The organism is uncultured Sphingomonas sp., from assembly GCF_936927845.1.
GTDB lineage: Bacteria > Pseudomonadota > Alphaproteobacteria > Sphingomonadales > Sphingomonadaceae > Sphingomonas.
Genome location: NZ_CAKZHV010000068.1, coordinates 111368 through 168668 on the forward strand (window position 1 = coordinate 111368; position 57301 = coordinate 168668).

At 67.6% G+C, this 57301-nt stretch carries 52 protein-coding genes (2 of these 52 cut by a window edge); 27 read left to right on the top strand and 25 right to left on the bottom strand.

Annotated features, from left to right (window positions below):
* The 12 genes from Q0579_RS16490 to Q0579_RS16545 form a co-directional block, all read left to right on the top strand.
* Window positions 1-405, top strand: the 3' portion of a protein-coding gene (locus Q0579_RS16490; RefSeq protein ID WP_298814346.1) for a DUF2147 domain-containing protein. Its footprint begins 39 nt before the window's first position; the window shows 405 of its 444 coding nt (coding positions 40-444); the start codon falls outside the window, past its left edge; the stop codon is at window positions 403-405.
* Entirely contained in the window at window positions 398-3034 is a 2637-nt protein-coding gene (gene mprF, locus Q0579_RS16495; protein ID WP_298814349.1) for a bifunctional lysylphosphatidylglycerol flippase/synthetase MprF, read from the top strand. Before Q0579_RS16490 ends, mprF begins: the two co-directional genes overlap by 8 nt.
* 70 nt (window positions 3035-3104) lie before the next feature.
* Complete coding sequence (locus Q0579_RS16500; RefSeq protein WP_298814352.1) at window positions 3105-3800, top strand: endonuclease/exonuclease/phosphatase family protein; 696 nt, start codon at window positions 3105-3107, stop codon at window positions 3798-3800.
* Window positions 3797-6115: a patatin-like protein gene (locus tag Q0579_RS16505; protein WP_298814355.1), complete on the top strand. Its 2319-nt coding sequence runs from the start codon at window positions 3797-3799 to the stop codon at window positions 6113-6115. Before Q0579_RS16500 ends, Q0579_RS16505 begins: the two co-directional genes overlap by 4 nt.
* 50 nt (window positions 6116-6165) lie before the next feature.
* Complete coding sequence (locus tag Q0579_RS16510) at window positions 6166-6495, top strand: lipopolysaccharide assembly protein LapA domain-containing protein (RefSeq protein WP_298814358.1); 330 nt, start codon at window positions 6166-6168, stop codon at window positions 6493-6495.
* Window positions 6495-7169, top strand: a complete 675-nt coding sequence (gene pyrF / locus Q0579_RS16515) for an orotidine-5'-phosphate decarboxylase (protein ID WP_298814361.1) — start codon at window positions 6495-6497, stop codon at window positions 7167-7169. Before Q0579_RS16510 ends, pyrF begins: the two co-directional genes overlap by 1 nt.
* A gap of 11 nt (window positions 7170-7180) precedes the next feature.
* Window positions 7181-7411 carry a hypothetical protein gene (locus Q0579_RS16520; protein ID WP_298814365.1) on the top strand — a complete coding sequence of 77 codons (231 nt, stop codon included), beginning with the start codon at window positions 7181-7183 and terminating at the stop codon, window positions 7409-7411.
* Between the two features lie 51 nt (window positions 7412-7462).
* Window positions 7463-8101 (top strand): phosphoribosylanthranilate isomerase, encoded by a 639-nt coding sequence (locus Q0579_RS16525; protein WP_298814367.1) that lies wholly within the window; start codon window positions 7463-7465, stop codon window positions 8099-8101.
* Window positions 8098-9348 (top strand): tryptophan synthase subunit beta, encoded by a 1251-nt coding sequence (gene trpB, locus Q0579_RS16530; RefSeq protein WP_298814369.1) that lies wholly within the window; start codon window positions 8098-8100, stop codon window positions 9346-9348. Before Q0579_RS16525 ends, trpB begins: the two co-directional genes overlap by 4 nt.
* Window positions 9348-10151, top strand: coding sequence for a tryptophan synthase subunit alpha (gene trpA, locus Q0579_RS16535; protein ID WP_298814371.1), 804 nt, complete (start codon window positions 9348-9350; stop codon window positions 10149-10151). Before trpB ends, trpA begins: the two co-directional genes overlap by 1 nt.
* On the top strand, window positions 10148-11014 hold the full coding sequence (accD, locus tag Q0579_RS16540; protein ID WP_298814373.1) for an acetyl-CoA carboxylase, carboxyltransferase subunit beta: 867 nt from the start codon (window positions 10148-10150) through the stop codon (window positions 11012-11014). The genes trpA and accD overlap by 4 nt, the downstream gene beginning before the upstream one ends.
* Window positions 11015-11093: 79 nt before the next feature.
* Window positions 11094-12422: a folylpolyglutamate synthase/dihydrofolate synthase family protein gene (locus Q0579_RS16545; RefSeq protein WP_298814375.1), complete on the top strand. Its 1329-nt coding sequence runs from the start codon at window positions 11094-11096 to the stop codon at window positions 12420-12422.
* Between the two features lie 56 nt (window positions 12423-12478).
* Here the strand turns inward: Q0579_RS16545 and Q0579_RS16550 are convergent, their stop codons facing one another.
* Window positions 12479-13840, bottom strand: coding sequence for an MFS transporter (locus tag Q0579_RS16550; RefSeq protein ID WP_298814377.1), 1362 nt, complete (start codon window positions 13838-13840; stop codon window positions 12479-12481).
* A gap of 58 nt (window positions 13841-13898) precedes the next feature.
* Between Q0579_RS16550 and Q0579_RS16555 the strand changes: the two genes are divergently transcribed.
* On the top strand, window positions 13899-15038 hold the full coding sequence (locus Q0579_RS16555) for an aromatic ring-hydroxylating dioxygenase subunit alpha (protein ID WP_298814379.1): 1140 nt from the start codon (window positions 13899-13901) through the stop codon (window positions 15036-15038).
* 4 nt (window positions 15039-15042) lie between these two features.
* On the opposite strand, the gene Q0579_RS16560 is transcribed toward Q0579_RS16555, so the two are convergent.
* The gene (locus Q0579_RS16560) at window positions 15043-15477 is read right to left on the bottom strand and encodes a response regulator (RefSeq protein ID WP_298814380.1); all 435 of its coding nucleotides are present in this window, start codon (window positions 15475-15477) and stop codon (window positions 15043-15045) included.
* A 96-nt stretch (window positions 15478-15573) separates the two neighbouring features.
* On the opposite strand from Q0579_RS16560, the gene Q0579_RS16565 reads away from it, so the two are divergent.
* Both Q0579_RS16565 and rsmD read left to right on the top strand, forming a co-directional pair.
* Window positions 15574-16908 carry a pseudouridine synthase gene (locus Q0579_RS16565; protein ID WP_298814381.1) on the top strand — a complete coding sequence of 445 codons (1335 nt, stop codon included), beginning with the start codon at window positions 15574-15576 and terminating at the stop codon, window positions 16906-16908.
* A complete protein-coding gene (gene rsmD, locus Q0579_RS16570) occupies window positions 16905-17450 on the top strand; it encodes a 16S rRNA (guanine(966)-N(2))-methyltransferase RsmD (protein ID WP_298814383.1) in 546 nt (181 codons plus the stop codon). Before Q0579_RS16565 ends, rsmD begins: the two co-directional genes overlap by 4 nt.
* Window positions 17451-17453: 3 nt before the next feature.
* Here the strand turns inward: rsmD and Q0579_RS16575 are convergent, their stop codons facing one another.
* A complete protein-coding gene (locus tag Q0579_RS16575) occupies window positions 17454-18740 on the bottom strand; it encodes an MFS transporter (protein WP_298814385.1) in 1287 nt (428 codons plus the stop codon).
* 247 nt (window positions 18741-18987) lie between these two features.
* The gene (locus tag Q0579_RS16580) at window positions 18988-20625 is read right to left on the bottom strand and encodes an inorganic phosphate transporter (protein WP_298814387.1); all 1638 of its coding nucleotides are present in this window, start codon (window positions 20623-20625) and stop codon (window positions 18988-18990) included.
* Window positions 20626-20826: 201 nt separating this feature from the next.
* On the opposite strand from Q0579_RS16580, the gene Q0579_RS16585 reads away from it, so the two are divergent.
* Together Q0579_RS16585 and Q0579_RS16590 are read left to right on the top strand one after the other, a co-directional pair.
* The gene (locus Q0579_RS16585) at window positions 20827-23130 is read left to right on the top strand and encodes a UvrD-helicase domain-containing protein (protein ID WP_298814390.1); all 2304 of its coding nucleotides are present in this window, start codon (window positions 20827-20829) and stop codon (window positions 23128-23130) included.
* A 94-nt stretch (window positions 23131-23224) separates the two neighbouring features.
* The gene (locus Q0579_RS16590; protein ID WP_298814393.1) at window positions 23225-23716 is read left to right on the top strand and encodes a hypothetical protein; all 492 of its coding nucleotides are present in this window, start codon (window positions 23225-23227) and stop codon (window positions 23714-23716) included.
* On the opposite strand, the gene Q0579_RS16595 is transcribed toward Q0579_RS16590, so the two are convergent.
* The 3 genes from Q0579_RS16595 to Q0579_RS16605 form a co-directional block, all read right to left on the bottom strand.
* Complete coding sequence (locus Q0579_RS16595; RefSeq protein WP_298814398.1) at window positions 23700-24095, bottom strand: hypothetical protein; 396 nt, start codon at window positions 24093-24095, stop codon at window positions 23700-23702. The two genes, Q0579_RS16590 and Q0579_RS16595, sit on opposite strands and share 17 nt — an antisense overlap.
* A complete protein-coding gene (locus tag Q0579_RS16600; RefSeq protein ID WP_298814401.1) occupies window positions 24092-24436 on the bottom strand; it encodes a hypothetical protein in 345 nt (114 codons plus the stop codon). The genes Q0579_RS16595 and Q0579_RS16600 overlap by 4 nt, the downstream gene beginning before the upstream one ends.
* Before the next feature lie 85 nt (window positions 24437-24521).
* Window positions 24522-26597, bottom strand: coding sequence for a prolyl oligopeptidase family serine peptidase (locus Q0579_RS16605; protein ID WP_298814595.1), 2076 nt, complete (start codon window positions 26595-26597; stop codon window positions 24522-24524).
* 113 nt (window positions 26598-26710) lie between these two features.
* Between Q0579_RS16605 and Q0579_RS16610 the strand changes: the two genes are divergently transcribed.
* Window positions 26711-28132, top strand: coding sequence for an MFS transporter (locus Q0579_RS16610; protein WP_298814404.1), 1422 nt, complete (start codon window positions 26711-26713; stop codon window positions 28130-28132).
* A 2-nt stretch (window positions 28133-28134) separates the two neighbouring features.
* Here Q0579_RS16610 and Q0579_RS16615 read toward each other — a convergent pair whose 3' ends face one another.
* The 6 genes from Q0579_RS16615 to Q0579_RS16640 all read right to left on the bottom strand — a co-directional run bounded on the left by Q0579_RS16615 (window position 28135) and on the right by Q0579_RS16640 (window position 33430).
* Complete coding sequence (locus Q0579_RS16615) at window positions 28135-28470, bottom strand: DUF423 domain-containing protein (RefSeq protein ID WP_298814407.1); 336 nt, start codon at window positions 28468-28470, stop codon at window positions 28135-28137.
* Window positions 28467-30254 carry a cation:proton antiporter gene (locus Q0579_RS16620; protein ID WP_298814409.1) on the bottom strand — a complete coding sequence of 596 codons (1788 nt, stop codon included), beginning with the start codon at window positions 30252-30254 and terminating at the stop codon, window positions 28467-28469. The genes Q0579_RS16615 and Q0579_RS16620 overlap by 4 nt, the downstream gene beginning before the upstream one ends.
* The gene (locus tag Q0579_RS16625; protein ID WP_298814412.1) at window positions 30254-30688 is read right to left on the bottom strand and encodes an iron-sulfur cluster assembly scaffold protein; all 435 of its coding nucleotides are present in this window, start codon (window positions 30686-30688) and stop codon (window positions 30254-30256) included. Before Q0579_RS16625 ends, Q0579_RS16620 begins: the two co-directional genes overlap by 1 nt.
* Window positions 30685-31248, bottom strand: a complete 564-nt coding sequence (locus tag Q0579_RS16630) for a CvpA family protein (RefSeq protein WP_298814415.1) — start codon at window positions 31246-31248, stop codon at window positions 30685-30687. The genes Q0579_RS16625 and Q0579_RS16630 overlap by 4 nt, the downstream gene beginning before the upstream one ends.
* Window positions 31249-31281: 33 nt before the next feature.
* The gene (gene radA, locus Q0579_RS16635) at window positions 31282-32652 is read right to left on the bottom strand and encodes a DNA repair protein RadA (protein WP_298814418.1); all 1371 of its coding nucleotides are present in this window, start codon (window positions 32650-32652) and stop codon (window positions 31282-31284) included.
* Between the two features lie 76 nt (window positions 32653-32728).
* Window positions 32729-33430, bottom strand: coding sequence for a glutathione S-transferase N-terminal domain-containing protein (locus Q0579_RS16640; protein WP_298814421.1), 702 nt, complete (start codon window positions 33428-33430; stop codon window positions 32729-32731).
* A gap of 105 nt (window positions 33431-33535) precedes the next feature.
* Between Q0579_RS16640 and Q0579_RS16645 the strand changes: the two genes are divergently transcribed.
* On the top strand, window positions 33536-34189 hold the full coding sequence (locus tag Q0579_RS16645) for a hypothetical protein (RefSeq protein ID WP_298814424.1): 654 nt from the start codon (window positions 33536-33538) through the stop codon (window positions 34187-34189).
* Between the two features lie 44 nt (window positions 34190-34233).
* Here the strand turns inward: Q0579_RS16645 and alaS are convergent, their stop codons facing one another.
* The 5 genes from alaS to Q0579_RS16670 all read right to left on the bottom strand — a co-directional run bounded on the left by alaS (window position 34234) and on the right by Q0579_RS16670 (window position 42502).
* On the bottom strand, window positions 34234-36897 hold the full coding sequence (gene alaS, locus Q0579_RS16650) for an alanine--tRNA ligase (protein WP_298814427.1): 2664 nt from the start codon (window positions 36895-36897) through the stop codon (window positions 34234-34236).
* Window positions 36898-36971: 74 nt separating this feature from the next.
* The gene (locus Q0579_RS16655; RefSeq protein ID WP_298814430.1) at window positions 36972-38456 is read right to left on the bottom strand and encodes a Ppx/GppA family phosphatase; all 1485 of its coding nucleotides are present in this window, start codon (window positions 38454-38456) and stop codon (window positions 36972-36974) included.
* Window positions 38453-40624, bottom strand: a complete 2172-nt coding sequence (locus Q0579_RS16660) for an RNA degradosome polyphosphate kinase (protein WP_298814433.1) — start codon at window positions 40622-40624, stop codon at window positions 38453-38455. Before Q0579_RS16660 ends, Q0579_RS16655 begins: the two co-directional genes overlap by 4 nt.
* Window positions 40621-41280, bottom strand: a complete 660-nt coding sequence (locus Q0579_RS16665; protein ID WP_298814435.1) for a chromosomal replication initiator DnaA — start codon at window positions 41278-41280, stop codon at window positions 40621-40623. The genes Q0579_RS16660 and Q0579_RS16665 overlap by 4 nt, the downstream gene beginning before the upstream one ends.
* Window positions 41264-42502, bottom strand: coding sequence for a heavy-metal-associated domain-containing protein (locus Q0579_RS16670; RefSeq protein WP_298814437.1), 1239 nt, complete (start codon window positions 42500-42502; stop codon window positions 41264-41266). Before Q0579_RS16670 ends, Q0579_RS16665 begins: the two co-directional genes overlap by 17 nt.
* A gap of 61 nt (window positions 42503-42563) precedes the next feature.
* Here Q0579_RS16670 and purM point away from each other — a divergent pair, with 61 nt between their 5' ends.
* From purM to Q0579_RS16685, 3 genes are read left to right on the top strand one after another with little or no spacing between them, the layout of a single operon-like run.
* Window positions 42564-43688 carry a phosphoribosylformylglycinamidine cyclo-ligase gene (gene purM, locus Q0579_RS16675; RefSeq protein WP_298814438.1) on the top strand — a complete coding sequence of 375 codons (1125 nt, stop codon included), beginning with the start codon at window positions 42564-42566 and terminating at the stop codon, window positions 43686-43688.
* Complete coding sequence (gene purN / locus Q0579_RS16680) at window positions 43685-44248, top strand: phosphoribosylglycinamide formyltransferase (RefSeq protein WP_298814441.1); 564 nt, start codon at window positions 43685-43687, stop codon at window positions 44246-44248. Before purM ends, purN begins: the two co-directional genes overlap by 4 nt.
* Window positions 44245-44619, top strand: coding sequence for an MmcQ/YjbR family DNA-binding protein (locus Q0579_RS16685; protein WP_298814444.1), 375 nt, complete (start codon window positions 44245-44247; stop codon window positions 44617-44619). The genes purN and Q0579_RS16685 overlap by 4 nt, the downstream gene beginning before the upstream one ends.
* Before the next feature lie 9 nt (window positions 44620-44628).
* Here the strand turns inward: Q0579_RS16685 and Q0579_RS16690 are convergent, their stop codons facing one another.
* From Q0579_RS16690 to Q0579_RS16705, 4 genes are all read right to left on the bottom strand, one after another.
* The gene (locus tag Q0579_RS16690) at window positions 44629-45144 is read right to left on the bottom strand and encodes a GNAT family N-acetyltransferase (RefSeq protein WP_298814447.1); all 516 of its coding nucleotides are present in this window, start codon (window positions 45142-45144) and stop codon (window positions 44629-44631) included.
* Window positions 45144-45566 (bottom strand): nucleoside-diphosphate kinase, encoded by a 423-nt coding sequence (gene ndk, locus Q0579_RS16695; RefSeq protein ID WP_298814600.1) that lies wholly within the window; start codon window positions 45564-45566, stop codon window positions 45144-45146. The genes Q0579_RS16690 and ndk overlap by 1 nt, the downstream gene beginning before the upstream one ends.
* 116 nt (window positions 45567-45682) lie before the next feature.
* Window positions 45683-46123, bottom strand: a complete 441-nt coding sequence (locus tag Q0579_RS16700; RefSeq protein ID WP_298814448.1) for a DNA polymerase III subunit chi — start codon at window positions 46121-46123, stop codon at window positions 45683-45685.
* A gap of 16 nt (window positions 46124-46139) precedes the next feature.
* Entirely contained in the window at window positions 46140-47594 is a 1455-nt protein-coding gene (locus tag Q0579_RS16705) for a leucyl aminopeptidase (protein ID WP_298814449.1), read from the bottom strand.
* Window positions 47595-47747: 153 nt separating this feature from the next.
* Here Q0579_RS16705 and lptD point away from each other — a divergent pair, with 153 nt between their 5' ends.
* The 4 genes from lptD to rsmA all read left to right on the top strand — a co-directional run bounded on the left by lptD (window position 47748) and on the right by rsmA (window position 53283).
* Window positions 47748-50015, top strand: a complete 2268-nt coding sequence (gene lptD, locus Q0579_RS16710; protein ID WP_298814451.1) for an LPS assembly protein LptD — start codon at window positions 47748-47750, stop codon at window positions 50013-50015.
* A gap of 76 nt (window positions 50016-50091) precedes the next feature.
* Window positions 50092-51450, top strand: a complete 1359-nt coding sequence (locus Q0579_RS16715; RefSeq protein ID WP_298814453.1) for a peptidylprolyl isomerase — start codon at window positions 50092-50094, stop codon at window positions 51448-51450.
* A gap of 7 nt (window positions 51451-51457) precedes the next feature.
* Window positions 51458-52459, top strand: a complete 1002-nt coding sequence (gene pdxA, locus Q0579_RS16720) for a 4-hydroxythreonine-4-phosphate dehydrogenase PdxA (protein WP_298814455.1) — start codon at window positions 51458-51460, stop codon at window positions 52457-52459.
* Window positions 52456-53283, top strand: coding sequence for a 16S rRNA (adenine(1518)-N(6)/adenine(1519)-N(6))-dimethyltransferase RsmA (rsmA, locus tag Q0579_RS16725; protein ID WP_298814457.1), 828 nt, complete (start codon window positions 52456-52458; stop codon window positions 53281-53283). Before pdxA ends, rsmA begins: the two co-directional genes overlap by 4 nt.
* A 27-nt stretch (window positions 53284-53310) precedes the next feature.
* Here the strand turns inward: rsmA and Q0579_RS16730 are convergent, their stop codons facing one another.
* The 3 genes from Q0579_RS16730 to guaB form a co-directional block, all read right to left on the bottom strand.
* On the bottom strand, window positions 53311-53829 hold the full coding sequence (locus Q0579_RS16730) for a hypothetical protein (RefSeq protein ID WP_298814459.1): 519 nt from the start codon (window positions 53827-53829) through the stop codon (window positions 53311-53313).
* A 33-nt stretch (window positions 53830-53862) separates the two neighbouring features.
* Window positions 53863-55038, bottom strand: coding sequence for an RsmB/NOP family class I SAM-dependent RNA methyltransferase (locus Q0579_RS16735; protein ID WP_298814462.1), 1176 nt, complete (start codon window positions 55036-55038; stop codon window positions 53863-53865).
* 128 nt (window positions 55039-55166) lie between these two features.
* Window positions 55167-56624, bottom strand: a complete 1458-nt coding sequence (gene guaB, locus Q0579_RS16740) for an IMP dehydrogenase (RefSeq protein ID WP_298814463.1) — start codon at window positions 56622-56624, stop codon at window positions 55167-55169.
* 137 nt (window positions 56625-56761) lie between these two features.
* Here guaB and Q0579_RS16745 point away from each other — a divergent pair, with 137 nt between their 5' ends.
* Window positions 56762-57301, top strand: partial view of an SPFH domain-containing protein gene (locus Q0579_RS16745; protein WP_298814465.1) — the 5' portion only. Its footprint extends 489 nt past the window's final position; only the first 540 of its 1029 coding nucleotides appear in the window; it begins with the start codon at window positions 56762-56764; its stop codon lies off the right edge, out of view.

Consider the following 57301-nt stretch of genomic DNA (forward strand, 5'->3'; position numbering starts at 1 on the left):
TTGGCGAGCGCGGGACTGGGAACGTCAGCGCTTGCGACCGGACCAGCACCGACTGCCTCGATCTACGGTACGTGGATCAACCCGTACCACAGCGTTGCGGTGCGCACCGCACCATGCGCGAACCGTTTGTGCGGGCGCGTCGTGTGGGCGAGCCGCGAAGCGCAGCAGGATGCGCGCGACGGCAACGTCCCCAATCTGATCGGCACGTCGCTGCTTGAAAATTATCGGCCGACCGGTGCACGAAGCTGGGCGGGAACGGTGTTCGTGCCCGACATGGGTCGTCACTTCTACTCGCTGATCGAGCAGGTTGACGACGGCAACATGCGGGTGCGCGGCTGCATTCTCCATGGCCTGCTGTGCAAGTCGCAGGTCTGGCAGCGGATCGCGGACGTGCCGCGTGGATAGATGGCTCGCCTTGATCGCGCGCTACCGCGTTGCTTTGTCGGTGAGCGTCGTGCTGCTGCTGGTCGCGCTCGGCTTCGCGGCGATGGAGGAACTGACTGCGCGTCTGAGCTACGCGCAGGTACGCGCCGCGCTGCACGCAATGACGCTGCCGCAGATCGTCGCGGCGATCGCCTTTACCACACTAAGCTATCTCGCGCTGACCTTGTACGACGTGCTCGCGCTGCACGTGATCGGACGCCCGCTACCGTGGCGCACCGCGGCACTTGCCTCGTTCACCAGCTACACGCTCAGCCACAATCTCGGCCTCTCGCTCGTCACCGGTGGTTCGGCGCGTTACCGCGTCTATACCGCGGCAGGGCTCGACGGACCCGATATCGCGCGCGTCATCGGCGTGGCGAGCGCGACATTCTGGAGCGGCATCATAACGGTGGCGGGAGCCGCGCTGGTGGCGCGATCGGACGCGATCACGCTTGGCGGGCTGACGCTCTCGCCCGCTTCGGCGCACGTCACCGGCGGCGCGATCCTCGCTGCCGCCGCCATGCTCGTGCTGTTGTGCGCACGTGCGCGCGGGCCGCTTCGGATGTGGCGGTTTACCCTGCCATTGCCGAACGGTGAACAGGCGCTGGCGCAGATAGGGGTTGCGCTGCTCGACGTGACCGCCGCCGCCGCCGCGCTTTTCGTGTTGATGCCGGGAGCGTCGCTTCACCTGCTGCCGAGCTTCATTCTCGCCTATGCGCTCGGCATCGTCGCGGCGGTGATGACGCACGTGCCCGGCGGTATCGGCGTGTTCGAGGCAGTGGTGCTGGCGGTCCTGCCCGGCAATCGGATCGCCGCCTTCGCCGCGCTCGTCGCCTATCGCCTGATCTATTATCTTCTCCCGCTCGCGGTCTCGCTCGCGATGCTGGCTGGGCGGGAACTCTCGCGCAGGCGCACCCTCTCCGCGCGACTGCTGCGCGAGGGGCGCGCGGCGGCGACGGGGATCGCGCCGCTCGTGCTGGCGGCGGCGACGTTCAGCGGCGGGGCGATGCTGTTGTTGTCCGGATCGCTGCCGTCGTTGAAGGGCCGGATGGGCGCACTGTCGCACATCGCCCCGCTGCCGTTCATCGAAGCGAGCCATATCGCGGCGAGCTTGGTCGGCACCGGCCTGCTGCTGCTCGCTCCGGGTCTGTATCGCCGTCTCGACGGCGCATTCGTCGCGACGCGCGCGCTGCTGGTCGCGGGCGCACTGTTCTCGCTGGTGAAGGGCATCGATTACGAGGAAGCGAGCGTCTGCCTGCTGCTCGCTGGCTTGCTGCAATGGACCCGCGCGGCCTTCTACCGTCGCACCGCGCTCACGCAGATGCCGTTATCGGGCGCGTGGCTGGGCGCGGTTGCGGTGGTCGTGGCGGGCGCGACCTGGGCGGGGTTCTTCGCCTATCGCCAAATCCCCTATCAGGACGATCTCTGGTGGCGGTTCGCGCTACGCGGTGACGCCCCGCGCTTCTTGCGCGCGACCTTGAGTGTCGCAGTGCTGCTGTCGGGCGTCGCGGTCTGGCGCTGGCTCGGTCCCGCACCCAGCCTGCCCGAACGGGCGTGCGATCCCGAGCAGGTCGGCGCCATTCTGTCGCGTGGCAGCCGGACCGACGCGATGCTCGCGCTCACCGGCGACAAGAACTTCCTGGTCGCAGAAAACGGCCGCGCGATGCTGATGTATCGCCGCCGCGGCGCGAGCTGGATCGTGATGGGCGATCCGGTCGGCGAGCCGGGCGACTGGCCCGACCTGCTGTGGCGCATCCGCGACCTCGCCGATGCGGCGCAAGGACGTTTGCTGCTATACCAGATCACGCCGCCGGTGCTCGATCTCGCGATCGGCATGGGCTTGCACGTCATCAAATACGGCGAGGAAGCGGTCGTCGACCTGCCCGGGCTCACGTTCGACACGCCGCGGATGCGATCGGTGCGCAAGGCCGAGCGCGCTGCCGCCCGCCGCGGCCTGACCTTCCGGATCATTCCAGCGGCCGAGGTGCCGGCAATGATCGACGAACTCGCCGCAGTGTCGCGGGAATGGTCGGCCGCCAAGGGACAGACCGAGAAGGGGTTCAGCCTAGGCCGATTCGACGCCGACTATCTCGCTAATTTCGACGTCGCGCTCGCAACAATCGGTGACCGTGTCGTCGCATTCGCCAATCTGTGGCTGACCGACAATCGAGCGGAAGCCTCGGTCGACCTGATGCGCCATCGTGATGATGCGCCGCCCGGCACGATGGATTTCCTGTTCGTTCACGTGATGCAATGGGCGCGTGTTGAGGGGTTCAAGCGCTTCTCGCTCGGGATCGCACCGCTGTCTGGAATTACGGGACGGCGCCTGGCACCGGCGTGGGCGCGTGCGGCGGCATTGGTGTTCCAGCATGGTGAGCGCTTCTACGGTTTCCGGGGCTTGCGCACCTACAAGGAGAAGTTCGATCCCATCTGGGAGCCGCGCTACATCGCCGGACCGCGCGGGCTCGCGCTGGTGCAGTCGCTACGCGACCTGTCGCACCTGATCGGCCAGCCCACCCCTGTGTCATCGCCCACGACCCAGCGTCCGACACGCGAGGTGACGGCGTCGGCCGGGCTGCAGCCAATCAGAAGCAATCTGTTGCCGGCCTGAGCGGATCAAGGTCCGCGTCGCCACGATCACGCGTGCAACTCGCGACAATAATGCTCGTTACGACGACGACATGAAGATCAAGGTCGCGAGCTACAACATGCGCAAGGGGATCGGAACCGATCGCCGGCGCGACCCGCAACGTATTTTGGACGTATTGACCGAGATCGACGCCGACGTGGTCGCCTTGCAGGAGGCGGACCGCCGCTTCGGTACCCGCGCCGCGGTCGTTACCCAGCATCACCTCGCCGAACATGGCGGATGGAAGGCGGTGGGTTTCGGCGCGCGGGCGCTCAGCCTCGGCTGGCACGGCAACGCATTGCTCGTGCGGCGGTCGGCGGAGGTGGTCGCGTGCGAAATGCTGCAACTGCCGACGCTGGAACCGCGCGGGGCGGTGCTGGCAGATCTGACGATCAGAGGGGAAATAGTCCGTGTCGTCGGCATGCACCTCGATCTGTCTGGCTTGTGGCGGCGGCGGCAGGCGCACGCGATCATCGCGCACCTGTCCGCCCGCCCTTCGCAACCGACGATAATGATGGGCGACCTGAATGAGTGGAGCCGGCGATCGGGCTGTTTGCGTGATTTCGCCCGTTCGTTCGCGTTCGCCGAGACCGGTCCGAGCTTCCACGCGCGCCGACCAATCGCGCGACTCGATCGCATTATGGCGTCGCGCGATCTGCGGATCATAACGTGCGGTGTCCACACGAGTGCTGCCGCGCGCACGGCGTCGGACCATCTGCCGATCTGGGCGGAGATCGCGTCGGCATGAGCGATGCCGGTGTGCCCGCCGCGCCGCGCGAGAAGGAGCTGCGGCTGGCACTGGTCTGCTACGGCGGGATCAGCCTGGCGGTTTACATGCACGGAATCACCAAGGAGATCTGGCACCTGGCGCGCGCCAGCCGCGCGCACCTCGACCGCGACAGCGAGCTGACCGGTTCGGCCGCCGTCTACGCGGCACTGCTGGGCGAGATGGAGCAAAGCGCAGGCGTCACGCTGCGCATCCTGCCCGATATCGTCGCCCGCGCGAGCGCGGGTGGCATTAACGGTATCTTCCTGGCGCAGGCCATCGCTTCGGGCCAGTCACTCGATCCGCTCACCGATCTGTGGCTCGACGGGGCAGATGTCGAGCGATTGATCGACGCCGACGCGGCACCCGCATCGCGCTTCTCCAAGATGTGGGCGCTACCGCTCGCGTGGATGGCCGCCGGACGTAGCGCGGACCAGCTCGATCATCTCGACGAGCCGACACGCGAGGAGGTGCGCGCGAAATTGTCGCATTTCATCCGCTCGCGCTGGTTCGAGCCGCCTTTTTCGGGCTCGGGGTTCACGCACATGCTGCTGGATGCCTTCGCGGCGATGGCGGCGTCGCCACGTGGACCAAGGCTGCTGCCTTCTGGTCAACCGCTTGATCTGTTCGTAACCGTCACCGACTTTACCGGTCATCCCGAACGGCTGGAACTTCACTCACCGCGCGAGGTAACCGAAACCGAGCATCGCCTCGTCTTTCCCTTCAGCGACGGCGGCGCACCTCGCGACTCGCTGGCCGATCCGGCCGAACTGACCTTTGCCGCACGCGCGACCTCCAGCTTCCCCGGCGCTTTCCCGCCCGTCACCGTGGCAGAACTCGACAACGTCCTGGCAGCGCGCGGCGCAGACTGGCCGGGTCGACGCACGTTCCTGCGTCGTGTGTTGCCGCGCCAAGTCGCCGCCAACACGATCGACAAGACTGCGCTGATCGATGGCTCCGTGCTCGCCAATGCGCCGTTCCGCCCCGCGATCGACGCGTTGCACAACCGCCCGGCGCGGCGCGAGATCGATCGGCGCTTCGTTTACATCGATCCCTCTCCGGGCAATAAATTCCGGCTGTCGGGCAGCAACTCAGACGGCGTACCCGGCTTCTTCCAGACGATCCTGGGCGCGATCAGCGAGCTTCCGCGCCAGCAACCCATCCGCGACAACCTCGAAGCTCTGGCGGAGCGGTCGCGTCGTATCGAGCGGATGCGGGCGATCCTCGATGCGATCCGCCCCGACGTGGAGCGCGAGATCGAGCAACTGTTCGGACGCACCTTCTTCCTCGATCGGCCAACCGTACCGCGCCTCGTCGCGTGGCGACGGCGTGCGCAAACAGCGGCGGCCGAACGCGCCGGCTTCTCCTACGCGGGCTACGGGCATCTCAAGACCGCAAACGTGGTCGAGTTCGTCGCAACGCTGCTCCACGCGGTCGGCGGGGCACCTGGTGCGCAGCGCTGGAGCAACACGCGCGCGCGCATCGATCAGGCATTGGCGGCGCGCGGTGTCACCGCCAGCGCGGTGTTCACCGGCGAAGGCAGCGAGCCGACGATCGCCTTTCTGCGCACCTTCGACCTCGACTTTCGCGTCCGCCGTCTGCGGCTGCTCGCGCGCCGGATAGGCGAGGCGGAGAGCGAGGCGGGCGCGGAAACACTCGAGCCGCTGCGCCGTGCCGTTTACGATGCGCTCGGCGCCTATCTTGATGCGCGACGCCCGGAAGCGCATCGTGGCTTGCGCCATGCGATGCGTGCGCTGCGCGACGATGCGGCGCCGCTGCTCGACGCGCTCGGCACGTCGCTTAACTTAACCGATCTCGACGCGCAGACCGACGCGCGCATCGCTGCCGCACTGGCTGAACTGCCGCGTGAGTGGCGACACGCGATGCTGCTCAATTATCTAGGCTTTCCCTATGTCGATGTCGCCACGCTGCCGCTGCTGCAGGGCGAAGGCACCGACGAATACGACCCGATCCGCGTTGATCGCATCTCGCCCGACGACGCGCGCTCGATCCGCAGCGGCGGCGCCGAAGCGACGTTGAAGGGCATTCAGTACAACAGTTTCGGCGCGTTCTTCAGCCGCGCTTATCGCGAAAACGATTACCTCTGGGGTCGCCTGCACGGTGCCGAGCGGATGATCGACATCGCCGTCTCTACCCTGCCGGCCACCGGGCGACTGCGCGCCGGTCGCCTCGCCGCCATCAAGCGCGCCGCGTTCATCGCGATCCTCGACCAAGAGGAGCCGCGTCTAACCGCCGTGCCCACGCTGATCGCCTCGCTGCGCCGCGAACTCGGCTAAGGCCGGCTAAGACTGGTCAAACCTGCCCGCCCGCGATAGCGTCGCGCGCGATGCAGTTCCTGAAGATTCTGTTCTGGTGCCTGCTGGCGTTCATCGCCGCGGTGTTCACCTTCGGCAATTGGACGACGGTGTCGATCCAGCTGTTCGGCGGGTTGGTGATGGAGATCAACCTGCCGCTGCTGCTGCTGCTCACCTTCCTGCTCGGCTTCGTGCCGACGCTGATCTACCAGCACGTGGTCCGCTGGCGGCTTCGCCAGCGCCTGTCGGCGGCAGAACGCGCGCTCGCCAGCACACGCACGATCAGCGAAGCAGCGCCTCCCGTGTCTAGCCTGCCGCCAGCCGCGCCCGTTCCATCCTCGACCATGACCGAGTCCGTCTGATGTCCAACCGGGTCTTCGTTGCGCTCGATACGCCAGATCTCGCGCGCGCGCATACGCTGGTGCAGAACGTCCGTCATCACGTCGGAGGGGTAAAGCTGGGCCTAGAATTCTTCTGCGCCAACGGTCCCGCGGGCGTGCGCGCGATCGAAGAGATCGGGCTGCCCGTCTTCCTCGACCTGAAACTCCATGACATTCCCAACACGGTGGCCAAGGCCATTCAGTCGCTCGCGTCGCTCAAACCTGCAGTACTGACCGTTCACGCTAGCGGCGGGCGCGCGATGCTGGAGGATGCCAAGGCCGCGGCGCACCCGGACACCCGCGTCGTCGCGGTAACGATGCTCACCAGCCTCGACGACGACGATCTGGCCGCCACCGGCGTCGCCGGCAGTGCGCACGATCACGTGCTGCGTCTCTCCGATCTGGCGCGCGAGGCCCGGCTGGACGGCATCGTCTGTTCGGGCGCGGAGGTGAAGGCGGCGCACCGGGCCTGGCCGAAGGGATATTTCGTCGTTCCCGGCGTGCGTCCGGCGGATGCCGCCGCCGGCGACCAGAAGCGCGTCGCCACACCGCGACGGGCGCTCGACGACGGTGCATCGATTCTCGTCATCGGCCGGCCGATCACCCAAGCCGCCAATCCCGACCAGGCCGCCCGCGCGATCGCTGCGACGCTCTGAGGGGCACCACCATGGACGATGAAGCGAGAGCGCTTGTCGAAATGGTCCGCGCGGCGGCCGAGCGTCACAATTTGACCTGGGATGCGCTCATTCCCGATCGTTTCACCGTCAACGCCGCGGCGGAAGCAGCCGAGGACGCGGCTTACGCCGAAATGGCGCAGGCCAAACGCGCGTTGCGGGATCACATCTGCGCGACCTACGGCATCTCGATCGACGAGCTTTCCAGCCTCGCGATGCCGTGATTCGGCAGAGCCGATTGGCGCGACGCCGTCATGGCTGCTAGGGCGCGCGCCATGCCAGTCACCGCCAAGATTTGCGGCCTTTCGACCACCGCCACGCTCGATGCCGCGATCGCGGGCGGCGCGAGCCATGTCGGCTTTGTCTTCTTTCCGCCCTCGCCCCGACATGTGCCGTTCGACCACGCCGCCGCGCTCGCTGCGCGTGTGCCCGATCACGTCGCGCGGGTTGGGGTGTTCGTCGCCCCCGATGACGAGACGATTACCCGCGCCATGCAGACCGCGCGCTTGTCCGCGATCCAGCTTCACCGAACCGCGCCTGAACGCGTCGCACATCTGCGGCGAATGACGGGTGCGGAGGCTTGGGCTGCGGTAGCGGTCAAGACGCGCAGCGATCTCGACGTTGCGAACAGCTATACGGGGGCGGCTGATCGCCTGTTGTTCGACGCCAAGACACCTGCGGACGCCGCACTACCAGGCGGCATGGGAATACGGTTTGACTGGTCGCTGCTCGACGGCTTTCGCCCGCCACTTGCTTGGGCGTTGTCGGGGGGGATCGATGCAGTCAATGTGGCAGAGGCGGTCGCGCGTACCGGTGCGACGCTGGTCGATACCTCGTCAGGGGTCGAGACCGAACCGGGCGTCAAGAACGTGGACAAGATCGCCGCCTTCCTTCAATCGGTCCGCCAGCTATGACCCTCACCTCCGAACCCGTCCCCGCGCCCAACAGCTTCCGCCAGCAACCCGACAGCCGCGGCCATTTCGGCGATTACGGTGGCCGCTATGTCGCGGAGACGCTGATGCCGTTGATCCTCGAACTCGAACGTGCGTATCGCGCGGCGAAGCAGGACCCGGCGTTCCAGGCGCAGTTCGACGACCTGCTCGAACATTATGTCGGTCGCCCCAGCCCGCTCTACCACGCCGAGCGGCTGACGGAGGCACTGCGCGCCAGCGCGCCAGGCGGCATGGGGCCTGAAATCTGGTTCAAGCGCGACGAACTGAATCACACCGGCGCGCACAAGATCAACAATTGCGTCGGCCAGATCCTGCTCGCGCTCCGCATGGGCAAGACCCGGATCATCGCCGAGACGGGCGCGGGGCAACACGGCGTCGCGACCGCCACCGTCTGCGCGCGCTTCGGCCTTCCCTGCGTCATCTACATGGGCGCGAAGGACGTCGAGCGGCAGGCACCCAACGTTTTCCGCATGAAGCTGCTCGGCGCCGAGGTTCGCGCGGTCGAGAGCGGGGCGCGCACGCTCAAGGACGCGATGAACGAGGCGCTGCGCGACTGGGTCGCGAACGTGCATGACACGTTCTACATCATCGGCACCGCGGCGGGCCCGCATCCCTATCCTGAACTCGTCCGTGACTTTCAAAGCGTGATCGGGCGCGAGGCGCGCGCGCAGATGCTGTCGCGCACCGGCCGCCTGCCCGACCTGCTCGTCGCGGCGATCGGCGGCGGCTCGAATGCGATCGGCCTGTTCCACCCGTTCCTCGACGACGCCGACGTGCAGATGCTCGGGGTCGAAGCGGCGGGCGAAGGATTGGAAGCCAAGCACGCTGCCAGTCTCGCCGGCGGCTTTCCGGGCGTGCTTCACGGCAACAAGACCTACCTGTTGCAGGACGACGACGGGCAGATCGCGGAGGCGCATTCGATTTCCGCCGGGCTCGATTATCCCGGCATCGGTCCTGAACATGCCTGGCTGAAGGACATCGGCCGGGTCACCTACACCAGCATCACCGACCGTGAGGCGCTCGACGCATTCCAGCTGTTGTGCCGTGTCGAGGGGATCATTCCCGCGCTCGAACCTGCTCATGCGATCGCCGCAGTCGCCGCCAAGTCAAAGGAAATGCAGCAGGATCAAATGATCCTCGCCAATCTGTGCGGCCGTGGCGACAAGGATATCTTCACCGTCGCCGAGGCGTTGGGAGTGGCGATCTGATGACGCGGCTGTCCAACGCCTTTCGCGCCGATCGGCCGGCGCTCGTCACCTTCGTCACTGCCGGTGACCCCGATGTAGCCGCCACGCCCGCGATCCTCGGCGCCCTGGTCGCGGGCGGTGCCGACGTGATCGAGCTCGGCATGCCGTTCACTGACCCGATGGCCGATGGCCCGGCGATCCAGGCGGCGAACATCCGCAGCCTGGATGGCGGCACGACAACGGCGGACATTCTCGGCATCGCGGCGGGATTTCGCGCGCGTCACCCGGACGTGCCGCTGGTGCTGATGGGCTATGCCAATCCGATGCTACGGCGCGGGGCCGAATGGTTCGCCACTGCCGCGCGCGAGGCGGGTGTCGACGGCGTGATCTGCGTCGACGTGCCGCCCGAGGAAGATGATGCCCTCGGCCCCGCGTTGCGCGAAGCAGGCCTGGACCTGATCCGTCTCGCCACGCCCACCACCGATGTCGCGCGGCTGCCCGAGGTCGTGAACGGTGCCTCGGGCTTCCTCTACTACGTGTCGGTCGCCGGTATCACCGGCCTGCAACAGGCGCAGCAGGCATCGATCGAACAGGCGGTCGCGCGATTGAAGCAGGCGACCGACGTGCCGATCGCCGTCGGGTTTGGCGTCCGTACCCCCGATCAGGCGCGCGAGATCGGTGCGGTCGCCGATGGCGTCGTCGTCGGCTCGGCGATCGTCGAGATCGTGGCGCGGTACGGCTCGCAAGCGCCCACGCATGTCACCACTTATGTTCGCGGTCTGTCGGAGGCGCTCGCCTCGGCCCGCAAGGAAGCAGTACGATGAGCTGGTTGAGCAACGTTCGCAATGCCTTGTCCTCGATCGTTCCGGCGGGCAAGCAGCAGACACCCGAGAACCTGTGGCACAAGTGCAAGGGCTGCGGGACGATGGTGTTCACCAAGGAGCTGGAGGAGAACCTCCATGTCTGTCCGACGTGCGACCATCACGATCGCATCGGGCCGGCCGAGCGCTTCGCCTACCTCTTCGACGAGGGCACCGCGCAGCCGCTCGCCCCGCCCAAGGCACCCGAGGATCCGCTCAAGTTCCGCGATTCGAAGCGTTACGTCGATCGTCTGAAGTCGGCACGTGCCGACACCGGTGAGCAGGACGCGTTCGTCAACGCGCGTGGGTTGATCCACGGACGCAAGGTCGTGATCGGGGTGCAGGACTTCGCCTTCATGGGCGGTTCGATGGGCCAGGCCGTGGGTGAAGCCTTCATCCAGGGCGTCGAGGCGGCGATCGCCGATCACGCCCCCTATGTCGTGTTCACCGCTTCGGGTGGCGCGCGGATGCAGGAGGGTATCCTGAGCCTCATGCAGATGCCGCGCAGCACCGTCGCGATCCAGATGCTTCACGACGCCGGCCTCCCCTATATCGTCGTGCTGACCGATCCGACCTCGGGCGGTGTCATGGCCGCCTATGCGATGCTCGGCGACATCCACATCGCCGAACCCAAGGCGACGCTCGCCTTTACCGGGCGTCGCGTGATCGAGAACACGATCCGCGAAAAGCTGCCCGACGATTTCCAGACCAGCGAATATTATCTCGAACACGGGATGATCGACATGGTGGTCCATCGCAAAGAGCTACGCGAACGCCTCGCCAATGTGATCGGCTACCTTTGTGCGGAGCGTAGCGCCGCAGCGTGACGCGCGTGGGGCACCGCGGTGGCTCGGTCCCGCGCGGTGCCTGCTCCTTTTCCCGACGCCGTAATCCGGACATCGCGTCATGCCCGACCACGCCCGCTCCGCCGATCCCACCGTGCAGGCGCAACTCGATCGCTTGTGGGCGCTCTCACCCGGCGCGGACGTGCTGGGGCTCGAGCGTATCACTCGTTTGCTCGCGCGGCTCGGCGATCCGCACCACCATCTGCCGCCCGTGTTCCATGTTGCCGGAACCAACGGCAAAGGGTCGACCTGCGCGTTTCTGCGTGGCGCGCTGGAAGCGGCCGGTTACCGCGTCCACGCCTATACCAGTCCGCACCTCGTCCGCTTCAACGAGCGTATCCGGCTATCGGGCACGCTGATCGACGATCCGGCGCTCGCTGCGCTGCTCGCCGAAGTGCTCGACGTGAGTGGCGACATCGGCGCTAGCTTCTTTGAGGTGACGACCGCTGCCGCCTTTCTCGGCTTCGTTCGCACGCCAGCCGACGCGTGCGTGATCGAGGTCGGCTTGGGCGGTCGGCTCGACGCGACCAACGTGCTTCCCACCGCCGCGGCGTGCGGCATCGCCGCGCTCGGACTGGATCACGAGGCGTTCCTCGGCAACACCTTGCCGCTGATCGCACGCGAGAAGGCAGGCATCGCCAAGCGCGACGTCCCGCTCGTCACCATGTCCTACCCGGCGGAGATCGCGTCGGTGATCGCGGCGGAAGCCGCCGAGCGCGGGGCCATTCTGCAGGTTCAAGGCGAGGCGTGGGACGCAATCCGCCAACACGAAACGCTTCGCTACTGCGACGTACAAGGCTCGATGACGTTGCCTCTGCCGAGGCTTCACGGCTCACATCAAGCCGACAACCTCGCACTCGCAGCGGCGATGCTGCGTCATCAACGAACGCTGGATGTTCTAGACGACGCGCTTGCGATTGCCGCGCAGCGAACCTTCTGGCCCGCACGTCTGCAACGTCTTTCTTCCGGGCCGCTGGTCGATCTCGGGCCGAGAAATGCTCCCGTGTGGCTTGATGGTGGCCATAACGCATCCGCAGGCGAAGCGCTTGCCCGCGCCCTGCCGCAGCTCGGCGTCACCGACGATCTGACGTTGATCCTGGGCATGCTCGCCAACAAGGACGCGGTTGGCTTCCTGCGACCGCTCGCGCCCTTGCTGAAGCGGGTGGTCGGCGTTTCCGTGCCCGATCACGCTGCTCACTCCCCCGCGGCGCTTGTGGCGGTCGCAAGGGAGTTGGGCGTCACCGAGACCGATGAGGCAGACGGTGTGACACATGCGATGGAGATCGTCTCGCGCACTACGGGCGCGGTAACGAAGTCGCCGGTGCTGATCGCAGGCTCGTTGTATCTAGCGGGCGCAGTGCTCGCCCTGAATGACGAGCTACCGCGCTAAATAGATTCCGATTGTGCTCGGGTGCGCGTGGCAAGCCTTGCTTCAGCGCACGCGCGTCACACGGGAGCACCGTCGCGCGCGTCGCCCGGCCCCGCGATGCCGGCGCTGCCGACCGAGCGATCGATCAAGCCCGATCGGCTCATCCACCAGAACAGCACCACACCCGGCAGTGCGAGAACAGTCGTCAGCAGGTAGAAATCGACGTAGCCGAACCGCTCCACCAGCGCGCCCGCAGTGGTACCCGTCAGGATGCGTCCGACGATGCTCGCCGCCGCCGAGATCAGCGCATATTGGCTCGCGGTGAAGCGCAGGTCGGTCAGTGCGGAGAAATAGGCGATCACCGTGACGCCGCCGATCCCGCTGGCGAAATTTTCGAAGCCGATCGCCCCGGCCATTCCCGCGTTCGAGTGGCCTGCCGCCGCGAGCGCCGCGAAACTGATGTTGGAGACCGCCATCAAGATCAGGCTGACCAGCACCGAGCGCTTCAACCCCATCCGTGCGTACATGATCCCGCCGACGAAGACGCCCGCCAGCAGCGCCCAGAAGCCGACGCCGACATCGTAGAGCGCGATCTCGCTCTTGCTGAACCCGAGATCGTTGAACAGCAGCCGCAATGTCAGGTTGGCGAGCGTGTCGCCGATCTTGTGGAACAGGATGAACAACAGGATGATCACCGCACCCGGGCGGCGGAAGAACTCCGCGAACGGCCCGACGACGGCGCGGGCCAGGTCACCGAGCGGACGCCGTCCCGCCGTGTCGCGCACGGCTTCACGATGACGCTGCGGTTCACCCATCACCAAGGCGGTGATCACCGCGGGCAGCGCAAAGGCGCAGCTGACGAAATAAGCTGCCTCCCAATTGACCCGATCCGCGACCAGCAACGCGAGCGAGCCGAGCGCGGCCGATCCGATGCGCCAGCCATATTGCCCCATCCCCGACCCGACACCCAGTTGTCGCGGTTCGAGCAGCTCGATGCGGTACGCATCGATGACGATGTCGAAACTGGCGCCGGCGATGCCGAGCAGGATCGCCGCCGACGCCGTTTGCGCCAGCGACACGCGCGGATCGGCGAGCCCGAGATTGATCGCCGCCGCCATGGTGCACGCCGCCAGCAGGATCAGCCACGACACACGCTGCCCCAATCGACCCAGGATCGGCAGGCGCACGCCTTCGATCACCCAGGCCCACAGGAATTTGAGATTGTACGCGAGGATGACCAGGGCGAAGGCGGTCACACTCTTCTTGTCGATCCCCGCCTCCGCGAGCCGGCTCGCCAGCGTGCTGGTGATCATCGTCAGCGCGAACGCCGATGACACGCCCAGCGCCAGTGACGCGAGCGGCGCGCGTTCCGTATAGGGTCTGACCCCGTCCCACCACGTCCGCCGTTCGATATCGATCTTGCCCGGCGTTGCCGCCATCACTTGCTCCCACGCGACTTTTGCCGAACACTAGCGGCAAAAGACGGAGAGGTAAGCCATGGACGCACCCGCCGGGGCGCTACGCCCCACGCCGGGCCAGCTCGCGCTGGCACAGATGCTCGCCGATGGTGGACGCCGCCGCGAGGCCGCGATCACCCACGTCGATGCCGCCGCCTACACCGATCCTGCGCGCCACCTGGCCGAACAGGCGCGCATCTTCGCGCGCGTGCCGCTGGTGATCGCGCCATCCGCGCTGGTGGCGGAACCGGGCACCGCGGTTCCGCACGACGGGTTCGGCAAGCCCCTGCTCGTCACGCGCGACAAGCAGGGGCAGGCGCACGTCTTCCTCAACGTGTGTCAGCATCGCGGCACGCGGCTGGTGGAGGGGAGCGAACCAGTCTGCGCGTCGCGGCTGGTCTGTCCGTATCACGCCTGGAGCTACGCGCTCGACGGTCGGCTCATCGGCCTGCCCCGCCCCGATACCTTCCCCGGCATCGACAAGGACGCGCTCGCGCTCAAACGCCTGCCGACGCGCGACGCGGGTGGGTTGATCTGGTTCTCGTTCGACGAGGCCGCGGATTTCGCCGAGCCGGACGCGCTCGGCGCCGACTTCGATGCGTTCGGGCTCAGCCACATGCACCTGTTCCGTCGCCGGACGCATGATGTTGCCGCCAATTGGAAGCTCATTATGGACGCATTCCTCGAAAGCTACCACGTCGCCCGGCTCCATGCGGCGACGATCGGGCCATTTTTCAAGGACGGTGTGGTATCCGCGGACACGATCGGGCCGCACCAGCGATCGGCGGTCGGACGCGAGGTCGACGAAGCCGCGGTGCGCGCCGCCGACTGGCCGACGCTGCGCTCGGCGATCACCTACACCTATCAGATGTTCCCGGGCACGGTGCTGATCGTCAGTCCGGACTACGTCAACCTGATGGTGTTGATGCCGCAGTCGCACGACCGGGTGCTCGTCGAGGATTTCATGCTGATCCCCGAACCGCCCGTGACCGACAAGGCGCGCCACCATTGGGAGAAAAGCTGGAACCTGCTCGACGGCGGCGTTTTTGCGAGCGAGGACTTCCGCGCCGCGGCGCTGGGCCAGCAGGGTCTCGCATCGGGTGCGGTGAAACAGGTCACGCTGGGCACGCTTGAGGCCGGCATCCGCCAGTTCCACGATCAGGTCGAGCGCTTCCTGTGATGTGTCAGGTGGCGGTCACGAACAGTTCGAAGCCGTGCGGCAAGCGCTTGGTCTGCCGCCCGGCCTTGACCGCGTCGACCGCCTCGATCGCGTTCAACAGGTCGCGCTCCAGATAGGGTTTGGCGAGGAACGCGATCGCGAGCGAGCGCGCCTCGGGTGGGCAGGTTCCGGTCACGAACATGACCGGCACGTCACGCGCGGCTGCCGCACGCGCGACCTCGACGCCGCTGCCATCGGCGAGCCGCACGTCGGCGAGGATCAGATCGACGTTGACGGTGTCGCGCGACAGCAGCGCGCGCGCGTCCGCCACGCGATCAACGGTCGCCAGCACCTCATAACCGTTCTCGCGCAGCATCCGCTCGGTATCGAACGCGATCAGCGGCTCGTCTTCCACGACAAGCAGGCGGGAGATCAAACGCTGCTTTCGTCCGAACAACATGGGTTGGCTTCCATCGTTACGGACGCACAACGCAAAAGGATGAATTCGGTCGCAAATATTTGACAGTGCTCGACCAAGCAGCGTTAAGCCGCGCACATGGCCGACCAACCCGCGCAACACCGTATCGCCAAATTGCTCGCGCGCGCGGGTGTCGCGTCGCGGCGCGATGTCGAGCGGATGATCGCCGACGGTCGCGTCGCCGTGAACGGCAGCATAATCGACACGCCCGCGACCTTGCTCGCGACGCTCGACGGCGTGACGGTCGATGGTGCCCCGGTCGCTGCCGCCGAGCCGACGCGATTGTTCCTGTTCCACAAGCCCGCGGGTTACCTGACCGCGGCGCGTGATCCCGCCGGACGCCCGACGATCTACGATCGCCTACCCGCCGACCTGCCGCGATTGGTGCCGGTCGGGCGGCTCGACCTGAACACCGAAGGGCTGCTGCTGCTCACCACCGATGGCGAGTTCAAGCGGCAGCTCGAGCTGCCCTCGACCGGCGTCGAGCGCGCCTATCGCGCGCGCGCCTACGGCGACGTGACGCAAGCGCAGTTGGAGGAGTTGATCGACGGCGTCGAGATCGAGCGGGTGCGCTACGGCAGCATCGACGCCAATCTGGAACGCCGCACCGGCGCCAACGTCTGGGTCGAGATGATCCTGACCGAGGGCAAGAACCGCGAAGTGCGGCGTGTGCTGGAATATCTGGGTCTTCAGGTCAGCCGCCTGATCCGGACGCGCTACGGACCCTTCGTCATGGGCGACCTGCCGGTCGGCGCGATCGGCGAGGTGCGCGTGGCTGATCTGGTCGCCTTTCGTCAGTCGCTCAAGGTCGGAAGCCGCGGCAAGACCGATGCAGCAACCACCATCTCCGCACCCGCGCTGCGCCGCACCACCAACTCGCGCACTGTGAGGCCCGCCGGCAACGCCGCCGGATTTTCAAGTGCAGACAGCGGCTACGATCCCGCCGCGGCGACGCGCCGCACGAGCGTTTCCGAGCCCGATCGCCGGCTCCGTCGCGGCGACCCTGCATCAGGAAAACGCGACAAGTTCGGCCCCGGACCTGAGAACATTGCTGCTCGCATCCGTCCAGATCGCGCGGGGGGAAGCAGCATCGGCAATGGCGAGCGCGCCACCCGCTCGGGTCCACGAAGCGCTGGTGCTGTGAGCACCGATGCACCTAGAAGCCCCCGCCCCGCGCGCGGCGCGATGCACGAACAAACACCACAGCGCACCCGCTCGCCTGTTACCGGGATGACCCGCGACGCTGCTTTACCGCAACGTGGCGGGGTGCGACTGCAGGGCTCGCGCGCGCCGGACACATCTCGCCCAAGCGACGAGGATACCGCGCAGCGGCCGGTCAAGCTGCAGCGCAAGCCCGGCTGGGCCAAACCGAAGCCGAAAACGGGCCCGCGCACCGGAAAGCCGCGCAAGTGAGGATCATCGCAGGCGAATGGCGCGGGCGCGCGCTCGTCGCGCCGAAGGGCGATACGACCCGCCCAACCGCCGACCGGACGCGCGAGGCGCTTTTCTCGATGTTGGCGAGCCGGGTCGGCAGCTTTGACGGGTTGAGCGTGGCCGATCTGTTCGCCGGCTCGGGCGCGTTGGGACTTGAAGCCTTGTCACGCGGCGCGGCGTCGTGCCTGTTCGTCGAACAGGATCGCGCGGCGCTGGATGCGCTGCGTGCCAATGTCGCGACCTTGGCCGCTGGATCACGCGCCCATATTCGCGCGGGTTCGGTGCTGGCGTTAGGACCCGCACCAGCGCCGCTCGATGTCGTGATGATGGACCCGCCCTATGCCTCGGGCGCTGGGGCGGTGGCGGCGGACAAGCTGGCGCGGCTCGGGTGGATCGGGCCGGCAACCTGGCTGACGATCGAGACCGGACGTGGAGAAGCCGTCGCGCTCGCCGGCTTCGCGGTTGATGCCGAGCGGCAGTACGGCCGCGCGCGTCTGACGATCCTGCGCCGGGAGGCCTGAGCTTCAGACCGTCGGCAGCGGCGTGGTCGCACGGGCGCTGGCTTCGCGCATCAGGAGCAGTGCGGCGAGACTGAGCAAGGAGAGCGCCGCCAGATAACCGCCGACCAGCAGCAACCCGCCACGCGCAACCAGCGCCTGCGCCGCAACAGGCGTGAGGCCACCGCCGATGATGCCGGCCATGTTGAACGACAGGCTCACCCCGGTGTAGCGCACGCGCGCGGGGAACAGGCCAGGCAACCACGCGCCGAGCGGGCCGTACACGAACCCCATCACGAAGAGGGCGAACGCCAGGCTCGCGAACATCGCCGGGATCGAGCCCGAGCCGAGCCCCGGCACCAGTGCGAAGCCCGCGACGACTGCACCGACGCATCCCCAGGCGAGCACATGCCCCGGCGTCGTGCGATCCGCCCACATACCCGACAGCGCGATGCCCGCGGCCATGAACAGGATCGCCGCGAGCTGGAGGCTGAGGAACAGTTGCGTGTTCACGCCCAGCATCTTGGTCGCGTAGCCGAGCGCGAAGGCCGTCGCGATGTAATAGACCGCGAAACAGGCGATGGCGCCAAACGTCCCGCCGAGCGTGCGTCGCCAGTGCTGCCGCAGCAGTTCTCCCATCGGCACCGAGGGCGGCGGTCCTTCCTCGATCATCGCGGCAAACGCGGGTGTTTCGCTGATCTTCAACCGCACCCACAGTCCCAGACCAACGAGGATCACCGACAGCAGAAACGGCACGCGCCAGCCCCACGCAAGGAACTGCGCAGGCGTCATCACCAGCCCGAGCACCAGGAACAGCCCGTTGGCGGCGATGAAGCCGACCGGCGCGCCGAGTTGCGGCACGGTACCGTAACGGCCGCGCTTGCCCGGCGGCGCATTCTCGACCGCCAGTAGCGCTGCCCCGCCCCACTCGCCCCCAAGACCAAAGCCCTGGCCGAAGCGAAGGACGCACAAGAGGATCGGCGCGAGCATGCCGGCAGTCGCGTAGGTGGGCAGGAAAGCGATGGCGAGCGTCGAGCCACCCATGAGCATCAGGCTCGCGACCAAGGTCGACTTGCGTCCGATCCGGTCGCCGTAATGGCCGAACGCCCAGGCGCCCACCGGCCGCGCGAAAAAGGCGACAGCGAGGCTGGCGTAGGAGGCGAGCAACTGCACCGAGGCGTCGCCCGCCGGGAAGAACAACGGCCCGAACACGAGCGAGACGGCGGTCGCGTAGATGTAGAAATCGTAGAATTCGACCGACGTGCCGACCAGGCTGGCGAGCAGGATACGTCGGTGGGAAGCGGGTTGCGTCATGCCGCGTCATCGGCCGCCGCCGCGGCTGGCGTCAACGTGCAAGATGTCGCCGCGGTCACCAAATCGCGCTCGCCTGCAACATCTGCGCAACACAGCGGCGTTAGGTCTGCTGATGCGGCGCTTTTCTCCCCTGTTGGGCGCCGCGTGGATCGGGCAATCCCCCTCGTCCGATCCCTTCCCTGAACTACGGGGCGGCTCCATCCGGGCCGCCCCGGTTTTTACCGCAGCGCGGCTACGCTCGGCTCGATCAGAACGCGCCGCTCTCCACCAATTGCAGCAGCAACCAATAGAGCACGCCGGACAGCAGCATCGCGACGGGCAGCGTCATGATCCATGCCGCGGCGAGCTGGATCAACGTGCGACGCTGCAACCCCATCCCGCTCGCGACCGAGGCGCCGGCGACGCCCGACGACAGGATATGCGTGGTGGATACCGGCAGGCCGAAGCGATCCGCCGCCAGGATGGTGCCTGCCGCGACCAGCTCGGCCGAGGCGCCCATTCCGTAGGTCATGTGCTGCTTGCCGATCTTCTCGCCAACGGTGACGACGATCCGCTTCCACCCGATCATCGTTCCGAGCCCGAGCGCGAGCGCGACCGCTACCTTGACCCATAGCGGGATGTAGCGCGTCCCTGCTTCCAGGCGTGATTGATAGTCCTTGAGCCGCGCGGTCTCCGCGTTTGAGAAGCCGTGCTTGTCGGCGTCCTTGCCGATCATGCGCGTCGCATCGAGCACTAGGTACATGTCGTTGCGAAGGTTGGGCGTCGCCTCTGCGGGCACGCGGTCGAGCGATCCGTAGCTCGCGACGCGGCCCGCCACGTCGCGCGAGACCGCGATCGCGGCTCCGTAAGCGGCCGGCGTATCGACGCGGCGATGCGACAGCGCGTCGACCAGCACCGGCCGCGCGCGGGCGAGCGGCACCGGCGCGGCGCCGTGGCTTGCCAGCACGCGTGCGGCTGCATCGGCGCTGGCGTAGAAGGCGGGCGTTTCGCTGGCCGGCAAGGTGCGGTTGAGCGCGTAAGCGGTGGGCGCGCAGCCGATCAGGATCAGCATGATCAGCCCCATGCCCTTCTGCCCGTCGTTGGAGCCGTGGCTGAACGACACTGCCGTGCAGGTGAACACCAGCAGCGCGCGGATGCCACGCGGTGGCGGCGCGTCGCCTTCGGGCGACTGCATCAGCGTCGGATTACGAGCCACCGCGCGGAGCACCAGCAGCATCAACGCCGCCGCGACGAAGCCGATGACGGGCGCCATCAGCAACCCGGACAGCACCTTGGTCGCCTGGCTCCAGTCGACCCCGGAGGTGCCGCCGGGTCCGCGGTGGAGCAACTGGTTGGCGAGGCCGACGCCCAGCACCGATCCGATCAGTGTGTGGCTCGACGAATTCGGCAGGCCGACATACCAGGTCGCGAGGTTCCACATCACCGCGGCGAGCAGCAGCGCGAAGATCATCGCGAACCCCGCGCCCGAGCCGACGTTCAAGATCAGATCGACCGGCAAGAGCGTCACGATCGAATAAGCGACCGCGCCCGACGACAGCATGACACCAAGGAAATTGAAGAAGCCCGACCACATCACCGCCAGATTGGCGGGCATGGAGTTGGTGTAGATGACCGTCGCGACCGCGTTGGCGGTATCGTGGAAGCCGTTCACGAATTCGAAGCCGAGCGCGATCAGCAACGCGAGGCCGAGGAACAGGAACACGCCGGTCGCGAGCTGCTCGCCGACCTGCTGGGTGTCTAGGAACACGCTGACCCCGGCGTAAGCGAAGCCGGCGACCACCAGGCCTGCGAAAACCACGCGGGCGATCGGATGGGCGGGTCGGTCCAGGTCCACCGCACGCGATGGCTGCGTGGACTCGGGCGAGGCGAGGACGGTGCTTGCCATAGGTTACTGCTCCTGTTCCTTCGCCGTGACGTTTTGATGACAGGGCTGGCAGCCGCACCGATGCGTGACACCGTCGGGTCGCCCGGGCAGGTAGTGGAAACAGCAGCGCCGCTGCGATTGCCGGCAGCGTGTCGGGAACGCAGCGTTCCGCGTTCGTTCTCGTGGATTGCGCGGCGCGGCAACCCTGCCTACGTGGACCTCGTGACCGATACGCAGATTGCTGAACCGCCCTATTTATCCGGGCTCAACGCGCCGCAGCGCAACGCGGTGCTGACCACCGACGGCCCGGTACTCGTCCTGGCGGGCGCGGGCACCGGCAAGACCGCGGCATTGACCGCGCGCCTCGCGCATCTGCTCTATACGCGTCGCGCCTGGCCGTCGGAGATCCTGTCGGTCACCTTCACCAACAAGGCCGCGCGCGAGATGCGCGAGCGTGTCGGCCGGCTCGTCGGCGACGCGGTGGAGGGGATGCCGTGGCTCGGCACATTCCACGCGATCGGCGCCAAGATGCTGCGCCGCCATGCCGAACTGGTCGGGCTGCAATCCAATTTCACCATTCTCGATACCGACGACCAGCTCCGCCTGCTCAAGCAGTTGATCGTTGCCGCCGATATCGACGAGAAACGCTTTCCCGCCCGCAGCCTTGCCGGGCTGATCGACGAGTGGAAGAACAAGGGCCTGACCCCGCGCGAGATCGACGCGGGCGAGAGCGAGCGCTACGCCAACGGCCGCGGCGGCGAGCTGTATGAGCAGTATCAGGCGCGGTTGAAGGCGGTGAACGCCTGCGATTTCGGCGACCTGCTGCTCCACGTCCTGACCATCCTGAAAAGCAATCGTGAGGCGCTGGAGCAATATCAGCAGCGCTTCCGCTACATCATGGTGGACGAGTATCAGGACACCAACTCGGTCCAATACCTCTGGCTGCGCCTGCTCGCGCAGGAGCGGCGCAACATCTGCTGCGTCGGCGACGACGACCAGTCGATCTACTCGTGGCGCGGCGCGCAGGTCGAGAATATCCTCAAGTTCGAGAAGGATTTCCCCGGCGCCAAGGTGATCCGGCTCGAACAGAATTACCGCTCCACCCCGCACATCCTCGGCGCGGCCTCGGGCGTGATCGCGAACAACGGCGGGCGGCTCGGCAAGCAGCTCTGGACCGAGCTCGATGCCGGCGAGAAGGTGCGCGTCATCGGCGTGTGGGACGGCCCCGAAGAGGCACGCCGCGTCTCCGACGAGGTGGAATCGTGCCAGCGTGCGGGCAAGAGCCTCGACGACGTCGCCATCCTCGTGCGCGCGCAGCACCAGACACGCGAGTTCGAAGACCGCTTCATCTCGGTCGGCCTGCCCTACCGCATCGTCGGCGGCTTCCGCTTCTACGAGCGCGCGGAGATCCGCGACGCGCTCGCCTATTTGCGCATCGTCAACCAGCCCGCCGACGACCTCGCGTTCGAGCGGATCGTCAACGTGCCCAAGCGCGGGTTGGGCGACAAGGCGGTGGCGAAGCTCCATCAGCTCGCGCGTGCCGAGGGGCTGCCGCTCAGTCTCGCCGCCGCGCGCATCCTCGACAGTGACGAGCTGACGCCGCAGGCGCGCAAGTCGCTCGGCCGTTTCGTCGGCGACGTTGCGCGCTGGCGCGACATGGCGCGCGACCTGCCGCATCCCGAACTCGCCCGGCAATTGCTCGATGAGAGCGGCTACACCGCGATGCTCCAGGCCGAGAAGACGACCGAGGCCGCCGGGCGACTGGAGAACCTGTCCGAGCTCGTCCGCGCGATGGAGGAGTATGAGGATCTCGGCGCGTTCCTCGAACACGTCAGCCTCGTCATGGATAACGAGGCGACGCGCGAGGACCCCAAGATCACGATCATGACGATCCATGCCGCCAAGGGGCTGGAATATGACACCGTGTTCCTCGTCGGCTGGGAAGAGGGGCTGTTTCCGTCGCAGCGCGCACTCGATGAGGGCGGGACGCGCAGCCTGGAGGAGGAGCGCCGCTTGGCTTACGTCGCGATCACGCGCGCGCGACGCCGGGCAGTCATCTTCCACGCCGCCAACCGCCGCATCTACGGCCAGTGGACCAGCTCGATCCCGTCGCGTTTCGTCGGCGAGCTGCCGCAGGATCACATCGATAGCGAAACCACGATGTCGGGTGGCGAGAGCCTGTGGCGTGCGAACTGGACCGAGCGCGCCGATCCGTTCGCCGATGTGTCGCGCGGCACCGGCCGCGGTCCCGGCTGGCAACGCGCCGCCGGCACGCTCGGTGCCAAGCCTGGCGGCGAGTGGACCAGCCGTACCTTCACCCGCGAGCCCGCCCGTGTAGTCGAGAGCCGCGCGAGCGCGGTCAGCATCGGCAACAAGGGACGTAGCGACCTTTCGCTCGGTCAGCGCGTGTTTCACCAGAAGTTCGGCTACGGTTCGATCGCGGAGATCGAGGGCAACAAGCTCGAGATCGATTTCGAGCAGGCCGGGCGCAAGCGCGTGATGGACAGCTTCGTCTCGATCACCTGAGCCGTTCCGGCCGGCATAATCCCGCTTCGGGCTTTATTTCAGTCGTGCGCATCCCGTCGCACGTCACCTACGTTGTGGGCGACGGAGGTGCCGCATGTCCGAGACTGCCGAGAAGTCCGATCCAAAGCTATGGGAAAAGGTCAAGGACGAGATCACCGCCGGCGCAAAGGGCGGGAAGAAGGGCCAATGGTCCGCGCGCAAGGCGCAGATGGCGGTTCAGGAGTATAAGAAGCGCGGCGGCGGTTATGTCGGCGAGCAGGACGAGCACAATTCGCTCCACGAATGGACCGAGGAGGATTGGGGCACCAAATCGGGCAAGGAGAGCGGCAAGACCGGCGAGCGTTATCTGCCGAAGAAGGCACGCGAGAAGCTGAGCGACGAGGACTATCAGCGCACCACCGCGAAGAAGCGCGCCGACACCAAGAAGGGCAAACAATTCTCAGCCCAGCCCAAGGACGTCGCCGACAAGACCCGCTCGGCACGCGACCACCGGACCAAGGCGGAGCTCTACGCAGAGGCGAAGAAGCGCGATATTCCCGGACGATCGACGATGTCGAAAGAAGAGTTGCTCAGCGCGCTGACCTGACACGCACAGCGCCGCTCGCCCACAGCGCCCACCAGAGAATGAGCGGCTGCAATGCGAGCCGCGGTGCGTGATACCAGAGCGGCAGCCCCGTGCCGTGCGACAGATCCTGCATTGCGTGCTGGACGTTGGCGGGCCAGACGCACAAGGCGTAAGCGGCGAGCGCCCAGCCGGCCAAGCGACGGAATCGGTGGGTGGTCAGCGCAACCGCACCGATCAACTCGCAGATGCCGGTCGCGAGCACGACCAAGCGCGGCTGCGGTACCCACCCAGGCACGATCCGCACCATCGCCTGCGTGAAATAGAGATGGCCGATCCCGGCAAGCCCGTAGAAGCCGATGAGGAGCCATCGCCCGACCCGCCGGGCCGTCGTCTCGCTCACTGCTCGATCGCGAGCAGCGTCACTCCGTCGTACTTGCCGTCCTTCGCATCGAACAGCGCGCTTGCCGCGAAACGCCGGGGCGTGACGCGCAGCCCGGTCAGCCCGGTCAGCTTGAACGCGCCGATCTTCGCCTCGCGCGGCGGCTGACCGTCACGTTCGAGGGTCAGCGCGTCGAGGTAGATTTCGCCATGCTTGGTGTAGACGATATGCGGCGCGAGCGTCACCGCGCCGCGATTGTAACTGGCCGCGATCGCCTGCTGCTTCACGATGGCTTCGAACACGAGCGGCATCGTGTCCGGAATAGCCGCAACGGGGCGATCCTCACTGATGGTCAACGTCATTCACCTATCATAGCCGCACTCGCTGCGGTGCAGCAAGAACGTGCGACGAAACGGCGGGTTTCCGCCGCTCGCCGCACGGTGTCGATCATTTCGCCGCCGGCGGCACCATCAGCTTCTGCGCGAAATAGGTCATCTGCAGCGCGTTGAGCCGTGCGCCCTGCTCGATGTCGGCATCGCCCGAGTGACCGCCGGCGGTGTCCTCGTAGAACAGGTAGGGCAGTCCATATTCCTTCATTCGCGCGGCGAATTTGCGCGCGTGCTGCGGGCCGACGCGATCGTCCTTGGTCGTCGTCCAGATGTACGGCTCGGGATAGGTCACGCCGCGCTTGAGGTTCTGGTACGGCGAGATCTTCTGGAGAAACGCGCGCTCCTCGGGCACGCTCACCGAACCATATTCGTCGACCCACGACGCGCCCGCCGCGATCTGTTCGTAGCGAATCATGTCGAGCAGCGGCACCTGGATCGTCACCGCCCTCCACATGTCGGGGTGCTGGTTGAACTCGACCCCCATCAGCAGGCCGCCATTCGAGCCACCGTAGATACCGAGCTTCGCCGGACTGGTGAGCCGCCGCGCGAACAGGTCGCGCGCGACCGCGGCGAAATCGTCGTAGATGATCTGACGTTTGGTCTTGCGTCCCGCATCGTGCCATGCCGGACCGAACTCGCCACCACCGCGGATGTTGGCGAGCACATAGGCGCCGCCGCGCTCCAGCCACAGCTTGCCCGTAAGTGCGGCGTAGCTGGGTGTCATCGATGACTGGAAACCGCCGTACGCCGTCATGAGCGTCGGCGTGCTGCCGTCGAGTGGCGCGTTCCGGGCACGGACGACGAAATAGGGGATCTTCGTCCCGTCGCTCGATACCGCCTCGAACTGTTCGGACACGAGCCCGGACGCATCGAAGCGCGCGGGCAGCGCCTTCACCTGCTGCGGCGCGGCGGTGCCGTTCGCCGACGCCGACCACAAGGTCGTGGGAGCAAGGAAACTGGTGACGGTCAGATAGGCGTCGTCGCTGTGATCGGTCGCGCTCGCGACGCCGACCGACGCATTGTCGGGCAAGGCGAGCTGGCGCTGCGTCCACCCGCCCGCGCCGTGCGTGAACACGATCGCGCGGCCGCGCACGTTGTCGTACACGCTGGCGATCACGTGACCGCGCGTGGTGGTCACGCGGTCGACCGACTGACGCGGGGTCGGCGCGAAGACGAGCTGCGGCGTGAAGCGGCCCTTCACCACCTCACCGAGCGGGGCCGAGGCGATGGCGCCTGCGGGGATCGCGCCCCAGGGATCGCTCGTCTCGAAGATGACGTGCCCGTCGACCATGCCGCTCGCGAACGTGCGGGCGGGTACGTCGAGCTTCACCAGCTTGCCGTCATGCTCGACCAACGTCTCGCCGCCGAAGAAGGTCGGGCGGCGCTGCACCATGACGACGCGGTTGCCCGACCCATCCTCCATCACCATGCCGTAGGTGCCGAGCTGGTCTTCGGGCTTGCCGCGATAGATTTCCTCAGCCTGCGACAGCGGCTGGCCACGCTTCACGCGTTTGACGACGAAGGGGTAGCCCGAGCCGGTCATCGTACCCGGACCCCAATCGCGAGAAACGATCAGCGTGTCGGCATCGATCCAGTCGGCACCCTGCTTCGAGGTCGGCAGATTGAAACCGTTCGCCACGAACGCGCCGGTTTCCAGATCGAACTCGCGGTAGGTCACCGCGTCCTCGCCGCCCTCCGACAGCGCCACCAGGCAGCGACGCTCGTCCGGTTCGAGGCAGGTCAGCCCCTTCCAAACCCATTTCTTGTTCTCGGTCCGGCTGAGCGCGTCGAGGTCAAGCGCGATCGTCCAGGCCGGCTCGCTCGCGGCATAGCCCTGCTTGGTCGTCCAGCGCAGCACACCCTGCGGATGATCGGCGTCGCGCCAGAAATTATAGAGGCGGCCGTGCAGTTGCATCGGCATCGCGATCCGGTCCTTCGCCGACGCGATCGCCAGCGCCTCGGCGTAGAATTGCTTGTAACGGGGATCGTTCTGCAGCCGCGGCAGCGTGCGCGCATTTTCCGCCGCTACCCAGGCGAGCGGCTTCGCCCCGTCCTTGTCCTCCAGCCAGATGTAGGGATCGTCATTCTGGACGGCGGGGGTCGAGGCGGGCGTGGCCGCGGCAGGTTTCGTCATCGGCTTGTTGTGGGTGGTCGCCTGGGCGGCCGCAACCATTGCGAGGGAAAGCAGGATCATTCAGTGCTCCGTACAGCTTGGCACCATTGTGACGCTGCGGCATTGGCAGGGCAATGGAGCGTAATCCCCCTGTCCCCGAGCAGCCCGACGGTTTGCCGACACCCCGGCGTTTCGCCGCGATCGCGGCGCTGTGCTTCGGTACCGCGCTGGTTATCATCGATGGCGGCGTGGCGAACGTCGCCTTGCCGACGATCGCGCGCGACCTAGGGGTCACCTCCAGCTCGGTCGTCTCGATCGTCACGGTCTATCAGTTGATGCTCGTCATGCTGATGCTGCCGTTCGCGGGGCTTGGCGAGCGGATCGGGCTGAAGCGCATGTACCAGCTTGGCCAGTTGATCTTCACCGTCGCGACCTTGCTATGCTTTTCCGCCAAAAGCCTGCCGTTCCTGCTGGTGGTGCGCGCGGCGCAGGCGATCGGCGCGGCGGGCGCGCTGGCGGTGGCGAGCGCGCTGATCCGCCAGACCTATCCGACGAAGCAACTGGGCCGCGGGCTCGGCATCAATTCGGTGATCGTGTCGAGCTCGGCCGCGGCGGCGCCGACGATCGGTGGCCTCGTGCTCGCGGTGGCGCCGTGGCCATGGGTGTTCGCCAGCGCGATTCCGTTCGCGATCGGCTCGCTCGTGCTCGGACGCGCGCTGCCCAACCCGCCGCCGCGCGACCGCCACTTCGATCTTGCCGGTGCGGTGATGTGCGCGGCGATGTTCGGTTTGGTGATCGGTGGGCTGGAGAGCGCGGTCCACGGGGACAGCCCGGTGGTGTCGGGCGCCATCGTGCTGCTGGGTATCGTCGTCGGCGTTTATTTCGTCCGGCGCGAGCGCGGTGCGGAGAGCCCGATCCTGCCGATCGACCTGCTCGGCCGCCCGGTGATCGCGCTGTCGGCGATCGGTGCATTCACAGCGTTCACTGCTTCGATGACCTTGCTGCTGTCGACGCCGTTCCGGCTCACCCACGCTTATGGCTTCTCGGCCGCGGAGGTCGGCGCGGCGATCGCACCGTGGCCGCTGACCAACATGATCGTCGCGCCGCTCGCCGGCTGGTTGTCCGACCGCGTGCCCGCTGGCCTGCTCGGCGGGATCGGGATGGCGATCTCGATCACCGCGCTCGCGCTCCTCGCCTATATGCCGGCCGACCCTAGCTATTTCGACATTGCATGGCGCATGGCGCTGTGCGGATCGGGGTTCGGCACGTTCCTGCCGCCCAATGCACGCCTGATCATCGGATCCGCCCCGCGCGAGCGCGCAGCGGCGGCGGGCGGGCTGGTCAGCACGGTGCGGCTGGTGGGGCAGACGACCGGCGCGACGCTGGTTGCGGCGCTACTCGCATTCGGCGTCGGCGCGAGCAGCACGCCGCCGCTGGTCGCCGCGGGGTTGGCGCTGGTCGCGGGCCTGTGCAGCCTCGCGCGGTTACGCCCGTCGATCCGCAACCCGCAGCGCAGCGAGACGCAGGACGTCCAACCCGCCTCACCGGTGCGTTGATCTCAGCCGCCGCGCGCCGCGATCCAGGCGAGCCACAGCCATCCGGCGATCAGCACGGTGCCCCCGATCGGCGTGATCGCGCCGAACCAGCGCGGCGCACCCACTGCCATCAGGTACAACGTGCCCGCGAAGATCGCGCTTCCCGTGACGAACAGCCAGCCGGGTCCGCGCGCGTCGAGCCGCATCGTGACCAGTGCAGCGACCGCGTGGATGAGCTGGTACTGCCCGCCGGTCTTCAGCCACTCGGCCGCCTCACCACTCGCGCCATGTGCGCCGAAGGCGCCCGCGCCGACGGCGAGCCCGCCCGACAGCGCCGCAAGAAGCATCAGCAGGTTCATGTCACCACTCCGGTGCCGGGATTGATCGGCGTCGTATCGCGCTCTGTCTGCGTGATGATCCGTTCGCGCGCGGCGCGGATGTCGCCCGCCTCGATCTGCAACCGCAAGCGCTCACGATCGCGCGAGCGGTACATGTCCTCGGCGCGGTCGATCTCCTCGGTCGAGATGTGCAGTCCCTGCATCGCGAGCCGTGCCATCTTCACCGCCGACTCGAGCACTTCGCGCACGACGTAGCGCGCCGGACCGTTCTTGAGCTTGATCAGCGCGCGCCGGTCGAAAGCACGGACGTACACCGCGGCGTTCGGGAACGCCTCATGCACGCTTTCCAGCCAGTCGGCGTCGATCTGGTCGCCATCCATGCAGAAGAGGATCAGCTCGGCCTCAGATGCGCCGGCCTGCCGCAGCAGATCGAGCCGGGTGCCGTCGCCGAAATAGACCTTCGCACCGAACTCCGCCGCCACATCGATCATCTCGATGTCGCTGTCGATCAGCGTGACTGGCACGCCGCTCGCCATCAGCATCTGCGCCACCGTTTGCCCGAAGCGGCCGTAGCCGACGATCAGCGCGTTGGCACCATCAGCCTTGGGCCCGTCGCGCTCGCCGTGCGAGTCGATCGGGGCTTCGCGGAACGCGCGCGTCGCCATCATCAGGAAGGGCGTAGTCGCCATCGAGAGCGTGATGACCGCGCCGAACAGGCTCGCCGCCTCGGGCGCGATCAGCAGGCCGGACTGCGCCTGCCCGAGCAGGACGAAGCCGAACTCGCCGCCTTGGCTGAGCAGCAGACCAAGCGCGAGCGCAGGCCGCCACGGCATGCGGAACGCGCGACCGATGAGGAAGATAACGGCGGCCTTGGTCGCGATCAGCGCCGCCGCCATGCCGGCGACGAAGAACGGTCGCTCGGCGATTGCCGACAGGTCGAGCATCATGCCGACCGCGAGAAAGAACAGCCCGAGCAGGATTGAGCGGAACGGTTCGACATCCGCCTCCAGCTCGTGCCGATAGGGGCTGTCGGCGAGCATCACCCCGGCGACGAACGCGCCAAGCGCGGTCGATAGGCCAAGCAGTTCCATCAACGCGGCCGAGGCGATGACGGTGAACAGCGCGGCGAAGACGAACATCTCGCGCTCGCCCAGATTGCCGATCCAGCGGAACAGCGGCGCCAGCACGAAACGCCCGGCCGCGATCAACCCCGCGACCGCCAGCACCGTGTAGAGCGCGAGCAGCCAACCCGAGGGCCCGCCGACCTGCGCCGGGTTCCGGCTCATCGCGGCAATGATGGTGATCATCGGGATGATCGACAGGTCCTGGAACAGCAGGATCGAAAAGGCGCGCTCCCCGAACGGCGTGCGCAGCCGCCCGGCCGATTGCAGCATCGGCAGCACCTGCGCGGTCGACGACAAAGCGAGCGGCATGCCGAGAGCAAGTGCCGCCGGCACCGAAAAGTGGGCGACCAGCGCGAGGATCGCGGTGATGGCCGCTCCGCAGGCGAGCACCTGGAGCGTGCCGAGCGCGAAAATGTCTTCCTTCAACCGCCACAATTTCGCCGGGCTCAGCTCCAGCCCGACGATGAACAACAGCATCGTGATGCCGAGCTCGGCGAAACCGAGCTTCGCCTCTGCATCACCGACGAGGCCCAGGACGTGCGGGCCGACCACCGCACCGGCGACGAGGTAGCCGAGCGTCGCACCCAGCCCCAAGCGACGGAACAGCAGAACGAAGGCGAGCGCGAAACCGAGCAGGATGAAGCCGTCGCGCAGCAGCGAACCGTCGGCGGCGTGCTCCATCAACGCGCCGCCCGCGCGGCCGCCTGCTCCGCGGCCTCCGCAGCGGCTTCGAACGCGAGCCGGATGGAAGGGTGGCGCGCGGTGAGTTTCAGGCCGGGCGTGAAGATGTCGATGCCGGGCCACGCCGGTACCCCGCCATCGCCCGCCAGCCACGCAGTCAGTTCGTCGCGCGCCGCCGCGAGATCGGCCGGCGTCCGCCCGATCGCGTGCTGCGCGAGGAGCGTGGATGATGCCTGTCCGAGCAGGCAGGCGCGCACCAATGTACCCAGCCTGACAACGCGACCTTCCTCGTCCAGCTCGACGTCGACGGTGACGCGGCTGCCGCAAATCGGCGACCGTTTCTCCGCCGACGCGGCGCCGTCCGGCAGCCGATCGGGAAAGGGATTGCCGAGCGCGAGCGCGGAGATCTCGGGCGTGTATAGGTCGAGGCTCACGGCGTATCGGTTCCGTTATCTTGCGGGACGCGCTGCCAGCGCGGCGAGAACAGCGGCTTGCCGCGGCGACGACGGTCGACCACGTCGGCGATCGACGCGCTGGTGGCGCTCAGCAGCGGGTAAGTACGGGCCTGGACGATCCACGCTGGTCGCCGCGACGGACCACCGCCGAGCAGATCGAGCACCAGCACGATCAACAGGAATGCCAAGCTGGCGAAGATCAAGCCCTTCAACGCCCCGAACCCGAAGCCGAGCGCGCGATCGATCGGCCCCAGCACCGAGGTACGCGTCCGCGCGCTGACTGCGTTCACGACGATGCGGCTGAGCAGATAGGTACCGCCCGTCAGGATCGCGAAGGCGAGCACCGTCGCGCCGGACGGCGTACCGATCGTGGGTGCAAGCGCGCGCGACAGCGGCAGATGGAAGATCTTGAGCGCGAAGATCATCGCGACCCAGGCGAACAGCGCCAGCACCTCCGCCACGAAGCCGCGCTTGGCGCCGAGCAGCGCAGTCGCGGCGACGAGCAACAGGACGACGATGTCGAGGGCGTGCAGGTTCATTGCGCCCTAGATACGGATTGCCGCCGCGGGCGACTAGCCCCGCCCGAGCATGTGGTCGACGAAGCGGCCAAGGTTGCGAAAGCTGGACAGCTGCACCGCGCCGCCTTCGGCAACGCCCGACGGCACCATCGCGCGCGTGAAGCCGAGCTTGCCCGCCTCCTTCAAGCGCAGCGGCGCGTGCGCCACCGGCCTAATTTCCCCCGACAGCGCGATCTCGCCGAACGCGACGCCGTCGGAGGCGACCGGCCGCTCGCTGAGCGCCGAGATCAGCGCCGCCGCCACCGCCAGATCGGCCGCGGGATCCTGCACGCGATACCCACCGGCGACGTTCAGATACACTTCGCAGGTCGAGAAGCTCAGCCCGCATCGCGCCTCCAGCACCGCCAGGATCATCGCCAACCGCCCTGAATCCCAGCCGACCACCGCGCGCCGGGGCGTCGCCCCGCTTGCCAGCCGCACCACCAGTGCCTGTATCTCGACCAGCACCGGGCGCGTGCCCTCCAGCGCGGGGAACACGATCGATCCCGTTACACTCTCGTCGCGCTGCGTCAGGAACAGGCTCGAGGGGTTTGCGACCTCGACCAGCCCCTCGCCCGCCATTGCGAACACGCCGATCTCGTCGGTGCCGCCGAAGCGGTTCTTGATCGCGCGCAGGATGCGATATTGGTGGCTGCGCTCGCCCTCGAAGCTCAGCACGGTGTCGACCATATGTTCGAGCACGCGCGGACCCGCGATCGATCCATCCTTGGTGACGTGCCCGACGAGCACGACCGCGGTGCCGCGTTCCTTGGCGAAGCGGATCAGTTCCTGCGCGGTCGCGCGCACCTGGCTGACGGTGCCCGGCGCGCCTTCGATCAGGTCGGAGTGCATCGTCTGGATCGAGTCGATCACCAGCAGCGCGGGCGGTGTTCCCTGCCCCAGCGTTGTCAAGATATCGCGCGTCGAGGTGGCGGCGGCGAGCTGCACCGGCGCGTCTCCCAGCCCCAATCGCTGCGCGCGCAGACGGACCTGGTCGGCCGCTTCCTCGCCCGAGACATAGGCGACGCTGCGCCCGCTGCGCGCCAACCGGGCGGCAGCCTGGAGCAGCAAAGTCGACTTGCCGACGCCCGGGTCGCCGCCGATCAGCGTCGCCGATCCCGCAACCAGCCCGCCACCCAATGCACGATCGAGCTCGGCGATGCCGAAGATCATCCGCTCGGGCAGCGCGATCTCGGCGTCGAGCTTGACCAGCGTCAGAGCACGACCGCCCGATTGCAGATTATGCTTCGCCTGAAACGGCGTGACGACCGCCGCCGCTTCCTCCACCAGCGTGTTCCACTCGCTGCAATCGGCACACTGGCCCTGCCAGCGGTGCGACACCGACCCACACGACTGACACACGTAGCGACGTTGAGCTTTAGCCATCATTGCCGCGTAGCATATGCGGAACGGGAGGGGAACAAAGGAGCGCTAGTGTCAGATACGGCAACGCCCGCTTGGATCAGCCCTTCGACGGGATCGCCAGCCCGCGCTGCACCGCCGGACGCGCCAAGCCGCGTTCGAGCCAAGCCGACACATTCCCGAAATTCGCGAAGCCGACCAGATCACCTGCCATGTAGAAATCGCGTAGCGCCCGCACCCAGCCGAGCATCGCGATGTCGGCGATGGAATAATCACCGACGAACCATTCACGACCATCGAGTGCGCGATCCATCACGCCCAGCAAGCGCCTGCTTTCATCGGCGTAGCGGTCGCGCGGACGCTTGTCCTCCCAATCCTTGCCGGCGAATTTGTGGAAGAAGCCGAGCTGCCCGAACATCGGACCCACGCCCCCCATCTGGAACATGACCCAGGAGATCGCCTTCCAGCGCGCCGCAGCGTCGCGTGGCAGCAAGCGGCCGGTCTTTTCCGCCAAATAGAGCAGGATGGCGCCGCTTTCGAAGATACCGATCGCCTCGCCGCCGGGCCCCGCGGGATCGATGATCGCGGGGATCTTGCCGTTGGGATTGAGCGAGACGAACGCGTCCGATTTCTGATCGTTCGCGGCGAAATCGATCAGATGCGCCTCATAGGGCAGTTCCGTCTCTTCCAGCATGATCGACGCCTTCACCCCGTTGGGCGTGTTGAGCGAGTAAAGCTGGATGCGGTCCGGATGCCGTGCGGGCCAGCGGTGGGTGATCGCGAAATCGGATAGTTGCGTCATGCCGCGCCAACGGCGGGACGAGGCGCGCGTTCCGTTCATCTGCCAGTCGGAACCCGTTCGTTACGCTCTCGTTTCCTAACCGTCATCAACCGCGAGAGAGCAAACATGAAGCGTTACGAGATACTCGCCGCCGTCGCGGCGGCAGCCCTGGTTCCCGCCGTCGCCCAGGCGCAGACGGCACCCGCTGCCGGTGCCCAAGCATCGGCAACTGCCACCGTCACCACCGGCGCGACCGTTTACGATACCAGCGGCGGCGTGGTCGGCACCGTCGCCAGCACCGACGGCACCAATGCAGTGATCGACACCGGCACCAACAAGGCAGCGGTTCCGCTCACCTCACTCGGCAAGGGCGCGCAGGGCCCCGTGCTCGCCATGACCAAGGCGCAGCTCGATGCCGCGGCCAGCGCGCAGCAGCAGCAGGCGAGCGCCGCTTTCCGCTCACAGCTCGTGACGGGAGCGAGCGTATACGGGACGGGGGGCGCCAAGCTCGGCACGATCAAGGCGATCGATGCAAGCAGCGTGACGCTGACCACCGATCAGGGTGACGCGAAGCTGCCGATCACGGGGTTCGGCCCGGGTCCGCAGGGTGTGACGATCGGCATGACCGCAGCCCAGCTTTCGTCGGCAATGGGCGCGGCTGCACCCGCGGCAGGGGCGAACACGGCCGCGGATGCGACGGCAACGACGCCGGCCGCAACCAGCGAGACGTCCACCACCACGACGACGACCTCGACCAAGAAGACCAAGCCGCGGAAGTAACGTGGCCGATCATCCCGCCTGCGCCAACGCGCGGGCGGGTATAATCACCCCCCCTGCAGCGCGGTTCGGACTGCCGCAATCGCGGCCTCAGCATCGGCGCCTCTCGGTCCACCGCCCTGCGCCATGTCGGGGCGACCGCCGCCACCCTGACCGCCGAGTGCCTGCACCCCGCGCTTGACGAGGTCGACCGCGTTGAAGCGCGACACCAGGTCGGGAGTCACCCCGACCGCGATCGTCGCCTTGCCGTCGTTCACCGCCACGATCGCGACGACGCCCGAGCCGAGCTGTTGGCGTGCGTCGTCGACCGCACCGCGCAAGCCTTTGGCCTCGAACCCGTCGAGTACCTGCGCCGCAAAGGTGACATCGCCGATCATCTCGGGTCCGGCCGCATCCTTCGCCCCGCCGCCGAGCGCCAACGCCTTTTTGGCGTCGGCGAGTTCGCGTTCCAGCCGCCGCCGCTCGTCGAGCAGCGCCGCGACGCGCGCCGGCACTTCGTCGGGCGTGGTGCGCAGCGTCGCGGCTGCCTCGCGCAGCTTCTCGTCGCGAGCGCTCAGATACTGCCGCGCGGCCTCGCCGGTCAGCGCCTCGACGCGGCGGACGCCCGATGACACCGCGCTCTCGCCGACGACCTTGAACAGGCCGATATCGCCCAGCGCCTTCGCGTGCGTACCGCCGCACAATTCGATCGAGTAGGTTTTGCCCTCCTCGTCGGTCCCCATCGAGACGACACGTACCTCGTCGCCGTATTTCTCGCCGAACAGCGCCATTGCGCCCATCGCGATCGCTTCGTCCGGGCTCATCAGCCGCGTCTCGACGCTGCCGTTGCCGCGAATTTGCGCGTTCACCGCCGCCTCGACGTCGGAGAGTTCGGCCGGTGCCATCGCGGTCGAGTGCGACACGTCGAAGCGCAAACGATCGGGCGCGACGAGGCTGCCCTTCTGCGCGACATGCGTGCCGAGTCGGTTCCTCAACGCCTCGTGCAGCAGGTGCGTCGCGGAGTGGTTGGCGCGAATGGCATCGCGCCGCGCCACATCGATCGCGAGCCGCACCGTGTCGCCGACCTTGATCTCACCCACCTCGACGCGTGCGTGATGGACGAACAGCTTGCCGAGTTGCTTCGACGTGTCAGTGACGATCGCGGCAAGCCCGTTCTCGCTCGAGAGGTTGCCGGCGTCGCCCACCTGTCCGCCGCTCTCGCCGTAGAAGGGGGTCTGGTTGACGATCACGTCGACCTGCTCGCCCGCGCCCACCTGCTCGACGCGGTGACCGTCCTTGATCAGCGCGAGCACGACGCCCTCGCCGCTGTCGCTCGTGTAGCCGGTGAACTCGGTCGCGCCGACTTCCTCGGCCAGGTCGAACCACAGGTCGTCGGAGGCCTTCGCGCCCGACCCCTTCCACGCGGCACGCGCGGCACGCTTCTGCTCGGCCATTGCGCTGTCGAAGCCGGCGCGGTCGACCTGCAACCCTTGCGCCCGCAACGCATCTTCGGTCAGGTCGTAGGGAAAGCCGTACGTGTCGTAGAGCTTGAACGCGGTTTCGCCCGCGAGCGTGTCGCCCTGCCCCATACCCGCCGTCGCCTCGTCGAGCAGCCGCAGCCCCTTGTCCAGCGTCTGGCGGAAGCGCGTTTCCTCCTGGCGCAAGGTCGCCTCGATCAGCGGCTGCGCGCGCACGAGCTCGGGGTAAGCGGCACCCATCTCGGCGACCAGCGCGGGGACGAGCCGGTACATCAGCGGCTCCCCACCATCTCCCTTGGCCCCGCCCAGCAGGTGCGCGTGGCGCATCGCACGGCGCATGATCCGGCGCAGCACGTATCCGCGGCCCTCGTTCGCCGGCAGCACACCGTCGGCGATGAGGAAGCCCGAGCAGCGCAGGTGGTCGGCGATGACGCGGTGGCTCGCCTGATTGTCACCGCTCGTCGCGGTGTGGGTCAGCGCTCCGCTCGCCGCGATCAATGCCTTGAACGTGTCGGTGTCGTAATTGTCATGGACGCCCTGCATCACCGCTGCGACGCGTTCGAGGCCCATGCCGGTGTCGATCGAGGGGCGCGGCAGGTCGCCGGTGATCTGGTCGGACTCCTGCACGAACTGCATGAACACGAGGTTCCAGATCTCGACGAAGCGGTCGCCGTCCTCGTCCGGGCTGCCCGGAGGACCTCCGGCGATATGATCGCCGTGGTCGTAGAAGATCTCGGAACACGGGCCGCATGGTCCGTCCGAACCCATCGCCCAGAAATTGTCCTTTGTGGCGATGCGGATGATCTTGTGGTCGGGCAGCCCCGCGATCTTCTTCCACAGCTCGAACGCCTGGTCGTCGGTGTGGTAAACGGTCGCCGTCAGCTTGTCGGCGGGCAGGCCCCATTCTTTCGTCAGCAGCGTCCAGGCGTGGGTAATCGCCTGTTCCTTGAAGTAATCGCCGAACGAGAAATTGCCGAGCATTTCGAAGAAGGTGTGATGGCGCGCGGTATAGCCGACATTGTCAAGGTCGTTGTGCTTGCCGCCCGCGCGGACGCATTTCTGCGCGCTGGTCGCGGTCGTGTAGGGCCGCGTTTCCAGACCGGTGAAGACGTTCTTGAACGGAACCATGCCCGCGTTGACGAACATCAGCGTCGGGTCGTTCTGCGGCACCAGCGGTGCCGAGGGCACGACCTGATGGCCGTTGGCGCCGAAATAATCCAGAAAGCTGCGGCGAAGATCGTTGGTCGAGGTCATGGCCTGCGGCTTAATGGCGAGAAAGCGCGCTGCCTAGCGCTTCGTCGCGACCGCAACGACTTCGTGTCGGCCGCTCAGCTGCTCGCGTTGCTCACCGGGGTCCGGCCGAGCGCTGCCGCGAGCGAGGCATGCCGCTTGGCGACTGCGTCACCGTAGAGCGCGCGATCAGCCTCATCCACATCGAGGCGCAACGTGTCAGCCTCGATCGCCAGTCGAGAGCGGCGCAGCGGCTCGGCCACGCCCGCGCTCAACCGCTGGCCGAGCCGGATCGCGTGACCCCATGTCACCGCGCGCCGCAGCGTGCCTTCCGAGGCGAGTGGCGCTAGTACCTCTGGCGTTGCCGCTGCCCCGCCAAGCGCGGTCCACAACGCCTGTGCCATCATCGCGCGCCCGCGCCCGTCGACGCCGACCCAATTGCCATGCAGCGCGATCTCCATGCCACGTTCGGCACGAAATTCGGGGTTTGCGCGCCAGCCGACGTCGGCAAGCTGGCAGGCAGCGTTGCGCAGGCGTGCTTCGGCGGGCTTGTCATCGCCGAACAGCGGCGAGATCCAGCGGTCGAGCAGATCGCCGTGTTCGGGAAAACGCCCGGACAGCCGCCCCTCGTCGCGCGTGGCGACAATCAGCGGGTCCTGCGCGCGATCGGCGGGGTCCAGTTCCTCGAACAACAATCCTTCGCGCAGGCCGAAGGCGGAGACGATCGTGCCGCTGCTTTTCAGATGCTTGATGAGGACCGACAGCAGCGCCGCGGCATCCGACAGCGTCGGGATGCGCCCGCTCGACAGGCCGGGCACTTCCTTCAACTGCGGCTTGCCGACGTGCGATAAGGTACGGCGCAGGCTTGCGATCGTGTCCGCCGACATGGCATATTGATGGATGATCGGCAGCGGATAACGCGCGCGGTGCATCGCGAGCCGCGCCAGCCCGCGCCACGAACCGCCCACCAGGTACAAAGGCAGGTTCTTGCCCGCGCCGATCCAGCCGGCGTCGCGCAGCAGCGCCTCGACCCGGCGAGCGAGCCGTCCGCGCTCGCGCAGCGGCGGCAGGCGCAGCACGCCGAGCGGAAAGGATATGCGCTCCGCCAGGGCACCTTTGCGGATGTGCACCAATTCAAGGCTGCCACCACCCAGATCACCGACGATGCCCTCCGCGCCGGGGATACCCGAGAGGACGCCGTAACCGGCAGCGGCGGCTTCCTCTTCGCCCGACAGGATCTCGACGCTGAGCCCGGCTTGCTCGGCGAGCGCGATCAGCGCCGCGCCGTTACTGGCGTCGCGCACCGCAGCGGTGGCGACGGTGCGGACCCGACTGACCTCCATCGCCCGCGTCAGCGCGGCGAAGCGGCACAGTGCAGCGCCCGCCGACGCCATTGCACCGGCATCGATCGCACCGCTTGCCGCCAGGCTGCGCCCCAGCCCGGCGAGAACCTTTTCATTGAACAAGGTCGACGGTAGCCGAGCCGGACCCTGGTAGACGACGAGACGGATCGAGTTGGAGCCGATGTCGATAATCGCGGTGCGCGGCGCATCCGCGCTCGGCGGGTCGATGGCGCGGCTCACGAACGACGTCGCAGTTTGAGCGTCGGCACCTCGCCGCCTTCTTCCAATGCGGCACCGCGACCCGAAAGCGACGGATTGGTCATGAAATAACGGTGGAGATTGAAGGGGCGGTCGCCGGTCGCGATGCGCGTGTAGCTGCCGTCGGCGTTCAGCTCCCAACTCTGTTCGTTGTCGATCAGATTGGCGACCATGACCTGGTCGAGCACCTGATCGTGCACCGTTTCATTCTCGATCGGCAGCAGATACTCCACCCGGCGATCGAAGTTGCGCGGCATCCAGTCGGCGGACGAAATGTACACGCGCGCGCCGTCGTTGGGGAGCGCGGCGCCGTTGCCGAACGCCGCGATCCGGCTGTGCTCGAGAAAGCGGCCAACGATCGAGAACACGCGGATATTGTCGGAAAGACCGGCGACGCCGGGGCGCAGGCAGCAGATGCCGCGGATGATTAGGTCGATCTCGACCCCCGCGCCGCTCGCCTCGTACAATTTCTCGATGATCGCGGGATCGACCAGGCTGTTCATCTTGGCCCAGATCGATCCCGTGCGACCGGCGCGCGCGTGCGCGATCTCGCGGTCGATGTCGGCGAGGAGCCGTTCGCGCAACGAGCGCGGGCTGAGCACCACCGCCTCCATCCCCTCGGGCTCGACGTAGCCGGTGATGTAGTTGAACATCCGCGCGGCATCGCGCCCCAGCCGCGGATCGGCGGTGAAGAAGCTCAGGTCGGTGTAGATGCGCGCGGTGACCGGATGATAGTTGCCGGTGCCGAAATGGCAGTAGGTGCGGAACTGCGCACCTTCGCGCCGCACCACCATTGCCACCTTGGCGTGTGTCTTCCAGTCGATAAAGCCGTAGACGACCTGCACGCCGGCGCGCTCCAGCGCGCTTGCCCATTGGAGGTTCTGTTCTTCGTCGAAACGGGCCTTCAACTCGACCACCGCGGTCACCGATTTGCCCGCCTCGGCCGCCGCGATCAGCGCGTTGATAACCGCGGACTGTTTGCCGGCGCGGTAGAGCGTCTGCTTGATCGCGACCACGTCGGGGTCGTTCGCCGCCTGTTTCAGAAAGGCGAGCACGACGTCGAACGTCTCGTATGGGTGGTGGACGATGATGTCCTTGGCGCGGATCGCGGCGAAGCAGTCACCGCCGAACTCGCGGATGCGCTCGGGAAAACGCGGCGTGAACGGCGTGAATTTCAGGTCCGGGCGATCCTCGTCGGCGAGCAGTGCCAGATCGCCGATGCCGAGGAACGCCCCGCTCTCGGTCACCAGCGTGTCCGACCCGCCGAGTTCCTCGCGCAGCACGGAGGCGAGCGTCTCGCTCATGCCCGTCTCCAGTTCCAGCCGGATCACGCGCCCGCGCCGACGCCGTTTGATCGCGTTGGCGAAATAGCGGACGAGGTCCTCGGCCTCTTCCTCGATCTCGATGTCGCTGTCGCGCAGCACACGGAATTCGGCGGCGCCGAGAACGTCATAGCCGGGGAACATCAGGTTGCTGAACCGCTTGAGCAGCGATTCGACCGCGATGTAGCGCGCACCCTCGCCCGGCAGACGCACGAAGCGCGGCATGGCGTTGGGCAGCATGACCAGTTCGCGGATCGGCTCCTTGTCGGAGCGGCGGACGAGATCGAACATGACCGCCATGCCCTTGTTGGGCAGGAACGGGAACGGGTGCGCGGGGTCGAGCGCCTGTGGCGTGATGACGGGGAACAGCTGTTCCTTGACGTGCGTCTCCAGCCACGCCTGCTCCTCGAGCCCGAGCGCGGTGTCGATCGCGTGACTGCCGATGACGCGGATGCCGGCCTCCGCCAGCGCGTAGCGGATGTCGCGCCACACCGATTGCTGGCTGACCATCAACGCGTCCGCCTCGACGGTGATCGCAGCGAGCTGCTGCCCCGGTGTCAGGCCGTCGGCCGAACGGAGTTCGACCTCCTGCGACTGCTGCCCCTTCAACCCGGCGACGCGGACCATGAAGAATTCGTCGAGATTGTCGCCCGAGATAGCGAGAAAGCGCAACCGCTCGAGCAGCGGGTGCGCGCTGTTGCACGCCTCGTCCAGCACACGACGATTAAACGCCAGCCACGACAATTCGCGATTGAAGAACCGCTCGGCAGCGACCTTCTCGAACGGATCATCGTCGCGCTCGCGCTGGACATGGGCGGGCCGGGTCATGCGGTGGTCGGGTCCTCTGCAGCGCCGAACAGCGCGGACAGCAGGTCGCGCGCGAGCGGAATGGTGACGCGCCGACGCCCGGACAGCGCGGCTTGTTCCAGCCCATCGAGCATCTGCGCGACAGCCTGATGACGACGCGGCAACCTTGGCACCAGCCAGTCGATCAGGTCGTCACGCGCGTCCAGCCGGCGCCGCGCAGAGCCGCGTTCGAGGAGCGCGCGCACCAGCGCCTCGTCAGGCGCACCAATCTGCGCCACCGGGCTCGCCGCCAAACGCGTGCGCAGGTCGGGCAAGGCGACCGACCAGGCGGGTGCCGCAGCCGCTGCGACCAGCAGCAGCGGGGTTTGCGTCGCCTGCGCGTCGTTCCAGGCATGGAACAGCGATTGCTCATCGACCAGATCGGCGTCGTCGATCACGCGCCCGCCCGATTGCGCCGCAAACACCTGCGCCAACAAGGTACGGCCCGACCCCGGCGGTCCGACCAGCAACGCCGTACGAACCGGCCAGTCACGCCATTGCTGCAGTAGCTGCACGGCGTGACGGTTGGAGTCGGTTACCAGGAACTCGACATCCCGCGCGTCATCCGGCCAGGCGAGCGGCAACGGGAATTGTATCGCGGTCGGCTCACCCGCTGCCACGTCACCCTGCAAGCGCATTGTCGGGCTGAAGATCGGGCGGCAGCAGTTGCGGCGCGCGGCGGATCCGCAGCGTGGTGCCGCCGCCGAACACCTGCCAACCGCGTGCCTCAAGCCCGGCGCGCAGATTGGCAGGATCACCGGCGAACGCGACCGTCATCAGCGACACGCCGCCCAAGGCCAGGCTGCTGGTGGTAGCACTGCGCACGCCGGGCACGCCGCGCAGCGCGTTCTCGGTGCTGGTCACCGCACCCGCGTCGGGCGTCTCGACCTGCACGATGACGGTCGACACCGTCTGCGCCGCCGTGTCCGCGCCATCGTCGAGCGAGGTGTCGGTGATCACCGGCGTCTCGGCCTCGGTCGCCGCTGCGGGCTGGTTCAGCCCAGGGTCGGCGCGCAGATATCCGCCCCGCGCCGCCGACTGGTAGATGTCATCCATCCGCTTGACCCCGGCATCGAGGAGCGCCGGCAACGCAGACGCGTTTTCCGCGCGCAGGGCAAAGCGCGACAGGAGACGGTTGTCGGGACCGTGGCGTGCCTCGAACTCGCCGATCACCGGGCCCCCCGGCCATTGCCGCCGAAGTCGGACGACCGGGATCAGCACGTCGTTGCCGCCGTAAAGGTCGAGCACCTTGCGCCACCAGCCGCGCGCGGGGCGCTCGGTCTGGCCGACGTTGAGCAGCAACGGGTCGGCGCCGTTGCCGGGCGGACGGATATAGTCGATCTCGCTGGTAGAGGTGCGGAACCGCGCCCAGGCCTCCTGCCAAGCGGTGCGCTGCTCGAACACGCCGCCGACGCCGCCCGACCACACGACCGGCACCACCACGAGCGGGGGCGTGCGCGACACGTAGCTGCTGATGCCGAGCAGCCCCGCGGTGCGCGCGCGGTCGAACAGCACACCCAGTTGCGCGATATACCGGTTCGGGCCGATCTGTTCGTTGCCGACCACGATCGCGGTGACGAGCGAATCGAGCGTGCCATCGGGCACCAGCCCACCGCCGCCGCCCAGCCGGCGCGACAATTGCACCCACGCCTTTCGCTGCGCCTCGCGCCAGCCGGCGAGCCGCGCCGCCTGCGCGTTCGGCCCCGACGTGTCGACGCTGACGCTGCCGACCTCGTAATCGTTCGAGCTGTCGACCGCCGCGACGCCGCGGTCCCCGCCCTCGATCTGCGCCAGCGCACCCGCGCCGAGCACGACGGCACCGGTGGCCGCGGCGATGGCGAGGAACGGACGGCTACGCATCGGCGCCTTTTGGCGAAGCGGGCGTGGAAATCCAAGCGCGTTGTGGCTAGGCGCATCGGCCATGACCGACGAACCCAGCGCCAACAGCTCTGCAACGCCAGCCGGCGGCTATACCTACGCCGACGCGGGCGTCTCGATCTCGGCGGGCAACGCGCTCGTCCGCGCGATCGCGCCGCTCGCTCGCTCGACCCGGCGCAAGGGTGCGGACGCCGACCTCGGCGGGTTCGGCGGGTTGTTCGACCTGAAAGCGGCGGGCTTCACGGATCCGCTGCTGGTTGCCGCCAACGACGGTGTCGGCACCAAGCTGAAGCTCGCGATCGAGCACGACCGGCACGAAGGCGTGGGGGTCGACCTAGTCGCGATGTGCGTCAACGACCTGATCGTGCAGGGTGCGGAGCCGCTGTTCTTTCTCGACTATTACGCGAGCGGGCGGCTCGATCAGGGTATCGCGGAGCGGGTGATCGCGTCGATCGCGGAAGGATGCCGCCAGGCGGGCTGCGCGCTGATCGGCGGCGAGACGGCGGAAATGCCGGGGATGTACGCCGACGGCGACTATGATTTGGCAGGCTTCTGCGTCGGTGCGGTCGAGCGTGACCGGCTGCTCGACGGGCGCGGGATTGCGGCGGGTGACGTGATCCTCGGGCTCGCCTCGTCGGGGGTGCACTCGAACGGCTATTCACTGGTGCGCCGGCTCGCGGCCGACCGCGGATGGAAGCTCGATCGCCCGGCGATGTTCGACCAGGATCGCCTGCTGATCGACGCGTTGATGGCACCGACGCGTATCTATGTGGCGAGTCTGCTGCCGCTGCTGCGCGAAGGGCGGATCAAGGGGCTGGCGCACATCACCGGCGGCGGGCTGCTGGAGAACATTCCGCGTGTCCTTCCCCAAGGGACGCACGCGATGGTCGATGCGGACGCGTGGGAACAGCCGCGGCTAATGGCGTTCCTCCAGGCGCAGGGTGCGATCGAACCCGAGGAGATGGCGCGCACGTTCAACTGCGGGATCGGCATGGCGGTTGTCGTCGACGCCGACGAAGCGGACGGCGTGACGCGGGCGCTGGAGGCCGCGGGCGAAACCGTGTTCCGTATTGGCCGTATCGAGGCGGGCGAGCGCGGCTGCACCGTGACGGGCAGCACCGAGACGTGGAGCGCGCGCGGCGACTGGCGCGCGACGCATCACGCATGAGCGGGCCCGCCAAAGTCGCGGTGCTGATTTCGGGACGCGGCTCCAACATGCAGGCGCTCGCCGAGGCGGCTGGCGACGCGTATGAGATCGTCGTGGTCGCCTCCGACAAGCCCGATGCGCCGGGGCTCGCCTGGGCGATCCAGCACGGGCTGCCGACCTTTGCGCTGTCGCCAAAGGGCATCGGCAAACCGGTGTTCGAAGCCGCGCTTGACGGCGCGCTGCGCGAGGCGGGCGCGGAGTGGATCGCGCTCGCGGGCTATATGCGGCTGTTGTCGGACGAGTTCGTCGCCAAATGGCGCGGGCGGATCGTCAACATTCATCCTTCGCTGCTGCCCAAGTACAAGGGGCTGGACACCCACGCGCGCGCGATCGACGCGGGCGACGCGGCAGGCGGCTGCTCGGTCCATGTCGTGACCGAGGAGCTCGACGGCGGCGAAGTGCTCGGGCAGCGCGAGGTCGCTATCCTGCCCGGCGACACGCCCGAGACGCTGGCCGAGCGCGTGCTGGCGGCGGAACATCAACTCTACCCGGCCGTACTGAAGGAGTTCGTGCGTCGATGAGCGAGATGCAAGGGAACGAGGCGGTCGACCGCGTCCGCGAGATCGCGCTGCTGCTGCCCGAGAGCGAGGAGCGCGAGAGCCACGGCCAGCCGACCTTCTTCGTCGCGGGCAAACAGTTCGCGCAACTGCGCGTCGATCACCACGGCGACGGGCTGATGGTCGTGTGCGTGCGCACCAGCGGCACCGACGAGCAGGCGATGCTGATCGAGGCTGCGCCCGACACGTATCGCAAACCGGCCTATCTCGGCACGTCGGGTTGGGCCAGCATCGATCTTGGCAAGGAGGTCGACTGGACGCTAATCGAGGATCGCATCGCGCGCAGTTGGGAGCTGAGCGCGCCGGCCGGCCTGCTCGAAGCCGGCGGGCGCTAGGCGCCGCCGTTAGAGGTCGCGCGCGAACACCAGATCGTCGTGCCACGTCGCGCCGACGAGGAAACGTCGCTCGCCGATCACCGACAGGCCTTGCTTGGTGTAGAAACGGTGCGCGCGGACGTTGCCGCCGTAGACGCCGAGCAGCAGGCGGCGGTGCCCGCTTGCCCGCGCATCCTCGACCGCACGCTGCATCAGCGCGGGACCGAGCCCCTGCCCGTGCGTCGGCGCGAGCGCGTAGATGCGTTTGAGTTCGATATCGCCTGCGCGCGGCTCGACCGGCAGATCGGGCGTGGTCAGTAACGTATAGCCGAGCGGTGCGGCGCCCTGCTCGGCTTCCGCGAGCGTCGCGATCGCGCCAGCGCCGATGTAGCTCGCGAACGCCTCGGCGCTGCTGTTGCGCGCGACGTGCGCGACGATGTCCGCGCCGTCGAGAACACCCGCGAACGCTTCCAGAAAGGTCGCGCCCGCGACGAGCGAGAGGATCGCGGCATCATCCGCGCTCGCGCGTCGCAGGCGCCAGTTCATCAGCCGACGATCTCTTCCGGCTTGAAGAAATAGGCGATCTCGATCTCGGCATTCTCGTCCGAGTCCGAGCCGTGCACGGTGTTCGCCTCGATCGATTCGGCCAGTTCCTTGCGGATCGTGCCGGGCTCGGCGTTCGCGGGGTTGGTCGCGCCCATGATGTCGCGGTTGCGCTGCATCGCGTTCTCGCCCTCGAGCACCTGCACGACGACCGGACCCGAGATCATGAACTCGACCAGATCGTTGAAGAAGGGGCGCTCCTTGTGGACCGCGTAGAAGCCTTCGGCCTGCTCGCGGGTCATGTGGATGCGCTTCGATGCGACGACGCGGAGGCCCGCGTCCTCCAGCATCTTGGTGACCGCGCCGGTCAGGTTGCGACGCGTCGCGTCGGGCTTGATGATCGAAAAGGTACGGTTCGGGGCCATGACGGTCACGGGCTCCTGACAGATGTGATGGAAAGTGCGCGTCCCCTAGTCGGCGCCTCGGGCACGCGCAAGAACCCACGTCGGACGCACTGAGCCCCCGTCGCAGCCGCGAATGCCTAGGCCGCCTGTTCCCAGCGACCCGAGTCGCTCTGCTTCCAGTAACGCCGCTCAATCCCGTCGCGCGCGGCCAGCGCCTTCCACGCCGCGCGCGCATCGCCGATGCGATCGTCATCGAAGAAGTGGAAGGCGCGATCGAAGGCCAATGCGTCGTCGCGCCACTCGCCATCGGCCAGCGCCACGTTGCGCGCCTGGTTGGCGGGGGCAACATCGGGTGCGATCAGGACAGGCTGCCGCGCATCATGCTCGCCCCCCGCGACCCCGTGCGGCAGGAAGCTGTCGGGTGCGTAGGACCACAAGGTCTTGTCGAGCGCGGCGCGGCGCGCGGGGTCGGCCTCCACCACCAGCAATCGCCCGCCCTCGGCGAGGATGCGCTCCGCGATGCGGGGCAGCACGCGCTCGAGCGGGCTGGCGGTCAGGTGGTAGAAATCGACCTTCACGGGCGTGCGCCTTGCCTCAACCCTCGAGATTGTCGGCGACGAAGCGGTCGAGCACGCGCACGCCGTAGCCGGTCGCGCCCTTGCCCCAGGTCGCGCCGTCCTTCTCCGACCAGACCATGCCCGCGATGTCGAGGTGCGCCCATTTCACACCTTCGTCGACGAAGCGCTTGATGAACTGCGCCGCGGTGATCGAACCGCCGCCGCGCGGGCCGACGTTCTTCATGTCGGCGATCGCAGAATCGATCAGCTTGTCGTAGCCGTCCGCCAGCGGGAAGCGCCATAACAGGTCGCCGCTCGCACGCCCGGCCGCCAGGATTTGCTCGGCGAGCCCATCGTCGTTCGAGAACAGCCCGCCCATCTCGTTGCCAAGGCTGACGATCATCGCGCCGGTGAGCGTGGCGAGATCGATGATCTGCGCCGGCTTGTGCTCGCGCTGGACCCAGGTAATCGCGTCGCACAAGACCAGCCGGCCTTCGGCGTCGGTGTTGATGACCTCGACCGTCTGCCCCGACATCGTGGTGACGACGTCGCCGGGGCGCTGCGCATTACCGTCGGGCATATTCTCGACCAGGCCCATCACGCCGATGATGTTGGCCTTCGCTTTGCGGGCGGCGAGGCTGAGCATCGCGCCCGCGACTGCGCCGGCACCGCCCATGTCCCACTTCATGTCCTCCATGCCCGCAGCGGGCTTGATCGAGATGCCGCCGGTGTCGAACGTCACGCCCTTGCCGACCAGCGCAGTCAGCGGCGCGTCGGCCGCGCCACCGTTCCACTTGAGCGCGAGGATACGCGCCTCGCGCCGCGAGCCCTGGCTGACACCGAGCAGCGCGCCCATGCCGAGTTCGCGCATCTGCGGCTCGTCCAACACGGTGACTTCGAACCCGAGCCCGTCGACCGCCGCGGTCACGCGCTCGACGAAGCTTTCGGGGTAGAGGATGTTCGGCGGCAGCGTCGCGAGCGTCCGCGCGAGCCCCAGGCCCCGCGTCACCGCGTCACGGTCGTGCCATGCTGCGTCGACGTCACTCGCGTCGCTGACCACCACCAGCTCTTCGAGCGTCGGCTTCTGCTTGGCGGTCATGCGCGTGCGATATTCGTCGAAGCGCCAGCTGCGCTGCGATGCGCCGGCGGCGAACCGGGCGGCGCAGGCCGCATCGGCGCCCGACAAATCGGCGACGACCGTCGGTGCGCCCGCGGTGAGCAGCTTCGCTGCAAGTGCGCCGCCCGCGCGCTCATAGGCCGCATCGTCGCCGCTGCCGACACCCAGCAGCACGACGCGCTGCGTTCCCTGCGCCGCGGGCAGGAACACTTCCGCGCTCGTCCCGGGCTCGCCCTCGAAGCGCTGCCCCGACACGGCGCCCGTGACGAGCCCCCGATGCTCGGCGGCCAGCCCGGCGGGCTCCGCGCCCTTGCGCACCGCGAGCGCGAGCACCGCGGCGTCGGTCGGGCGAGTGGCGGCGAACGTGATCTTCATGGTCAACCTATTCCCTCATTCTCTGACGTGCCTGATAGGCACGTGCGTGCGCGCTGGCAAAGCGTTGCAGCAACGCGCGGGCGATGCGATAGGGCGCATGTGCAGCGCCGTGCTCTTCCGGCCGCTGGCGAGTGATAGCCATACGGGAGCAACGTGACGCGTTCTGATTTCCTCGCCGGGTGCGTGCTGCCGATCGCTGCCCTGTGCGCCACCGCGTCTGCCCCTGCGGCCGCGCAGTCGCTTGCCGACCGCGCGCCGACGCCCGACCCGGCGCTGAGCATCCCGGCCGACGGCGTGCAGACAGCGCCCGCGGCGGGCGACGATCAGGTGCAGTTCAGCTCGTCGTCGCTGGAATACGATTACAACGCCGACATCGTCACCGCACTCGGCGACGTGCGCATGACGCGCAGCGGTGAGAAGCTGCGTGCCGAAAAGGTAGTGTGGAACCGCAAGACTGGTCGCGTCGTCGCGAACGGCAACGTCGCAGTCACCAACCCGCAGGGCGACGTGGCTTACGGCGATTCGATCGAGCTGACCGACACGTTGAAGGACGGCGTGATCGACAATCTGCTCGTCGTGCTGGAACGCGGCGGGCGGCTTGCCGCAGTGGACGGCCGCCGCGACGAGAACGGCACCTATTTCCTCAACCGCGCCGCCTACTCGCCCTGCCCGGTCACCGACGCGAGCGGTTGCCCGAAGGAGCCGACGTGGAAGATCACCGCGGTCCGCGTCACCTATCGCCCCGACAACGATCGCGTCTATTTCGAGGGCGCGCGCTTCAACCTGTTCGGGCTCGCCAGCCCGCGCTTGCCGCGCTTCTCCACCAGCACTGCTGAATCGAACAGCACCGGGCTGCTGACGCCCGGCCTCGGCATCGACCGGCTGAACGGCGGCGAGCTGACGCTGCCGTTCAACATCGCGCTGGGCCAGAACCGCTCGCTGGTGATCGCGCCGCACCTTTTCACCAACGTCGTGCCGCTGCTGGAGGCGCATTACAGCGAGGTGAACACACTCGGCGCCTTCTCGATCGCCGGTTACGCGACATCGGGCCGGCGCAGCGAGGATCTGTCGGCAGGCTTCACCACCGCGACCGAGCGCGCGTTTCGCGGCTATCTCGATGGAACGATGCGGTTCCAGTTCACGCCCGAGTGGAGCCTGTCGGGTTCGCTGCGCCTGTCGACCGACCGCACTTTCACGCGGCGCTATGACATTTCCGACGACGATCGCCTGCGCAGCACCTTCGCGCTCGAGCATATCGACGCCAACAGTTATTTCGCGGTGAGCGGCTGGGCGACGCAAACGCTGCGCGTGGGTGATCGCCAGTCGATGCAGCCGGTGGCGCTGCCCGAGATCGATTATCGCCGCCGCGTACAGGACGTGGCGGGCGGCGTGCTGTCGCTCCAGGCCAACACCCTCGCGATCGGGCGCAAGGCCGGACAAGACACGCAGCGCGCCTTCGCCAGCGCGGAGTGGAACCTGCGCCGCCTGACCAACTGGGGACAGGAGGTCACGCTGACCGCGTTCGCGCGCGGCGACGCCTACAACACCAGCGACACCGAAGCGACCGCAGTGGCCAGCTACCGCGGGCTCGACGGTTTCCAGACGCGCGCGATCGGCGCAGCGGCGATCGACGTCAAATGGCCGTTCATCGGCGAGCTGTTCGGTGGGACGCAGCGCTGGACCCCGCGGGTGCAGATTGTCGCCTCGCCGCATGTCGCCAATCTGCGCGTGCCGAACGAGGATTCGCGCGCGGTCGACCTGGAGGATTCGAACCTTTTCGCGCTTAATCGCTTTCCCGGCTACGATCGCTGGGAGGATTCGTCGCGCATCACCTACGGTGGCGAATGGGCGTTCGATCGCACCGGCCTGTCGATCGATGCAACCATCGGGCAAAGCTACCGCCTGGATTCGCGTCCCACCATCCTACCGAGCGGCACCGGACTGTCGGACAGTTTCTCTGACATCGTCGGGCGCACCAACGTCCGGCTGCGCGACTTCATCACGTTCACGCACCGCTATCGGCTCGACAAGGACAATCTGGCGGTGCGGCGCAACGAGGTCGACGCGACGGTCGGCTCGTACACCACCTATGCCACGGTCGGATATCTGCGGCTCAACCGCAACATCGACCCGATCGTCGGATTGCAGGACCGCGAGGAGGTTCGCTTCGCCGGCCGCGCGGCGTTCGCGCAATTCTGGTCGGTGTTCGGCTCGGCGGTGATCGATCTGACCGACCGCGCCGAGGACGTCTTGTCGTCGAGCAGCGGGTTCGATCCGATCCGCCACCGTTTGGGCGTCGCGTACGAGGACGATTGCCTGGAGCTCGGGCTCACGTGGCGGCGCGATTACCGCACCACCGGCGACATCCGCGCGGGCAACAGCTACCTGTTGACGCTAGCGTTCAAGGGGCTCGGGCGCTAAGCCGGGGTTCAGCAAGGCCGGGGCATGGCTACGGCAGGGCCGCGCGCGGCCATCATGGGAATTTGAGACGCTTGTGATGACGAAGACGAGGGGCGCGCTGCTGACGCGCCGGGCGATGGCATCGCTCCTGGGATTGGCGATCACGGGTGCGGCTGTCGCGCAGACGGTCGACGATCAAACGCTGCCCGACAACACCGGGCTCAACATCCCTGCCAATCTGCAGATCTTCGGCAAGCTCGACCCGAACATCCGCAAGGCGACCGCAATCGTCAATGAAACGGTGATCACCGGCACCGACGTCGACCAGCGCGTGGCGCTGATCGCGGCTGCCAACAATGCGAAGCTGTCGGACGAGGATCGCGAGCGGTTGCGCCTGCAGGTGCTGCGTCAGCTGATCGACGAGACGCTGCAGATCCAGCAGGCGAAAACCGCCGATATCACGGTGTCGAAGGAAGAGATCGATCAGGCGATCGGCCGTGTCGCGCGCCAGTTCAACAAGTCTCCGACCGATTTCGCCGCCTGGTTGCGCGAACAGGGTTCGTCCGATCGCTCGATGCGTCGCCAGATCGAGGGCGAACTCGCCTGGAACCGCTACCTGCGCAAGCGGGTCGAGCCGTTCGTCAACGTCGGCGACGAGGAAGTGAAGGCGATCATCGATCGTCTGCAGGCGGCCAAGGGCACCGAGGAATACCACCTCGCCGAAATCTATCTGCCTGCGAACGTCGATCAGCAGGCGCAGGTGGAAGGACAGGCACGCCAGATCATCGGCGAGATCCAGAAGGCGCAGGCACCGTTCAGCTATTTCGCGCGCAACTATTCCGCCGCGACGACGCGCGCGGTCGGCGGCGATCTCGGCTGGGTACGCGCGGCGCAATTGCCCGAAGCGCTGTCGGCGGCGAGCCAGCAGATGCAGGTCGGCCAGGTGGCCGGGCCAATTCCGATCCCCGGTGGCTTCTCGATCATCTACCTGGTCGACAAGCGGCAGGTGCTGACCGCCGATCCGCGCGACGCGCGGCTCAGCCTGAAGCAGATGACGATCAAGTTCCCGCCGAACACGACGCAGGCGCAGGCAACCGCGCGCACCGCGCAGTTCGCGACCGAAATCCGCAAGCTGCAGGGCTGCGGGTCGGTCGAGAAGGTCGGGCAGGGGCTGAACGCCGAGGTGGTGCAGAACGACACCGTCCGCATCCGCGATCTGCCCGGGCCGCTGCAGGACATCATGCTCAAGCTGCAGGTCGGTCAGGCCTCGCCGCCGTTCGGCTCGCCGAGCGAGGGTGTGCGCACGCTGGTGTTGTGCGGCCGCGACGATCCGGTGTCGGGCCAGCTGCCCGGCGCAGAGCAAATCCAGAATCAGCTCGAGCAGCAGCGCGTCAATCTGCGCGCGCAGCAGGCGCTGCGCGACCTACGGCGCGACGCGGTGATCGACTATCGCTGACGCTGCCGTGACGCCGCTCGTCGTCGCGATGGGCGATCCGGCGGGCGTCGGCCCGGAGACGATCGCCAAGGCGTGGGAAGCGCGCGCGGCGCACGCCTTGCCGCCGTTCGTCGTGGTCGGGGACGCGAATGCCATTGCCGCAGTGTGGCGTGGGCCGATCGCGCGGATCGACGATCTGCGTGACGCGAGCAGCGCCTTCCCCGATGCGTTGCCGGTGATGAGCATCCACGATGCCGGACCGGTCGCGCCGGGACATGCAACTCCCGATGGCGCGCGCGCGGCGTTCCACGCGCTCGAAACCGCGACCGGGCTGGCGCAATCGGGCGCCGCGCGCGCGCTGGTGACGGCGCCGGTCGGCAAGGCGCAATTGTATCACGTCGGCTTCACCCATCCGGGGCAGACCGAGTTCGTTGCCGAGCGCTGCGGTGTGTCGCGCGACAATGCGGTGATGATGCTTGCCGGACCGTCGCTGCGCGTCGTGCCGGTCACGACGCACGTCCCGCTTGCGGAGGTACCCGGCTTGCTGACGGTCGAGCTGATCGTCGCAAAGGCGCGGGTAACGGCGCGCGGGCTCACCAAGAACTTCGGCATCGCGCGACCGCGCCTCGCCTTCGCCGGGCTCAACCCGCATGCCGGGGAGAGCGGTGCGCTCGGCCGCGAGGAGATCGAGGTGATCGAACCCGCGATCGCGCTGCTACGTGCCGAGGGGATCGATGCCGAGGGGCCGCTCGCTGCCGATACGATGTTCCACCCGCGTGCCCGCGCGCGCTACGACGCCGCGGTCTGTCCGTATCACGATCAGGCGCTGGTGCCGATCAAGACGCTGCACTTCGACGAAGGCGTCAACATCACGCTCGGGCTGCCGATCGTCCGTACCTCGCCCGACCACGGCACTGCGTTCGGCATCGCAGGGCAGAACAAGGCGCATCCGGGTGCAATGATCGCGGCGATCGCCATGGCGGACATGGCCGCGACCAATCGGCAGCGTTATGCCGCGGCGTGTACGTGACCGCTCCCGCCGTCGATCTGCCGCCGCTGCGCGACGTGATCGCGCGGTTCGGCCTGAACGCGTCCAAGGCGCTGGGGCAGAATTTCCTGTTCGACGCGCAATTGCTCGGGCGTATCGCACGCATCCCGGGTGATCTCGACGACCGTGAGGTGCTGGAGATCGGGCCGGGTCCGGGCGGTCTGACGCGCGCGCTGTTGGCGACCGGAGCGCGGGTCACCGCGATCGAGCGCGACCGACGGTGTATCCCCGCACTCGCCGAGCTGGAGGCGGCATATCCGGGCAAGCTGCGCGTGATCGAAGGCGACGCGACCGAGATCGACGCGCAATCGCTGTTCGAGGGCAAGCCGCACATCGTCTCCAACCTGCCGTACAATGTCGGCACGCCGTTGCTGGTCGGCTGGCTGTCCGCCGAATGGCAGCCGTGGTGGCAATCGCTGACGCTGATGTTCCAGCGCGAGGTTGCCGATCGCATCGTGGCACCGGTGGCAAGCGACGCCTATGGGCGGCTGGCGGTGTTGTCGCAGTGGCGGTCGGTTGCGAAGCTCGCGATGCCGGTGCACCGCTCCGCCTTCACTCCGCCACCCAAGGTGATGTCGGCGGTGGTGCACATCACCCCGGCAAAGGAACCCGCGGGCGTCCGGCTCGACATGCTGGAGCGCGTCACCGCGGCCGCGTTCGGGCAGCGGCGCAAGATGCTGCGGCAGAGCTTGCGCGGCGTCCCCGGCGCGCTGGATGCGTTGGAGGCCGAGGGGATCGATCCGACGCGGCGTGCGGAGACGGTGTCGGTACCTGAGTTCGTCGCGATCGCGCGACGGCTCAGCTGAGCGACACCGCGACCGAGCCCGGCGGGATCAGTCCTTGGTCACCGTCGTCGTGTTGACGCCGACCTGGGTCGCGACCAGCGCGGTGGCGATCGGTGGCGGGCCCTTGGCGATGCGCGCGGCGAGCGCGGTCGCTTGCGGGCACTGACCCTTGCAGAGCGTGCGGACGCGCGCGAGGTTCTGCTTGGCGCGCTCGACCGCGCCCTTGGCGACCATCGCCTCGCCCTGCCCGCTCAGCGCGTCGACGTCGTTGGGCTCCAGCAACAGCGCCTCGCGGTAGAGGCGGATCGCCTTGCCCGGCAGGCCGCGTGCCTCGGAGACACGGGCCAGCAGGACGAACGCCTGACGGTTGCGAGGATCGGCGGCGAGCGCGGTTTCGAGCAGGTCGGTCGCGCCGTCCAGATTGCCCGCGGCGCGCGCGGCCTCGGCCTCTTTCATGAGCGCGATGCTGCGCGGGTTGATCTGATCGTCGGGCCGCTGGCCATGGAGCGACGTGGAGATGGAGGCCGCTGCCAGCCCGAGCGCGACGGCGACGGAAGTAAAACGCATGATCGGCTCCAGCTTCGGCACTGTTTCAACGAATTAGCATGGTGCCCGCAGGCGTGCGACAAAAAAGCCGTCGCTGCCGTCATGCGCCGGGGTCAGGCGAACACCGTGCCCGTGCGCGCGCCCGAGCGGCAACGACAATCGCTCGGCTTGCCACGCTGGATGCGCGGCGAGAAAGGCGTCGATCTGGTCACGCCCTTCCGCGTCGAGAAGCGAGCAGACGATGTAGACGAGCGCACCGCCGGGCTTCACCAGCGGCGCACCGAGCGCGAGCACGTGGCGCTGCAATCCAACGAAGCGGTCGATCCGCGCCGGGGTCAGTCGCCAGCGCGCCTCCGGATTGCGGCGCCACGTGCCGGTGCCCGAGCATGGCGCATCGATCAGCACCGTGTCGGCTGTTCCAGCGAGCGGCGCGAGTGCGTCGCCCTCACGCCCGGCATCGAGCAGCTGGGTGTCGATGATCGACGCACCCGCTGCCGCGGCGCGAGGTTCGAGCCGGCGCAGACGCGCGCGGTCGACATCGGCGGCGATGATCCGCCCTTCATTCCCCATCGCGGCGGCAAGCGCTAGGCTCTTGCCCCCCGCCCCCGCGCACAGATCGACGATGGTCTGTCCGGGCACGGCCGCCGCCGCAAGCGTCACCGTTTGGCTTCCCGTGTCCTGCACCTCAAGCCGGCCGGTGAAGGCCGTGAGATCGCTGCCGGCGGGCAGCCGTAACGCGTCGGCGAGGCCGGTGATCGGTTGGGCGTCGGTCAGTTCGGGCGCGATCACATCGGGCGCGGTGCGCAGCGTATTGACGCGGATGTCGAGCGGCGCACGGTCGGTCAGCGCGCGCTGCTCGCCTGCGTCGAGCCCGGCGGCGAACAAGCGTTCCAGCAGCCAGGCAGGTGCGATCCCCGGCTCGGCGGTCGGCTCGCCGGAAGTGATCGGCGTGGGCGCGTGGGTCGAGCCATCGAAGGTTGCGGCGATCGCCGGATCGGTCTTGGCAAGCGCGACCATCGCGGCGCGGCCGCTCGCGGGACGCTCACCGAGCAGGCGGATCGCAGCATAGACGAGCTCGCGAACTGCGCGGCGGTCCTTTGATCCGGCATAGCGACGCTGCGCGAAATAGCGCGCGATCAGCGTGTCGGCGGCAGCACCGTTGTCGGCGGCCGCGGCGATGATCGCGTCGAGCAGGTCGATCGCGGCCTGGGTCCGTGCGGCTGGGGTCATCGGCTCACATCCGTCCGGAAGGTCACAAAGGTCGCAGCTCTACGCGTGCTCGCCCGCAGGTGCGCGCAAGGCGGTGCGCGCAACAAGTGCGATGACAGCGTTCGCCGGTGTAGGACAGCGCAGCCGGATCACCGCGTCGGATAATTGGGTGCCTCGCGCGTGATCGTCACGTCGTGGACGTGGCTTTCCTTCAGCCCCGCACCCGTGATGCGGACGAAATTGGCGCGCTGCTGCAGGTCACGGATCGTCGCCGCACCGGTGTAGCCCATTGCCGCCTTGATGCCACCGACGAGCTGATGGATCACGTCGCGTGCCGGGCCCTTGTACGGCACCTGCCCCTCGATCCCCTCGGGCACTAGTTTCAACTGGTCGCGGACCTCGCCCTGGAAATAGCGGTCGGCCGAGCCGCGGCCCATCGCGCCGACGCTTCCCATGCCGCGATAGGATTTGTACGCACGTCCTTGATAAAGGAAGGTTTCGCCCGGCGCTTCCTCGGTGCCGGCGAGCAGCGAGCCGACCATGCAAGTCGCCGCCCCCGCCGCCAGCGCCTTGGCGAGATCCCCCGAGGTGCGCAGCCCACCATCGGCGATGACGGGGACGCCGAGCTTCTCACCGGCTTCCGCGCAGTCCATCACCGCGGTCAGCTGCGGCACGCCGACGCCGGCGACGACGCGGGTGGTGCAAATCGAACCCGGGCCGATCCCGACCTTGATCCCGTCCGCGCCCGCTTCGATCAGCGCGCGCGTCGCCTCGGCCGTGGCGACGTTGCCGGCGATGACCTGAACCGAGTTCGATAACTTCTTCACGCGCTCGACCGCGCGTGCGACGTCGCGGTTGTGACCGTGCGCCGTGTCGATGACGACGAGGTCGCATTCGGCGTCGACCAAGGCCTCGGTCCGCGCGAAACCCTTGTCGCCGACCGTCGTCGCGGCGGCGACGCGCAGCCGGCCGGCGGCGTCCTTGGTCGCGTCCGGATAGGTGACCGCCTTCTCGATGTCCTTGACCGTGATCAGCCCGACGCAGCGATAGGCGTCGTCGACGACCAGCAGCTTCTCGATCCGGCGCTGATGGAGCAGGCGGCGTGCCTCCTCCTGCCCGACGCCTGCCGAGACGGTGGCGAGATTGTCGCGCGTCATCAATTCGGCGACGGGTTGCTTGGGATTTTCGGCGAAGCGCACGTCGCGGTTGGTCAGGATCCCAACGAGCTTGCCGTCCGCCTCGACAACCGGGATGCCGCTGATGCGGTTCGCCGCCATCAGCGCCTGCGCGTCGGCGAGCGTCGCCTGCGGCGTGATGGTGATCGGGTTGACGACCATCCCGCTCTCGAACCGTTTGACCGCGCGGACGGCGGCGACCTGTTCCTCGACGGTCAGGTTGCGGTGTAGCACGCCCATCCCGCCCAATTGGGCCATGACGATCGCCATGTCGGCCTCGGTCACCGTGTCCATCGCCGAGGAGAGCACGGGGATGTTGAGCGCAATGTCGCGCGTCACGCGGGTACGGGTGTCGGCGTCGGTCGGCAGTACCTCGGAAGCCGCCGGCACGAGCAGCACGTCGTCGAAGGTAAGCCCGAGGCGGATATCCATGGGAACGCCGAATCCTGTCGAGGGGGAGGAGTGGCGGGCCATGTAACCGCGTTTGTCCGGTTTCGCTAGGTCCGGGCTGACGGCGGCGCTATGATCGGGGGACACACCCGGTGGGGACTTGGGTGGGGGAGATGGACATGCTGACGACGATTGCCGCGCTGCTGCTCGTGCTGGTGCTGTTTTACCTGATGAGCAGCATCAAGATCGTGCGCCAGGGTTACCAATATACGATCGAGCATTTCGGGCGTTACACCACCACCGCCTCGCCCGGTTTCAACTTCTACCCCGCTTTCTTTTACCGTGTCGGCCGCAAGGTGAACATGATGGAGCAGGTGATCGACATTCCGGGGCAGGAGATCATCACCAAGGACAATGCGATCGTCTCGACCGACGGCGTGGTGTTCTTCCAGGTGCTCGACGCGCCCAAGGCGGCGTATGAGGTATCCGACCTGTACGTCGCGCTGTTGCAGCTCACCACCACCAACCTGCGCACGGTGATGGGGTCGATGGACCTGGACGAGACGCTGTCGAAGCGCGACGAGATCAATGCACGACTGCTATCGGTGGTCGATCACGCGACGGTGCCCTGGGGCGTCAAGATCACGCGCGTCGAGATCAAGGACATCCGCCCGCCCGCCGACATCGTCGCCGCGATGGGACGTCAGATGAAGGCGGAG

Coding starts and splice junctions, on each gene's coding strand:
- pyrF (WP_298814361.1), top strand. CDS start 6,495: ATGTCCAACCGGGTCTTCGTTGCGCTCGATACGCCAGATCTCGCGCGC.
- Q0579_RS16670 (WP_298814437.1), bottom strand. CDS start 42,502: ATGCGTAGCCGTCCGTTCCTCGCCATCGCCGCGGCCACCGGTGCCGTC.
- alaS (WP_298814427.1), bottom strand. CDS start 36,897: ATGACCTCGACCAACGATCTTCGCCGCAGCTTTCTGGATTATTTCGGC.
- Q0579_RS16520 (WP_298814365.1), top strand. CDS start 7,181: ATGGACGATGAAGCGAGAGCGCTTGTCGAAATGGTCCGCGCGGCGGCC.
- Q0579_RS16705 (WP_298814449.1), bottom strand. CDS start 47,594: ATGAAGATCACGTTCGCCGCCACTCGCCCGACCGACGCCGCGGTGCTC.
- Q0579_RS16590 (WP_298814393.1), top strand. CDS start 23,225: ATGTCCGAGACTGCCGAGAAGTCCGATCCAAAGCTATGGGAAAAGGTC.
- purM (WP_298814438.1), top strand. CDS start 42,564: ATGACCGACGAACCCAGCGCCAACAGCTCTGCAACGCCAGCCGGCGGC.
- Q0579_RS16730 (WP_298814459.1), bottom strand. CDS start 53,829: ATGCGTTTTACTTCCGTCGCCGTCGCGCTCGGGCTGGCAGCGGCCTCC.
- accD (WP_298814373.1), top strand. CDS start 10,148: ATGAGCTGGTTGAGCAACGTTCGCAATGCCTTGTCCTCGATCGTTCCG.
- ndk (WP_298814600.1), bottom strand. CDS start 45,566: ATGGCCCCGAACCGTACCTTTTCGATCATCAAGCCCGACGCGACGCGT.
- Q0579_RS16605 (WP_298814595.1), bottom strand. CDS start 26,597: ATGACGAAACCTGCCGCGGCCACGCCCGCCTCGACCCCCGCCGTCCAG.
- Q0579_RS16715 (WP_298814453.1), top strand. CDS start 50,092: ATGACGAAGACGAGGGGCGCGCTGCTGACGCGCCGGGCGATGGCATCG.
- trpA (WP_298814371.1), top strand. CDS start 9,348: ATGACGCGGCTGTCCAACGCCTTTCGCGCCGATCGGCCGGCGCTCGTC.
- Q0579_RS16565 (WP_298814381.1), top strand. CDS start 15,574: ATGGCCGACCAACCCGCGCAACACCGTATCGCCAAATTGCTCGCGCGC.
- Q0579_RS16690 (WP_298814447.1), bottom strand. CDS start 45,144: ATGAACTGGCGCCTGCGACGCGCGAGCGCGGATGATGCCGCGATCCTC.
- Q0579_RS16525 (WP_298814367.1), top strand. CDS start 7,463: ATGCCAGTCACCGCCAAGATTTGCGGCCTTTCGACCACCGCCACGCTC.
- Q0579_RS16620 (WP_298814409.1), bottom strand. CDS start 30,254: ATGGAGCACGCCGCCGACGGTTCGCTGCTGCGCGACGGCTTCATCCTG.
- Q0579_RS16550 (WP_298814377.1), bottom strand. CDS start 13,840: ATGGCGGCAACGCCGGGCAAGATCGATATCGAACGGCGGACGTGGTGG.
- Q0579_RS16615 (WP_298814407.1), bottom strand. CDS start 28,470: ATGAACCTGCTGATGCTTCTTGCGGCGCTGTCGGGCGGGCTCGCCGTC.
- Q0579_RS16555 (WP_298814379.1), top strand. CDS start 13,899: ATGGACGCACCCGCCGGGGCGCTACGCCCCACGCCGGGCCAGCTCGCG.
- Q0579_RS16600 (WP_298814401.1), bottom strand. CDS start 24,436: ATGACGTTGACCATCAGTGAGGATCGCCCCGTTGCGGCTATTCCGGAC.
- Q0579_RS16735 (WP_298814462.1), bottom strand. CDS start 55,038: ATGACCCCAGCCGCACGGACCCAGGCCGCGATCGACCTGCTCGACGCG.
- Q0579_RS16545 (WP_298814375.1), top strand. CDS start 11,094: ATGCCCGACCACGCCCGCTCCGCCGATCCCACCGTGCAGGCGCAACTC.
- radA (WP_298814418.1), bottom strand. CDS start 32,652: ATGGCTAAAGCTCAACGTCGCTACGTGTGTCAGTCGTGTGGGTCGGTG.
- trpB (WP_298814369.1), top strand. CDS start 8,098: ATGACCCTCACCTCCGAACCCGTCCCCGCGCCCAACAGCTTCCGCCAG.
- Q0579_RS16580 (WP_298814387.1), bottom strand. CDS start 20,625: ATGGCAAGCACCGTCCTCGCCTCGCCCGAGTCCACGCAGCCATCGCGT.
- Q0579_RS16510 (WP_298814358.1), top strand. CDS start 6,166: ATGCAGTTCCTGAAGATTCTGTTCTGGTGCCTGCTGGCGTTCATCGCC.
- Q0579_RS16645 (WP_298814424.1), top strand. CDS start 33,536: ATGAAGCGTTACGAGATACTCGCCGCCGTCGCGGCGGCAGCCCTGGTT.
- Q0579_RS16610 (WP_298814404.1), top strand. CDS start 26,711: ATGGAGCGTAATCCCCCTGTCCCCGAGCAGCCCGACGGTTTGCCGACA.
- purN (WP_298814441.1), top strand. CDS start 43,685: ATGAGCGGGCCCGCCAAAGTCGCGGTGCTGATTTCGGGACGCGGCTCC.
- Q0579_RS16660 (WP_298814433.1), bottom strand. CDS start 40,624: ATGACCCGGCCCGCCCATGTCCAGCGCGAGCGCGACGATGATCCGTTC.
- Q0579_RS16630 (WP_298814415.1), bottom strand. CDS start 31,248: ATGAACCTGCACGCCCTCGACATCGTCGTCCTGTTGCTCGTCGCCGCG.
- guaB (WP_298814463.1), bottom strand. CDS start 56,624: ATGGATATCCGCCTCGGGCTTACCTTCGACGACGTGCTGCTCGTGCCG.
- Q0579_RS16505 (WP_298814355.1), top strand. CDS start 3,797: ATGAGCGATGCCGGTGTGCCCGCCGCGCCGCGCGAGAAGGAGCTGCGG.
- Q0579_RS16500 (WP_298814352.1), top strand. CDS start 3,105: ATGAAGATCAAGGTCGCGAGCTACAACATGCGCAAGGGGATCGGAACC.
- Q0579_RS16685 (WP_298814444.1), top strand. CDS start 44,245: ATGAGCGAGATGCAAGGGAACGAGGCGGTCGACCGCGTCCGCGAGATC.
- Q0579_RS16640 (WP_298814421.1), bottom strand. CDS start 33,430: ATGACGCAACTATCCGATTTCGCGATCACCCACCGCTGGCCCGCACGG.
- Q0579_RS16665 (WP_298814435.1), bottom strand. CDS start 41,280: ATGCGCTTGCAGGGTGACGTGGCAGCGGGTGAGCCGACCGCGATACAA.
- Q0579_RS16575 (WP_298814385.1), bottom strand. CDS start 18,740: ATGACGCAACCCGCTTCCCACCGACGTATCCTGCTCGCCAGCCTGGTC.
- Q0579_RS16560 (WP_298814380.1), bottom strand. CDS start 15,477: ATGTTGTTCGGACGAAAGCAGCGTTTGATCTCCCGCCTGCTTGTCGTG.